The 56,123-nt window shown below is 66.8% G+C and carries 57 protein-coding genes and 1 pseudogene (2 of these 58 running past the window's edge); 34 read left to right on the top strand and 24 right to left on the bottom strand.

From position 1 onward, the window contains the following. A protein-coding gene (locus ACFVTH_RS11050) for an AvrD family protein (RefSeq protein WP_387090454.1) crosses the window boundary here: on the top strand, positions 1-535 show its 3' portion. It extends 446 nt beyond the left edge of the window; only the last 535 of its 981 coding nucleotides appear in the window; the start codon falls outside the window, past its left edge; the stop codon is at positions 533-535. On the opposite strand, the gene ACFVTH_RS11055 is transcribed toward ACFVTH_RS11050, so the two are convergent. Beyond that, a complete protein-coding gene (locus tag ACFVTH_RS11055) occupies positions 502-1,179 on the bottom strand; it encodes a ScbR family autoregulator-binding transcription factor (protein ID WP_387090457.1) in 678 nt (225 codons plus the stop codon). The genes ACFVTH_RS11050 and ACFVTH_RS11055 overlap by 34 nt on opposite strands. A gap of 53 nt (positions 1,180-1,232) precedes the next feature. Here ACFVTH_RS11055 and ACFVTH_RS11060 point away from each other — a divergent pair, with 53 nt between their 5' ends. Further along, positions 1,233-2,198 (top strand): NAD-dependent epimerase/dehydratase family protein, encoded by a 966-nt coding sequence (locus tag ACFVTH_RS11060; protein ID WP_387090460.1) that lies wholly within the window; start codon positions 1,233-1,235, stop codon positions 2,196-2,198. 106 nt (positions 2,199-2,304) lie between these two features. On the opposite strand, the gene ACFVTH_RS11065 is transcribed toward ACFVTH_RS11060, so the two are convergent. The 7 genes from ACFVTH_RS11065 to ACFVTH_RS11095 all read right to left on the bottom strand — a co-directional run bounded on the left by ACFVTH_RS11065 (position 2,305) and on the right by ACFVTH_RS11095 (position 9,946). Beyond that, positions 2,305-3,384, bottom strand: a complete 1,080-nt coding sequence (locus ACFVTH_RS11065) for a hypothetical protein (protein ID WP_387090463.1) — start codon at positions 3,382-3,384, stop codon at positions 2,305-2,307. Next, on the bottom strand, positions 3,381-3,980 hold the full coding sequence (locus tag ACFVTH_RS11070; protein ID WP_387090465.1) for an ABC transporter ATP-binding protein: 600 nt from the start codon (positions 3,978-3,980) through the stop codon (positions 3,381-3,383). The genes ACFVTH_RS11065 and ACFVTH_RS11070 overlap by 4 nt, the downstream gene beginning before the upstream one ends. Further along, positions 3,971-4,942, bottom strand: coding sequence for a peptidoglycan-binding protein (locus tag ACFVTH_RS11075; protein ID WP_387090467.1), 972 nt, complete (start codon positions 4,940-4,942; stop codon positions 3,971-3,973). The genes ACFVTH_RS11070 and ACFVTH_RS11075 overlap by 10 nt, the downstream gene beginning before the upstream one ends. Before the next feature lie 83 nt (positions 4,943-5,025). Beyond that, positions 5,026-5,544 carry a hypothetical protein gene (locus ACFVTH_RS11080; protein ID WP_387090470.1) on the bottom strand — a complete coding sequence of 173 codons (519 nt, stop codon included), beginning with the start codon at positions 5,542-5,544 and terminating at the stop codon, positions 5,026-5,028. Positions 5,545-6,131: 587 nt separating this feature from the next. After that, entirely contained in the window at positions 6,132-8,147 is a 2,016-nt protein-coding gene (locus tag ACFVTH_RS11085; RefSeq protein WP_387090473.1) for a cytochrome c oxidase assembly protein, read from the bottom strand. Positions 8,148-8,327: 180 nt separating this feature from the next. After that, entirely contained in the window at positions 8,328-9,413 is a 1,086-nt protein-coding gene (locus tag ACFVTH_RS11090; protein ID WP_387090475.1) for a hypothetical protein, read from the bottom strand. A gap of 152 nt (positions 9,414-9,565) precedes the next feature. Then, positions 9,566-9,946, bottom strand: a complete 381-nt coding sequence (locus tag ACFVTH_RS11095; RefSeq protein WP_387090478.1) for a hypothetical protein — start codon at positions 9,944-9,946, stop codon at positions 9,566-9,568. A 115-nt stretch (positions 9,947-10,061) separates the two neighbouring features. On the opposite strand from ACFVTH_RS11095, the gene ACFVTH_RS11100 reads away from it, so the two are divergent. From ACFVTH_RS11100 to ACFVTH_RS11140, 9 genes and pseudogenes are all read left to right on the top strand, one after another. After that, on the top strand, positions 10,062-10,802 hold the full coding sequence (locus tag ACFVTH_RS11100; RefSeq protein WP_387090481.1) for a TnsA-like heteromeric transposase endonuclease subunit: 741 nt from the start codon (positions 10,062-10,064) through the stop codon (positions 10,800-10,802). Next, positions 10,799-12,772 carry a Mu transposase C-terminal domain-containing protein gene (locus ACFVTH_RS11105; RefSeq protein WP_387090483.1) on the top strand — a complete coding sequence of 658 codons (1,974 nt, stop codon included), beginning with the start codon at positions 10,799-10,801 and terminating at the stop codon, positions 12,770-12,772. The genes ACFVTH_RS11100 and ACFVTH_RS11105 overlap by 4 nt, the downstream gene beginning before the upstream one ends. Positions 12,773-12,790: 18 nt before the next feature. Beyond that, positions 12,791-13,888 carry an ATP-binding protein gene (locus ACFVTH_RS11110; RefSeq protein ID WP_387090486.1) on the top strand — a complete coding sequence of 366 codons (1,098 nt, stop codon included), beginning with the start codon at positions 12,791-12,793 and terminating at the stop codon, positions 13,886-13,888. Continuing rightward, a complete protein-coding gene (locus tag ACFVTH_RS11115; RefSeq protein ID WP_387090489.1) occupies positions 13,878-14,732 on the top strand; it encodes a hypothetical protein in 855 nt (284 codons plus the stop codon). The genes ACFVTH_RS11110 and ACFVTH_RS11115 overlap by 11 nt, the downstream gene beginning before the upstream one ends. Before the next feature lie 149 nt (positions 14,733-14,881). Further along, positions 14,882-15,136: pseudogene (locus tag ACFVTH_RS11120) on the top strand (zinc-ribbon domain-containing protein); the annotation flags it as partial. A 36-nt stretch (positions 15,137-15,172) separates the two neighbouring features. Continuing rightward, positions 15,173-16,021 carry a zinc-ribbon domain-containing protein gene (locus tag ACFVTH_RS11125; RefSeq protein ID WP_387091846.1) on the top strand — a complete coding sequence of 283 codons (849 nt, stop codon included), beginning with the start codon at positions 15,173-15,175 and terminating at the stop codon, positions 16,019-16,021. A gap of 101 nt (positions 16,022-16,122) precedes the next feature. Beyond that, on the top strand, positions 16,123-16,479 hold the full coding sequence (locus ACFVTH_RS11130; RefSeq protein ID WP_387090492.1) for a hypothetical protein: 357 nt from the start codon (positions 16,123-16,125) through the stop codon (positions 16,477-16,479). Between the two features lie 336 nt (positions 16,480-16,815). Further along, positions 16,816-17,535 (top strand): hypothetical protein, encoded by a 720-nt coding sequence (locus tag ACFVTH_RS11135; protein WP_387090494.1) that lies wholly within the window; start codon positions 16,816-16,818, stop codon positions 17,533-17,535. 15 nt (positions 17,536-17,550) lie between these two features. Beyond that, on the top strand, positions 17,551-18,246 hold the full coding sequence (locus tag ACFVTH_RS11140; protein WP_387090496.1) for a hypothetical protein: 696 nt from the start codon (positions 17,551-17,553) through the stop codon (positions 18,244-18,246). A gap of 252 nt (positions 18,247-18,498) precedes the next feature. Here ACFVTH_RS11140 and ACFVTH_RS11145 read toward each other — a convergent pair whose 3' ends face one another. Then, complete coding sequence (locus ACFVTH_RS11145) at positions 18,499-18,768, bottom strand: hypothetical protein (protein ID WP_387090499.1); 270 nt, start codon at positions 18,766-18,768, stop codon at positions 18,499-18,501. Between the two features lie 370 nt (positions 18,769-19,138). Between ACFVTH_RS11145 and ACFVTH_RS11150 the strand changes: the two genes are divergently transcribed. Next, positions 19,139-21,154, top strand: a complete 2,016-nt coding sequence (locus ACFVTH_RS11150; protein WP_387090500.1) for a serine/threonine protein kinase — start codon at positions 19,139-19,141, stop codon at positions 21,152-21,154. On the opposite strand, the gene ACFVTH_RS11155 is transcribed toward ACFVTH_RS11150, so the two are convergent. The 3 genes from ACFVTH_RS11155 to ACFVTH_RS11165 all read right to left on the bottom strand — a co-directional run bounded on the left by ACFVTH_RS11155 (position 21,147) and on the right by ACFVTH_RS11165 (position 23,412). Further along, complete coding sequence (locus ACFVTH_RS11155) at positions 21,147-21,833, bottom strand: hypothetical protein (RefSeq protein WP_387090502.1); 687 nt, start codon at positions 21,831-21,833, stop codon at positions 21,147-21,149. The genes ACFVTH_RS11150 and ACFVTH_RS11155 overlap by 8 nt on opposite strands. A 263-nt stretch (positions 21,834-22,096) precedes the next feature. After that, positions 22,097-23,017, bottom strand: coding sequence for an ImmA/IrrE family metallo-endopeptidase (locus tag ACFVTH_RS11160; protein ID WP_387090505.1), 921 nt, complete (start codon positions 23,015-23,017; stop codon positions 22,097-22,099). An 11-nt stretch (positions 23,018-23,028) separates the two neighbouring features. Then, the gene (locus ACFVTH_RS11165) at positions 23,029-23,412 is read right to left on the bottom strand and encodes a helix-turn-helix domain-containing protein (RefSeq protein WP_387090508.1); all 384 of its coding nucleotides are present in this window, start codon (positions 23,410-23,412) and stop codon (positions 23,029-23,031) included. Positions 23,413-23,681: 269 nt separating this feature from the next. Between ACFVTH_RS11165 and ACFVTH_RS11170 the strand changes: the two genes are divergently transcribed. Genes ACFVTH_RS11170 through ACFVTH_RS11180 form a run of 3 tightly spaced genes read left to right on the top strand, consistent with a single transcriptional unit; the run spans position 23,682 to position 25,785 of the window. Next, positions 23,682-23,957 carry a multiubiquitin domain-containing protein gene (locus ACFVTH_RS11170; protein ID WP_387090511.1) on the top strand — a complete coding sequence of 92 codons (276 nt, stop codon included), beginning with the start codon at positions 23,682-23,684 and terminating at the stop codon, positions 23,955-23,957. Between the two features lie 8 nt (positions 23,958-23,965). Then, positions 23,966-24,364, top strand: a complete 399-nt coding sequence (locus ACFVTH_RS11175) for a hypothetical protein (RefSeq protein ID WP_387090513.1) — start codon at positions 23,966-23,968, stop codon at positions 24,362-24,364. Then, positions 24,346-25,785 carry a HesA/MoeB/ThiF family protein gene (locus ACFVTH_RS11180; protein ID WP_387090516.1) on the top strand — a complete coding sequence of 480 codons (1,440 nt, stop codon included), beginning with the start codon at positions 24,346-24,348 and terminating at the stop codon, positions 25,783-25,785. The genes ACFVTH_RS11175 and ACFVTH_RS11180 overlap by 19 nt, the downstream gene beginning before the upstream one ends. Before the next feature lie 96 nt (positions 25,786-25,881). Here the strand turns inward: ACFVTH_RS11180 and ACFVTH_RS11185 are convergent, their stop codons facing one another. Then, a complete protein-coding gene (locus ACFVTH_RS11185) occupies positions 25,882-26,961 on the bottom strand; it encodes a serine/threonine-protein kinase (protein ID WP_387090518.1) in 1,080 nt (359 codons plus the stop codon). 25 nt (positions 26,962-26,986) lie between these two features. On the opposite strand from ACFVTH_RS11185, the gene ACFVTH_RS11190 reads away from it, so the two are divergent. The 7 genes from ACFVTH_RS11190 (at position 26,987) to ACFVTH_RS11220 (ending at position 35,052) form a co-directional block, all read left to right on the top strand. Beyond that, a complete protein-coding gene (locus ACFVTH_RS11190) occupies positions 26,987-27,451 on the top strand; it encodes a hypothetical protein (protein WP_387090520.1) in 465 nt (154 codons plus the stop codon). A 67-nt stretch (positions 27,452-27,518) separates the two neighbouring features. After that, positions 27,519-27,938, top strand: coding sequence for a hypothetical protein (locus ACFVTH_RS11195; protein ID WP_387090522.1), 420 nt, complete (start codon positions 27,519-27,521; stop codon positions 27,936-27,938). Positions 27,939-28,693: 755 nt separating this feature from the next. Continuing rightward, positions 28,694-29,527, top strand: a complete 834-nt coding sequence (locus tag ACFVTH_RS11200; RefSeq protein WP_387090524.1) for a TIGR04255 family protein — start codon at positions 28,694-28,696, stop codon at positions 29,525-29,527. Further along, the gene (locus ACFVTH_RS11205) at positions 29,524-30,252 is read left to right on the top strand and encodes a hypothetical protein (protein ID WP_387090526.1); all 729 of its coding nucleotides are present in this window, start codon (positions 29,524-29,526) and stop codon (positions 30,250-30,252) included. The genes ACFVTH_RS11200 and ACFVTH_RS11205 overlap by 4 nt, the downstream gene beginning before the upstream one ends. Further along, the gene (locus ACFVTH_RS11210) at positions 30,249-31,208 is read left to right on the top strand and encodes a hypothetical protein (RefSeq protein WP_387090528.1); all 960 of its coding nucleotides are present in this window, start codon (positions 30,249-30,251) and stop codon (positions 31,206-31,208) included. The genes ACFVTH_RS11205 and ACFVTH_RS11210 overlap by 4 nt, the downstream gene beginning before the upstream one ends. Before the next feature lie 1,573 nt (positions 31,209-32,781). Then, positions 32,782-34,173, top strand: a complete 1,392-nt coding sequence (locus tag ACFVTH_RS11215; protein ID WP_387090530.1) for a hypothetical protein — start codon at positions 32,782-32,784, stop codon at positions 34,171-34,173. Positions 34,174-34,668: 495 nt separating this feature from the next. After that, a complete protein-coding gene (locus ACFVTH_RS11220; protein ID WP_387090533.1) occupies positions 34,669-35,052 on the top strand; it encodes a DUF4259 domain-containing protein in 384 nt (127 codons plus the stop codon). 104 nt (positions 35,053-35,156) lie between these two features. Here the strand turns inward: ACFVTH_RS11220 and ACFVTH_RS11225 are convergent, their stop codons facing one another. Then, positions 35,157-36,905: a SulP family inorganic anion transporter gene (locus ACFVTH_RS11225; RefSeq protein WP_387090536.1), complete on the bottom strand. Its 1,749-nt coding sequence runs from the start codon at positions 36,903-36,905 to the stop codon at positions 35,157-35,159. A gap of 70 nt (positions 36,906-36,975) precedes the next feature. Continuing rightward, positions 36,976-37,455 (bottom strand): DNA alkylation repair protein, encoded by a 480-nt coding sequence (locus ACFVTH_RS11230; protein ID WP_387090538.1) that lies wholly within the window; start codon positions 37,453-37,455, stop codon positions 36,976-36,978. Between the two features lie 75 nt (positions 37,456-37,530). On the opposite strand from ACFVTH_RS11230, the gene ACFVTH_RS11235 reads away from it, so the two are divergent. After that, entirely contained in the window at positions 37,531-39,069 is a 1,539-nt protein-coding gene (locus ACFVTH_RS11235; protein WP_387090541.1) for an MFS transporter, read from the top strand. A gap of 83 nt (positions 39,070-39,152) precedes the next feature. On the opposite strand, the gene ACFVTH_RS11240 is transcribed toward ACFVTH_RS11235, so the two are convergent. From ACFVTH_RS11240 to ACFVTH_RS11250, 3 genes are all read right to left on the bottom strand, one after another. After that, a complete protein-coding gene (locus ACFVTH_RS11240; RefSeq protein ID WP_387090544.1) occupies positions 39,153-39,830 on the bottom strand; it encodes an SRPBCC domain-containing protein in 678 nt (225 codons plus the stop codon). Between the two features lie 16 nt (positions 39,831-39,846). Then, a complete protein-coding gene (locus tag ACFVTH_RS11245) occupies positions 39,847-40,272 on the bottom strand; it encodes an ArsR/SmtB family transcription factor (RefSeq protein ID WP_387090547.1) in 426 nt (141 codons plus the stop codon). A 112-nt stretch (positions 40,273-40,384) separates the two neighbouring features. Further along, a complete protein-coding gene (locus ACFVTH_RS11250; RefSeq protein ID WP_387090550.1) occupies positions 40,385-41,860 on the bottom strand; it encodes an APC family permease in 1,476 nt (491 codons plus the stop codon). A gap of 245 nt (positions 41,861-42,105) precedes the next feature. On the opposite strand from ACFVTH_RS11250, the gene ACFVTH_RS11255 reads away from it, so the two are divergent. After that, complete coding sequence (locus ACFVTH_RS11255) at positions 42,106-42,768, top strand: uracil-DNA glycosylase family protein (protein WP_387090553.1); 663 nt, start codon at positions 42,106-42,108, stop codon at positions 42,766-42,768. On the opposite strand, the gene ACFVTH_RS11260 is transcribed toward ACFVTH_RS11255, so the two are convergent. Beyond that, on the bottom strand, positions 42,750-43,337 hold the full coding sequence (locus tag ACFVTH_RS11260; RefSeq protein WP_387090556.1) for a CPBP family intramembrane glutamic endopeptidase: 588 nt from the start codon (positions 43,335-43,337) through the stop codon (positions 42,750-42,752). The genes ACFVTH_RS11255 and ACFVTH_RS11260 overlap by 19 nt on opposite strands. Positions 43,338-43,571: 234 nt before the next feature. Between ACFVTH_RS11260 and ACFVTH_RS11265 the strand changes: the two genes are divergently transcribed. Then, positions 43,572-44,054, top strand: a complete 483-nt coding sequence (locus tag ACFVTH_RS11265) for a hypothetical protein (RefSeq protein ID WP_387090558.1) — start codon at positions 43,572-43,574, stop codon at positions 44,052-44,054. A gap of 9 nt (positions 44,055-44,063) precedes the next feature. On the opposite strand, the gene ACFVTH_RS11270 is transcribed toward ACFVTH_RS11265, so the two are convergent. Both ACFVTH_RS11270 and arr read right to left on the bottom strand, forming a co-directional pair. After that, a complete protein-coding gene (locus ACFVTH_RS11270) occupies positions 44,064-44,471 on the bottom strand; it encodes a VOC family protein (RefSeq protein WP_387090561.1) in 408 nt (135 codons plus the stop codon). Between the two features lie 154 nt (positions 44,472-44,625). Continuing rightward, positions 44,626-45,036 carry an NAD(+)--rifampin ADP-ribosyltransferase gene (gene arr / locus ACFVTH_RS11275; RefSeq protein WP_387090563.1) on the bottom strand — a complete coding sequence of 137 codons (411 nt, stop codon included), beginning with the start codon at positions 45,034-45,036 and terminating at the stop codon, positions 44,626-44,628. 79 nt (positions 45,037-45,115) lie between these two features. On the opposite strand from arr, the gene ACFVTH_RS11280 reads away from it, so the two are divergent. The 5 genes from ACFVTH_RS11280 (at position 45,116) to ACFVTH_RS11300 (ending at position 49,206) form a co-directional block, all read left to right on the top strand. Next, the gene (locus tag ACFVTH_RS11280; protein WP_387090567.1) at positions 45,116-45,604 is read left to right on the top strand and encodes a nucleoside deaminase; all 489 of its coding nucleotides are present in this window, start codon (positions 45,116-45,118) and stop codon (positions 45,602-45,604) included. Between the two features lie 171 nt (positions 45,605-45,775). Further along, complete coding sequence (locus ACFVTH_RS11285) at positions 45,776-46,465, top strand: Pr6Pr family membrane protein (protein ID WP_387090570.1); 690 nt, start codon at positions 45,776-45,778, stop codon at positions 46,463-46,465. Between the two features lie 82 nt (positions 46,466-46,547). Next, complete coding sequence (locus ACFVTH_RS11290) at positions 46,548-47,759, top strand: lysophospholipid acyltransferase family protein (protein WP_387090573.1); 1,212 nt, start codon at positions 46,548-46,550, stop codon at positions 47,757-47,759. Further along, complete coding sequence (locus tag ACFVTH_RS11295; protein ID WP_387090576.1) at positions 47,756-48,373, top strand: CDP-alcohol phosphatidyltransferase family protein; 618 nt, start codon at positions 47,756-47,758, stop codon at positions 48,371-48,373. The genes ACFVTH_RS11290 and ACFVTH_RS11295 overlap by 4 nt, the downstream gene beginning before the upstream one ends. Then, entirely contained in the window at positions 48,370-49,206 is an 837-nt protein-coding gene (locus ACFVTH_RS11300) for a phosphatidate cytidylyltransferase (RefSeq protein WP_387090578.1), read from the top strand. Before ACFVTH_RS11295 ends, ACFVTH_RS11300 begins: the two co-directional genes overlap by 4 nt. 40 nt (positions 49,207-49,246) lie before the next feature. Here the strand turns inward: ACFVTH_RS11300 and ACFVTH_RS11305 are convergent, their stop codons facing one another. Then, positions 49,247-50,998 carry an L-aspartate oxidase gene (locus ACFVTH_RS11305; RefSeq protein WP_387090581.1) on the bottom strand — a complete coding sequence of 584 codons (1,752 nt, stop codon included), beginning with the start codon at positions 50,996-50,998 and terminating at the stop codon, positions 49,247-49,249. A gap of 77 nt (positions 50,999-51,075) precedes the next feature. Between ACFVTH_RS11305 and ACFVTH_RS11310 the strand changes: the two genes are divergently transcribed. Beyond that, complete coding sequence (locus ACFVTH_RS11310; protein WP_387090583.1) at positions 51,076-52,065, top strand: LysR family transcriptional regulator; 990 nt, start codon at positions 51,076-51,078, stop codon at positions 52,063-52,065. Here ACFVTH_RS11310 and ACFVTH_RS11315 read toward each other — a convergent pair. Both ACFVTH_RS11315 and ACFVTH_RS11320 read right to left on the bottom strand, forming a co-directional pair. After that, positions 52,005-52,943, bottom strand: a complete 939-nt coding sequence (locus ACFVTH_RS11315) for a DUF1214 domain-containing protein (RefSeq protein WP_387090585.1) — start codon at positions 52,941-52,943, stop codon at positions 52,005-52,007. The two genes, ACFVTH_RS11310 and ACFVTH_RS11315, sit on opposite strands and share 61 nt — an antisense overlap. A gap of 103 nt (positions 52,944-53,046) precedes the next feature. Next, positions 53,047-53,856, bottom strand: coding sequence for an SDR family oxidoreductase (locus tag ACFVTH_RS11320; protein WP_387090588.1), 810 nt, complete (start codon positions 53,854-53,856; stop codon positions 53,047-53,049). A gap of 72 nt (positions 53,857-53,928) precedes the next feature. On the opposite strand from ACFVTH_RS11320, the gene ACFVTH_RS11325 reads away from it, so the two are divergent. From ACFVTH_RS11325 to ACFVTH_RS11335, 3 genes are all read left to right on the top strand, one after another. Beyond that, a complete protein-coding gene (locus ACFVTH_RS11325; protein ID WP_387090590.1) occupies positions 53,929-54,549 on the top strand; it encodes a TetR/AcrR family transcriptional regulator in 621 nt (206 codons plus the stop codon). Positions 54,550-54,646: 97 nt separating this feature from the next. Further along, complete coding sequence (locus ACFVTH_RS11330; protein WP_387090593.1) at positions 54,647-55,267, top strand: TetR/AcrR family transcriptional regulator; 621 nt, start codon at positions 54,647-54,649, stop codon at positions 55,265-55,267. A 125-nt stretch (positions 55,268-55,392) separates the two neighbouring features. After that, on the top strand, positions 55,393-56,123 hold the 5' portion of the coding sequence (locus ACFVTH_RS11335) for a CaiB/BaiF CoA transferase family protein (RefSeq protein WP_387090596.1). The gene runs 505 nt beyond the window's last position; only the first 731 of its 1,236 coding nucleotides appear in the window; the start codon lies at positions 55,393-55,395; its stop codon lies beyond the right edge, outside the window.

Consider the following 56,123-nt stretch of genomic DNA (forward strand, 5'->3'; position numbering starts at 1 on the left):
AATCGGATCGTTGGCAGTCACTGCCAGGATCCGCCATGCACGCCCGTCGGGCCCGGCGCGATACCCGTCCGAAGTGGACATGGAAGGCCCGCTCAGTTCGTACTACCAGACAACCCAGCATCAAACGCGGCTTGATGACCTCGACGTGGACCAGCAGACGATTCGCTGCCACCACGCGGTTCTGCCGGGAGTCGGCAGAGGTCATGGGCTCGAGAGTCGGTTCTGGCCTGCACCCACGCTTATCGACTGCCTCGTTCTCGCCGGCCAGATGGCGCAGAGCCTCATCTACGCCATCGAACACGTGAACAGAACCGAGACCAGCAACCTCTGGATGCGCCGCGCATCATTCGAAGCAAGTGCGCCGAATGACCGCATGACACGAAGCGACGCGATCATGAGGCTGATCGATCGAACATCAATGAGCCGAGGCGATCGGCCGTTGAGTGGCGTCACAGTGGAAGTCCCGAACCTGTTCGGGGTCCGCGTCACCGCAGCGCTTGCCTACTTCGGCTCGTCCCTCACAAGCGCAGGCTGACGCTTGCTGAACGCCGACCGCACATGTTCATCGAGCTCGCTTGCCGCGTCCGCGCTGGCAACCCCTGCGACGAACACCCGCCACATCGTGGAAAGCACCTCATAGAGGTCCGCCCGATCTGTCAGCACACTGGAGACCAGATGAACACCCGTGAAGTACGGAACGAGCGTCCTGCCGAGCTCCTCCGGAGAGAACCTCGTCGAGACTTCGCCCGCTTCCTGCGCGCGCCGGAACTGCTCGGCAACTCCACCGATCCAGTCCTGGTAGTACCCACTTGTGGGCACCGACAACGTACCCTCCTCAAGCGAAAGTCGAATCCCTGCTCTCACGAGTGGATCGGTCAACAGCTGATCACCAATAGCGCGCGATGCATCAATCAGGCCTCTGAGCGGGCTGCTCGCACCCCCAGCCGCTTCGAGCGTCGCACCGGTCCGCAGATTCTGCTCAGCGATGACCGCGAGCGCGATGTCCTGCTTCGACGGAAAGAAGAAATAGAGCGAGCCGGCCGTCACACCCGACTCGCGGACGATGTCACTCAGCGACGCCTGACCGAAGCCAAAACGGTCAAAGGCGCGACCTGCACCATCGAGGACTGCCTGGCGGGTCTGATGACCACGGTTCTGTTGCGGTTTGCGGCTTGCCAAAGAAGAATCCCTCACGTCGTTACTGACGGTTATAACGTATCGGTCTCATCCTGATGAGACGAGAAGAAACAAACCCGACGACCCTCCTGACAGGATCAACCGGGTTCATCGGCAGCGGGATCCGGCAGGCGCTTACCAGCGCTGGCCATCCTGCACGTCTGCTCGTCAGAAACCCAATACCTGACCTCGAGGATGTCCCCGCAGGCGTTGTGCCGTCCTTTGGAGATCTCACAGACACCGACAGCATCGCGGCAGCCCTCCAAGGGACAACCACGGTGATCCATGCTGCCAGCTACGTCGGCGACGACCAAGAGATGCAACGGCGTGTGAACGTCGAGGGGACCCGACATCTCGTTGAAACCGCAGCCAGTCTTGGGGTCCGCAGCTTCGTCTACGTCAGTACTTTCGGCGTCTACGGTGGCGACTACCCTGTCGGAGCGGCAGAAGTCGACATCGCCCCGCACCCACGCTCGGCACTCAGCGCCTCCCGAAGGGAGGCGGAACTCATCGTGCTCGACCACGGCGGCACGGTGATCCGTCCGGCTCTCGTCTACGGTCCCGGAGACCGTTGGTTCATCCCACCGCTCATCAAGCTCATCCTCTCCCTTGACGCTTGGATCGACGACGGCGAGCAATTAGTATCCACGATCGGTCGGGATCGGCTTGGCGAACTCATCGTCGCGCTGCTCGGGTCATCTCCTGGCAGCGGAGTCTTCCATGCCGCTCATCGGGAGCCCATCCGAATTCGGCAGCTGGCGGATCCAGTGATCAAGCGGTTAGGTCGAAGAGTCCCAACCGAGTCGATATCCGTGGAACAGGCGCGGGTCCGGCTCGAAAGAGCAGGCGTTCGAGAATCGGCGATCCAGCTGGTTACAGCGGACAGCTGGATCAACAGCGAGAAGATATGGAAGCGCTCGCGTGTCACGGACACCTGCTCTCGCCCGCTTTACAGTGGCACGGAACTCGACGCGTACGTTGCACTATTCGACGATCCTCGCGGGTGGCGGCCCGCACCCTGAAGCGCATGGAATGGCGTTCGAAAGGGAAGCCCGCAGGCGACGTGCCTGCGGGCGTTCCTGCTCACGCGCCTCAGAATTCAGCCTGACTCCTTGGACTGCACTGGGGTCACCGCCGTTGGAAGTACCGGTACAGGTACTGCGGCCTTGCGAACGCGGTCGCAGCGACGCTGCCGACGACGCAGCCCGCAGCTCCCATCGCGACAATGGCGGCACCGCGAGCGATCAGAAACGAGCTCATGTCCGGGGGAGTCTCCGCTGTGGTGACGAGAAGCACTAGTGCCGACATCAGAAACACGACCGGGACGATCAGCAGACAGGCCGCCTCAATTATGAGCATGAGTGCCAAGCTGCCGATTTGAATGTTGAGCTGCCGGGCCGTTGCGAGCTCGAGGCGACGCCGGGCGCCCCCGGCCAGTATCAGCCCCGTGCCAATGGCGGCCGCGGCTGCAGGTGCCCATGCGGACAGGCGGGCGTCGAATCGTTCAACCGTTGGCAGATCCTCGCCAAGTGTCGAATTCAATTGACGCACCACCCGACTGGTGTCAGCAACAAGCGCTGCCGCGATCGGTGTGCCGGCGAGGACCGGGCTTGCTGCTGAGACGTATGTTCCCGAGAGCCGGATCCAGCATTCATCGAAGGTGCCACCTGCGGGGACCTCAGCCAGAATGGCGGTTCCGAGTTTTGCGCTGCGGCCATCGTCGGGGTAGGCGAACGAGCCGGCGACTGGGACTCGGCCCGCGGTGGTGGTCAGCTCGTCGCCTGGCGCGAGGCCATACCGGCCCAGCGTGTCGTCGGAGAGGAACACTCCTCCACTCCCGAAGGTCCGAGCCTCCACAACAGCAAGGAAGCCCGGGGTCACGTCGAATACTGAGATCTCGGCACTTGGAAGGGCGCGCATCGCGACAGGTTCACCGAGTCGGGCTGCGCCGCTGGCTGCCACGCCTCCGAGCTCGCTGAGCGCTTCGCACTTTTCAGGGTCGACGCCTCCGGGCAACTCGACGACCAGCGTGCTCGCGCCGGATTGATGGAACTGTGCGGAACTCTCGTACACGTCGAGGATGCCGCGCGTCTCAAGCCACAGCAGCGACCCCACTCCGGCAATGAACAGCGCCGTGAAGAGCATCGGCTTGGCGGTGCCACTCGTGTAGTTGCGCCACGCCTCGGAGAGTATCGAACCCAGTCTCACGCCGGCGGCCGAACCGAAATGATCGTGTCTGTGCTGCGGAGTATCCGCTCGTCGTGAGTGGCGACGAGTACAGTGCGCCCGGCTCCGGCGAGGTGTTCGAGCACATTAACGACCTCCTGGGCGCTGCGGCTGTCGAGCTGCGCGGTGGGTTCGTCGACCAAGAGCAGATCCCGCCCGGTTGCCACTGCTCGAGCCATCATCACACGCTGCGCCTGGCCTCCCGAGAGTTCATGGAAGTAGGCATCCGCACACTCGGCAAGACCGAACTGGCGAAGCAGGCCATGAGCGCGTGCCTGCGCTCGTGGCCTGCGATCACCCTGTGCGAGATAGGGAAGAGCGACGTGTTCCAATGCGGTTCGACGGGCGACTCCGAAAGGGTTCTGGAACACCCAGAAGCTGTTCCCGGGCGTTGTCTCGATCGTTCCCGAGGTGGGAGTGATCTGTCCCGCGGCAATGCCGAGCAACGTGCTCTTCCCGCTCCCGGATGGGCCGCTGAGAACGGTCACGCTGCCTGGCCCGATGTCCGCCCAAACGGGCGAGAACAGAGGAACCCCCGGCACATACTCGTGGGCGATAGCCCGGAAGCTCAACTGCATCGAGCCCCCCCTGAGGGTGTCAGCTCGATCGAACTGGGGATTTCGGAGCTGAACTTGAGAATGGAGCTGCCAAGTGAGGACGCGACGACATCAACCGGTATCGTCTTGCGTCCAGCGACGACGCACTCGAGTTCACCGTCGATGACCACTGCGCTCGCAGGCGCGGTCGCGATTTCGATCGGAGTGGAGAGTCTGAGCGTGGCGGTGAGTTGACCGTCGCCGCCCGATTGGGTGAAGGCTTGAAACTCTGGGGACGCGAGGATGCTGGCGAGCGACTCCTTCGCGACGTCGCCGGTGTCCATGTCGACGGGGGCGACGACATCACCGATCGCCAACTCCCTCTCTCCAGCAACGAGTCCCTCAGGGACGGTTGAGAGCCCGATCATCGCCGCTGCCGGTGGCAGCTCTGCGATGGGGTCACCGGAAACTGCTGGGGAGCCAGCGTCGACCTCGCACGAGTTGATCGTGGCTTCCGCAGCTGGCAGCCATACGGTGTCGGCCGGTGCGATGTCTTCCTTGTCATCTCGGCCGATCGCCGCCCACATTCCTGAGAGGGCTTCCGCGGTCTCCCAGCCAAATTCACCGTCGTCCTCTGCTGGGAATCCGAGCCGCGTGAGTTCCTTCTGCAGCGCAGCTACGTCCTCTCCTTCAGCTCCGATGCTCAATGGCCGCCACAGCGGCGCATCTAGGGTGAGGGACACCAGCGGTTCACCGTCAACCCACATCTGGACCGTGCCCGACTTCCATACCCCGCCCGGGATGCAATCGAATCGGGTGATGAGGCCGTCGCTCTGGCTCTTGAGAGTCCGTGACTCCGCGACGGTTGCGCGCAGGACGACGTTTCTAGGGTCCGCGAACTCTTCCGGCGCAAGTGCAAGCTTCCCGCTCAACCCCTGTGCCTGGAGTGATGCCGGCGCTCCCGCCGTGGTGATGACCGCCCCGAGGGCCGTTCCTGCGGTCAAGGTTGTGATGGCAGCCGCGATCAGCAGCGCCGCCGAGGGTCGCCCGCGGCGGGTCCGCGTCTTGCCTTGAATCGGATTCCTCATCAATGCGATGGGTTCGACATGCAGTCGGTGAAACCTTGTGCCTCAACGTCCACAACCTCGTTGAGGCGATCTTCCTCGAAGGCAGCGTCAAGGTCGCTCCTGGTAGCTCCGTCCTTCGTGATACCTGTGCGCTGGAAGCACTCGGCGAGCACTTCGTTGTAGGGACGGTTCTCCGGGTTCTGGGTCATGGAGACATAGAGGACCTCGATCAGCCCGTTCGTACCTTGACCGCATTCCGATTCGACGGCGCCGGACGTGTCCGCACCATTCGGGTAGCTTGTGGAGACGTTATAAAAGTCGCCAGCAACACCTTTCGAGGTGGGGAGGCCGGAGTCGTTCATGCACTGGACGAATCGGTCCATCGCCTCCTCGTACTCTGCACGGGAGATCACGTCATCGTTGAGGACATCCCGTTCGAAGTCGGACGCCGCCGACGCCTTGGCGTCTCTGATCTGCGCGGCCCAAGGGTCGCTTGATTCTTCTGCCGAGCTACAGCCAGCGGCTGTGGCAAGGATCATCGCCCCTGCCACAGCCGCAAGCGCCGGCTTTGTCAGCCGCACTTAGTACCCCCCGTACCAGCCCGTCCACCCGTTGGCCGTGCGGACAACGAAGCGCGCGTCACGGCTGGTGATCGCGTAGCTGCTCGACACGGTCGACGAGAAGGCCGACTGCGGGCCGCTCACATGGGTCGGGTTACTGGCGATGTAGTGCCAAAGTCCAGCCTGAACGTTGATGCATCCGCTGTTCGTCACCGTGAAGGACTTCGACCCGACAGACGCATCATGCGAACACGGGCTTGCAACCGGGTAAGCCTGGGCCGCGGAGGCCCCGAACAGCGACACTGCCACGAGCGCAACCGCGGCGGCCGCACCTGCAATTCGACGTTTCATCAAGAATTCCCCATTCGTAGTGTTCCGGACAGCAATGTCCCGGACCTGGTCAGCCGTTTTCGCAACGGTGCCGATCAAGCTATCAAATAAGTAGGGGGTTCAACATAGTTTTTGGAGTGACGTTCCGACGGTCCAGCCGCCCAGGCTGAGAAAGGCGCGTTCGAGTCGGTGCCGAAGCAGCTTCGCGAGACCGCCCGGAGCGCTCGGTCTGCGCGTTACTCGCCGGTCGACTGCCGGTCGCGGGCCGCGATCGCAGCGAGCCGGGCGTTGTACTCCTCGAGCTCGGCATCGCCCGTGCGGTCGGCATGGCGGTCGCGACGCTTCGACTCCTTCTCGTCGCTGCGCGACCACTGGAACGCGACCGTGATCGCGAGCGCCACCGTCGGGATCTCACCGATCGACCAGGCGATGCCGCCGCCGAGCTGCTGATCGACGAGCGCGTCGGTGCCCCAGCCCATCGCGCCGTACCAGTCCGCGAGCAGCAGCCCCGTGCCGGTCATGATCGCGAGGCCGAAGAAGGCGTGGAACGCCATCGTGCCGAGCAGGAGCAGCAACCGGAACGGGTACGGCAGCCGGTACGGCACCGGGTCGATGCCGATGAGCGACTGCACGAAGAGATACCCCGTGATGAGGAAGTGCACGATCATCCACTCGTGACCGATGTGGTCGAACATCGTCCACCGGAAGAGCGGCGAGTAGTAGAACACCCAGAGCGATCCGGCGAAGAGCACCGCGGCCACGATCGGGTTCGCGATGATCCCGGCGAACTTCGAGTGCACCGCGAGCATGATCCATTCGCGGCCGCCGCGCGAGCCGTCTTTTCGCGGCTTGATCGCTCGGGCCGCGAGCGTGACCGGCGCACCCGGCACGAGCAGCACCGGCACGGCCATGGTGAGCACCATGTGGGCGAGCATGTGCGCCGAGAACAGGTACTGCTCGTAGACGTTCACGCCGCCGTTCGTGACGTAGGCGAGCAGCAGCAGACCCGAGACCCAGAGCACGGTGCGGTAGATCGGCCACTTGTCGCCGCGCTTGCGGAGGCGCCGGGCGCCCGCGAGGTAGAAGAAGATGCCGAAGCCGCACGCGAGCAGCCAGATCAGGTCGGGGTTCCACTCGGTGAAGTAGCGGTACGTCTCGGGCCACGGCGGCAGCCGCTCACCGGTGAGATACTCCGCCGGGCTCACGAGCGCGTTCGTGAGGACTTCTTCGGACACCGGCGGCGCCGTGCGCGCGAGCGCCGCAGCGACGCCCGAGGCGAGGCCCATGAACGCGAGTTCGGCCACGACCAGCCACCAGAAGTACTTCGCCGGTCGAGGAGCGCCCGACGCAGGAGGACGCGTCTCGAGACCCGCACCCCGCGTCATCCGCCCGATGAGGAACCGACGCTGCGCCGCACCGAAGAGTCCGAGCGCGATGAGGGCTGCGACCTTCACCACGACGAGCCCGCCGTACTGCGTCGCCAGCTGGTCCCAGGTGCCGATGCGCAGCGCCGCACTCGCGTACCCCGAGACCGCGACGACGATGAAGCAGATGAGGGCGACCGTCGAGTAACGCGCGAGCACGACCGGCAGGCGCTTCGCCCCGAGCTCGCCTTTGAGCAGCACGATCGTGAGCAGGCCGCCGAGCCAGACCGCCGCGAACACGAGGTGCAGGCCGAGGCTCGTCACCGCGGCCGCGTGCCCCGCAGCGCCCGCCGCGTGGCCCTGCTGCGCCATCGGCACGAGCGACGCGACCGCGAGCACCGTCACGAACACGAGCGCGGTGTGGTTGCGCACCGCGAAGCAGAGCACGGTCACCGCGGCCGCGGCGAGGGTCGTGATGAGCCACGATTGACCGAGTTCGATGGTCGTGACGAACTGCCCGAGCTTCTGGCCGAAGGCGTCGCTGAGATCGAACGGCACCGCCGTGACGAGCAGGAAGGTGAACAACCCCGTCGCAGCGCTCGCGACCGTCATCACCGCGGCCGATGCGGCGGCGACGTCGAGCGCGAGCCCGAACTCGCGCTTCTTCGGGCTCAACGCCCACACGGCGAGCACGAGCGCGCCGATCATGCCGGCGGCGCCGAGGTTCACGAAGAGCTTCGACACCGGAACGCCGTAGCGCGCGATCGGCCCAGGGTCCTGGATCAGCTGTTCGGCAGCGCCCCCGCCGTACGCGAGTGCGGCGAAGGTCGCCAGAAGGGCGACGGCGGTGAGCACGGCAGGGCCGAGCACTCGGACGGAGCGGGGCACCGAACCAGCCTAGGCATCGCGCCACCAAAACTGGGGAGAATGACTCAGATTGGGTGAAGAAACGAGCGGGAGGCCATGCGGTGCGATTGCGCCCCAAGCCTGAGCCGAGAAGGGCTCAGGGAGATTCAGTGCTGGCTGAACACATGTGGGTCGTTGCGGAGATCGAACTGGTCGGTCCTGTCATTGGGGCACGTCGCCTTTGTCCTGGAATCGCCGAATGTGCCGGATGTAGCTGGTCTGCGCCCAGTAGTACTCGAAGAAGTCGTCGCCTGGGCAGGTGAGGAAGCCGCATTCGCCGAGCTTGAATCTTGCGAGCGAGCGGATACTTCCGGCGGACAGTTCGAAGGCTGGAGCCTCGGGGCCCGGGATCCGCTCCCAAAACCGGTGGTCGAGGTCAAGGATGTGTCGGGACCCGGCGGTGGTGACCTCCCATTTGCCGCTTGTTCGGTTCGTGATGTCGACGACCGGACGGTGAAGGGTGCGAGCGCGCCCGCTGTGCTCGACGACGTGGACACGCAAGCTACGCGGTTCGAGAATCGCGAGGCTCGGGCCGCCGCCGCCGACCTTGTCCAAGACGACGGCCTCCGTCCAGAACCCTGGATAGCCAACCGCTTCGTGGGTGAACCCCCCTCTGGATGTCGAGAAGCAGAGTCGTGGTTCGACCAGCTCGAACCCGCGTTGGAACTGCTCGCGGGCCGTGAGCGTGGACCGTGGCAGTGCCGGCTGCTCCGCCTCGGCGGGATGCGGGAGGGTAAGCAGGTCGAGCGGTGCGTCGTACCCGAACAGCACATCGACGACGTCGGTACCAAGGCGGTCTAGGTCTGCTTCGGCGGGATGTTCGGTTCCGCGGATCCGCGCTTGCCCCGGAGGCGCTGCGGATGCGAGATCGCCAAGCACGCCGAATTCTCGGCCATGCTCGAGGCGGCCCCGCAGGCCGTTCGGCATGATGCCCACGGTTTCGTCGACCAGCGAGTGTACGGTCGCGGGGTCTTCCCGATCGAGCCCTGCCTCTGCTTGGCCCCAACTTCGCGGCCCGGCCAGCAGGACGTATTGCTCTCTTTCGCGGAGATGATCGACAAAGTCTCGGGCTGCTGGGTCGGACGCCATGCTGTCGGGACGCACGCCGGGATCGCCGAGCACGACGATCACGCGGACGCCATGATTCCCGAGGAGTCCTGCTGCGGCGTCGAGTCCGTCCGCGCTGCCGCCAGGGTCACCGATCACACCGATGGGCCCCTCGAGCGTCAGTTCATCTTCGGATCCCATGATGCGGAATATAAACCGCAAATCGCGTCACCGCAATCCGCTGAAATCGGGTCTTGTATCGTCTCAATCTACGGAATATAATCCGCACTATGTCGCGTGTTCAACGCGACGAACTCACGTTTCGCCGCACCGATACTCGAGCCGGATCCCGATCAGGGGCGACCGACCCGGCGGGGCAGTCTCGCCGGCGGGGTCGTGCTGGTCGTGCGCATCATCGCCACGTCGAAGTCTGTCCCGAATGCCAGACGAAACCTGGCGATGTCCTCGAGTCGCATTACGACCCGGCCCGACAGGACCTTCTGAAGGCGATCGTATGGAGCGCCGATCGCGGATGCGAGTGCCGAGACCTTCTCGATGCCGTGCTGAGTTCGCATCAACCGGCGAACCTTGTGCGCCACCCGATGCTGCAGCACCGCTGCCTCACGCTCAACCTCCGACGTCGCCGGAACCGAATGCCACTCGACTTGCTCAACGAGTCCGAACGCATCCGGGTCCTTACAGAAGGATCGTGGGATGTAGCGCGGATTCGTCACCCCCGGAGGCTATCGCCAACACGAAGCCCGAGCCAAAAGACCGTATTCGAGCCTTGCGGTACCGAAACTCACGAACGCGTGGGCGTGTGCGAACCCACCCGTTAATGGTCCAGACATGGCCGTCAAACCTCTCTCCAGAAAGCTCGCCAGCACCGGGCGGGATGAACTCCACTGGTCCGCCCGCGGGGTGACCCACTCCGCTCCGGTCAGCCGGGTCGCTGAGATGCTCCGCGACGAGCAGCTGGAGTTCGCTCGCATGCCACGCAAGTTCAAAGGCCAGAGCAACTATCACGGCCGCTACTGGTGCGCTGGCGCATCCGCACCGATCTGGCACGAATCACTCAACGAATACTTCGGGCTCATGCTGATCGACTTCCATCACTCGGTCCATGCGATCTACCCGCAGCCGTTCCTCATCACCTTCGCCGACCGACGAACCCACTACCCGGACTTCCTCGTCGTGCAGCGAGACCACCGTCGGCTGCTCGTCGACGTGCACGCCGAAGACGACGAAGAGCAGGCCGCCACCTTCAACAACACTCGAGCCATCTGCACACGGCTCGGGTGGCGGTACGAGCTCCTCACCGAACTCGACAACACCAGCCAGCAGAACCTCGAGTGGATCGCAGGCTACCGCCACCCGAGGTACCGACCGTCCAGCGAACTGCGTGAACGGATCCTCACCGCTGTCGAACACCGCCCCACCTTCGGGGCTCTCCGCGCGGCGCTTCGCACAGACCGTCCCGGCGAACACCTGCCAATGGTCTACCACCTCATGTGGTGCCGGGAGATCCGCTTCGACCTCGCCACGCCATTCACCGACCGAACCCGACTCTCGAGGGGAACCGCGAAATGACTGGATCCCAACGCCTACGCATCGGCGACCTCCTCGCTCTCGACGACGGCGACTACCGTGTCGCGGGCTACGCGAACGGCGTCTTCACGCTCCGGAACACGCTCACATCCGAGTACACGATCCTCGACCACATCGAACTCGCACGGCAACTCCGGGCCGACACGCCCACTGAGAACGCACCCCGTGAGTCAGACACAAAGCTGCCGATCGCTGTCCTGGTCGACCATATCGACGAGCAGGCGCAGCGACTCGAACCCCACATCCGCGAGCTGATCGACGGCACGCCCGCGGTCGGCGACGTCCCACGCGAACAGTACTCGCCGACCCTGCCGATGAAGTCGCGACTCGAATCGAAACTCCTCGAGCTGCACCGGATCGGGATCGAGATGGAGATCGCCACCCTCAAACGCCGTATCAAACGGTACAAGGAGGCAGGCCCTGCCGGCCTCGTCGACCGACGGACCCTTCGCAACGAGCAACCACTCGCACGCGCAGATGAACGCGTCATCGAGACGCTCAGCGCACTCATGACGGACGCCCAAGAAGCCTCAACACCCACCCTCACGAAGCTGCGCGCGAACCTCGCAAAGGAACTCCTCATCCGTTACCCCGGGGAGAAGGTCCCGGCCCCCTCCGTTTCAAGCCTCCGCCGATATGTCAGCCTCCTCGACGGCGGCCGCAACATCCTCGGAAGTGCCGTCCGGCGACAGTCCGCGATGAACGTCCCGAAGCGAGCTTTCAGCGCACGCACCGCGGCCGCCCCAGGCCAGGAGGTGCAGATCGACTCCACCATGCTCGACGTGTTCGTGCGAGACGACTGGGGAATGCCGCAACGCCCCACCCTCACCATCATGGTCGACAAAGCGACCCGCTCGATCCTCGGGTCGAGCATCCGCCTCGGAGCCGCCACCGCACACGACCACGCGGTCCTGCTTGCCAGGTGCCTGGTCCCGAAGCCATTGCGGCCAGGCCCGGACTACTACGCCGAGCACGACCTGCCGGAACTGCCATGGGCCGCCTACCTCAGCCCTGAACAGCGTCGCGAGTACGACGTTCGGCGGCCCTACATCGTGCCGCAGCGAATCCTCACCGACAACGGTTCAGACTTCCTCGCCGTCTCGTTCCGGTCGGCCTGCGCACGGTACGGCATCTCACTCACCGAGTCCGCACCCGGCACCCCGACCGACAAAGCACAGGTCGAGCGGGCCTTCGGCACGATCCGCACCAAGTTCAGCCAGTACCTGCCCGGCTATACCGGCGGCCGCACCGAGCATCGCGGCATCAGCCCGGAGCTCGACGACGACCTGCTGGACGTCGACATGCTCGACGAACTGTTCGAACGCTGGGTCGCGATCGTCTGGCAGAACCGTCGCCACTCAGGGCTCATCGACCCCCGCTACCCCGCCGAACGACACACCCCGAACACCATGTACAGCGCGTTGTTCGAGCTCACCGGATACTTCCCGGTACCGCTCGAAGAGACCGACTACATCGAACTGATGCCGTGCGAGAAGCGCACCATCCAGAGCGACGGGATCGAGCTCCGCAGCCGAATGTACGACTCCCCGCACCTCGGCCCGTACCGAAACCGTCGTGACGAAAACGGACGAGCGCAGCTCTTCGACATCCATTACGACCCGAACGTCGCCGGCCGAGTGTGGGTCCGACCTGACCCGAACGAAACCTGGATCACCTGCGCCTGGAAAGAGATCGACGGCCTGTCACGACCCCACCTCGCTGGAACCATGCGTCGCGCTCACCGCCGGACGCTCGAGCACGGTGGGTTCACCGACGACCAAGCCGACGACCTTACCCTCGGCCTCATTGACGACCTCCAACATGAAGCGGCACAACGCGAGCTCCAGACGCTCTCCGAAGCAGCCCAGGCACGTGACCTCCCGTCGAAATCGCGAACTGACATCGAGGACGACATCCCCGAAGACGACTTCACCCCGCTCAAAACGATCTGACCAAGAAAGGTACATCCCATGAATCTCACCGTCACCGCCACCGAAGACCCATTCGACGACCTCTACGGCCACTTCGACCGGCGAGAAACCCTCCTCAAGATCCTCACCACGCCTCCGAACCCAGCGCCGAGGATGAACCTCGCCGACTACACCGCAATGAACACCGCGGACCGCCAACTGTTCGACCACCAGCGGCAGGAACACATCATCGACGGCGTCGTCGTCGAAACGCCCCCGCTCGCAGAACTCCGTCGACTGCTGCACCGCGCCCTGCTCACCGCTCGCAAACCCGTCGGCCGGGGCGGCCTGATCCTGACCGGCCCCGCCACCATGGGCAAGACCACCGCATCGTTGAAAGCAATGAAGGATGCACTCCGGCACCACGAAGCACGCTTCCCGAACTGGCAGGAGCTCGGCCACACTCCAGTGGTTTACATCGAAGTTCCGCCCGGATCGACCGGGAAAGCGATCATGGGCAGAATCCTCGAGTTCTTCGGCCTGCCAGTCCGTTCCAAGATGACACTCGAGGAACGCACCCAACTTGTCGTGCACCATCTCAACCACGGCCGGACGAGCTTGCTCGTCATCGACGAAATGCAGAACCTCGCCAAGCTCACACTCGGCCACTTCGAAAGCGCGCAAGCCATCAAGGACCTCACCAACGGGATCCGCGCCGTACCGCTCCTGGTCGGCATCAACCTCGATCAGAGCGTCATCACGAACGGAATTCTCGGCGAACAGTTCGCCGCACGATCCAAGACCGTGAAACTCGGCCGCCTCGGCTACGCGACCGACGACGACCGGCGCCTCTGGAAAGGTGCGATCCACGCCTTCGAACAAGAGCTCGTCCTCCTCAACCACAAACCCGGCACACTCTTCCCCCACGCCGAGCTCATCTGGAACCTCACCCGCGGCTCCATCGGCGCACTCGCGAACCTGCTCACCACCGCGGCACTCGACCTCATCGACGCCGGCAACCCCGAGGACGAGACCATCACTCCCGACGTGCTCGCCAACGTGAAACTCGACCTCACCACCGAACGCGAACACGACCGCATCGCCGAAGCGGAGGCCAAGGCCGGACGCAAGAAGTCGGAGAAGCACCGTGCAGCTTGACCAGATCCGCCCGTTCCCGATCCGCGTCCGGGTACATCATCGAGAGACCACCGCGAGCTACGTGCATCGCCTCATCGACGCCAACGCCATCCAACGCCGGACCTGGACCTCGATGGTCAACAGCATCGCCAAGAACGACAGCGTCGCGACCGACCTGGCCGAGGAACGCCTCGCCGAACGAGCCGGGGGACTTCGTCAGGAGCACTTCGCGCTGGCACGCGCGGCAAGGCCGGCGCACGAAGACGGAACCCGCTGCCCGAAATGCGACACTTTGAACTCTCCGCGGTTCGCGTGCCGCCTCTGCGCCGCGGGTGAACTGATCACCCTGCACCCCCATCAGGACGGGAACGTCTGCCGCCGGCACCGGATCTGGACGGGTCTCGGCTTCCTATGGGAGCAACACCCCGTTTCTGAGACCGTGATCCGGGCAGACCGGAAGTACCGCCAGCTGGTGCGAGCCGGACTGCTGGACTCGCACCGACTGGCCGAACTGACAGCATGCATCGACGCATGGCAGAAAGCAGAACAGGACAACCCGGGAAGCGCGTCAGAGCAGTTCACGCTCGCCATCCAGGTGGCCGCGGCCCTACTGCCGGAGAACGGCTCCGACCGGTTGCCGATGCATCGGCCGAGCCCGCCGAACGATACAGCCATCTGGACCGGCTCGTTGACCAGGCCGTGGCTTGTCTCCCGCACGTCACGCTCACCGACCAGCTCTGGATGCTCCTGCTCCCGCAACTGCGCACCGATAGCGACGGTGGGGCAGCCACGTCACCGCACGCATTCCGACTCCCCACCGTCGTTCAGTCCGGCGCGTCAGACACCTTCGACCTCCACACAGTGATGCGGTCCTGCGCCTACCCGCGCGCGACGCACCTGCACCTCAGCCAGTTCGAACACTCCGACCGGCCAGCGCCGCGACATCACATTTCGATGAGCAGTGACATCCAACACCTCTACCGATGCGACCGTGGGCACGCATTTACCTCCACGATGGCAATCCTCAGAAGTTCAGCTCAGGGTGCGGCAAGCGGGTGCCCGTACTGCAGCAACCGGAGGCCGCTGCCTGGGTTCAACACTCTCGCCGACGAGCACCCGGTCATCGCCGAACAGTGGCACCCGACGAAGAACGGGAACCGCCGCCCCGCCGATTTGCTCCCGGGCGCCGGAACGAAAGCCTGGTGGCGGTGCCCGCGCGGACATGACTACACGGCGACACCGAACTCCCGCACCACAAAGGGAACCGGATGCGGCTACTGCGCGAACATCCGAGTCAGCGCAGAGGTGAACGCGCTCAGCCTCACCCATCCAGGCCTCGTCAAAGAGTGGCACCCGACACGAAACGAACAGGTCACCCCTGACGACGTCGTCGCCGGCTCCGAACGGCAGGCCTGGTGGGTCTGCCCAGCAGGCCATGAGTACCAGACGAAGGTTGTTAGCCGGACAAGCGGTCACAACTGCCACTACTGCACCCGGCAGAAGGCGGACCCGCAGCACACAAGTCTCGCTGCGACCCACCCGCGCATCGCAGCCATGTGGCACCCGACAAGGAACGGTGAGCTCACCCCGGAGCAAGTCATGCCCGGGTCACCGAAGAAGGTGTGGTGGCGCTGCGCGAACGGACACGAGTACGACGGTGCGATCGTAAGCCGGGTCAAGGGTGTCGGGTGCCGGTACTGCTCCAACCGTGCACGCTCCGCGACGAACATCATGTCCGTCGCCCGCCCCGACCTCGCCGCGGAATGGCACCCGACGAGGAATGGTGATCTGACCCCGGGCCATGTGGTGCCCGGCACCTCGAAACGGATCTGGTGGCGCTGCGCCGCCGGACACGACTGGCAAGTCAGCGGCGACAACAGGGTCAGGCAGAACACCGGCTGCCCCGTCTGCTCCAACAAGAAGGTCCTGGCCGGCGCGAACGACATGGCGACCACCCACCCCGCTCTCGCAGCCGAATGGCATCCCACCCGGAACGGCGCGCTCTCCCCGCAACAGGTCGTAGCCGGCACCGCGCGCAAGATCTGGTGGCGCTGCGCCAACGGGCATGAATGGCGATCGAGTGGAGACAACCGTGTCACCCACGGGCGAGGCTGCAGCAAATGCGGTCCAGCCGACCACCCGGTGCACGTGTGATGCGCCACACTGAGCGGCGACTCCGTAGGCAACTCAATCGATGGGCAGACACCCACCATCTCGACCCCGACATCCTGACCAACGAAGCGGCCCGGCACGGAGTGACCCTCGAGACGCTCATCGGAAGGTTCGAGCGTGCGGCCCGCCACAAGGACAGGCCGTTCACGCAGCGAGTCGCAGCAGATGCGCTCACCCCGGGCATCATTCATCCCGAGGTCCTCGAACAGCAGACCTGGTGGATCGACATCCTCGGCACCCCATGGCGAATCCACGAACCAGGAATCAGCACACCGCATCTCATCAACGTGCTGATGTTTCTGCGGGAGCAGAGCGGTGAGCTCCAAGCTCTCGGGGAAGGCGAGACTGCAAGCCACTACTATCCGTCCCCATGCGAGTGGCCTGAGTCGACACCTCTCTTTCGCGAACTCCAAGCGGAACTCGAGGACCGCAGCCTGTAGTCGACGTCAACGGAGGAAGAGCACCCGCGAAGCCTCGCATGCCACATTGCACACGAGCGGATCCGGCAAGGACTGAGCTGCTTGCCCAACCAAAGACGAGTAAACCAGTAAACCGGTAAACCGAATGTGCGCTGTAAACCGGGCTGTGATCAGACTGGCTCTCACCACGAACAACCGCGACGTTGACAGCGGCCCGTCGCCACGGGATACCCGTCCAAGCGGCCGTGGATGACTCGTCATTGATCATGTGAATAAAACTAAGGCGGTCGACCGACTATGAGTTATGGTTTTCCCCACGACCTCTCGGTCGCGTCATGAAAGTGAAGGGAATGCACAATGAAGTTCAAACTCGCATCAGCCGCGATTGCCGGCCTGGGGCTCGCGATATCGGCAGTCGGCGTCCTCCCGGCGAACGCCTCGGAATCGCCCGAAACTGCGGACCTGCGCGCCTGGTATGAGCAGGTTGGTGTCGATGACGCAACCGCCAATGAGCTGATCACGAAGATCAATAGGGGGGAGCTGCCAGACTCGGTCGAAGGAGCTCTCAGCCCAGCCGACGTGACCATCTCCGAAGAGAACGGTTGGACCGTCACGCGCAGCACCTATCCCGACGGCTCGGTCGCGCTGACTTATCTGGAACTTCCCGAGGCTGAGGGGCTGCCCGCACTCGCATCCCTGAACTCGACCGAGGCCGCAATCGAACCGATGTCAGTGGGCAACTGCTCCTCCACGGAGGGCGGGTCCGGCTACGCCAGTTACTACGACTGCGGCGTGATCGAGTCCACCGACCTGATCACCATGTCGTTCCGGGCGAACTACACGCGTACGTCTTCCGGCGTCGGAACCATCAGCTCGGCCTATTCGCCGTATGTCTACACCAATGCCGGCAGCGCGCCTACACCCACGTTGACTATCAACCGCCCCAGTGGAACGGTCTCGAACCCGGCGCAGGCGCGGGCCGTAACGCAGTTCAGTGGGGCAAGTGGAGGGTTCACCGCCTACCTCTATCTCAACGTGCACGGCGGCAGCGCCTGGTCATCCAAGTCCGGCTGGTAGAAGGGATCCAACAGCATGAACAAGAGCATCATCAGTCGAGGAGCAGGCATCGCGGGGCTCGTGCTCGCGCTCGCGCTCGGGAACTTTGCGGCGCCGGCCTACGCGGCTGACGCGGAACCCGACTGGACCTACCTCACCGAATTCAACGAGCAGTACGGCGTCTCGGCCGAGGACCAGGCGAACCTCCTCGAGAAGGCAAGAGCAGGCGAGCTCCCCGATTCAATGACCGGCGCCAGCCCCGTCTCCGTCGAAGCTTCTGCCGATGGCCTTACAAAGATCGAGCGATTCGAAGACGGGTCAGTGCTCGTGTCCGAAATCGAAGAGCCCGCCGTCGTTGCACCGGGGCAGATCCAGCCCAGAGGAATTGCTGGCTGTACGCAAACATCTGGCAGCGGCTGGGTTCAGTACACCGGATGCACCGTGAGCACGGCCAGCTCGTACGCAACCCTGTCCTTCAAGGCGAGCTACATCCGCGCCTCGAACGGAACTGGCCAGATCACTCGCGCCGACACGCCCTCAGCGCAGACCTACTACGGCAGCTGCGACGCGTCACCCACGATTAACGTCGTCCGCGCTGTTTCGCAGGGAGCTAGCCTCCCGGCAGTCGCAACCGAACACTGCCACTACGTGAGCTACAACGGTGCAACGAGCGAAGACCTCTACCAGTCGCTCAGGGTAACCGGCGCAGAGGCTTGGATCACCATGTACTAAACGTCGACCGACAGCGGAATCGGCGGGGTGCGCATCAGCGCCCCGCCGTTTTTGCGTTGCATCGCTTCGTTGGCCGCCCATCTCCGTAATCGGGTCATTGCCATGGACAACCCCCGCCCCGAAGACTGCAGGGCGGCCGCGACTGGCGGGCCGATGTCCTCACTGCCGCGCCCAACCATTGATAGCCGACAACAGCCAAGGTGTGGCTATCAGCGGCCGGAGCGCGGACTCAGGCGACGCTCGATAGTCGATCTAAGCGAGGTTCGTCAGCGTCAAAACCAAGACCGGGACAGAGAAGAAGAGCGCTACCGCGCCGATCAGAACAGCGAGCATCGAAAGCCGCACCCCAGACAGCATGCTGTCCCGGCGCAGGTGGGCCCGAGAAATGAGGCCAAGCGTGACCGCCAGAACGCCAAGCGCAAATGTCGCGAGACTCCAACCCACACCCAATCCGATCGAACCCACGGCGGCTACGCCGACCGCCACCCCGGCAACCGCGGTGATCGAAAGCTTGGGTGCCACAGCTCCGTCGGTAGTGTCTATTGCCACTCATCAAGCCTATGCCGTGAGCCCGCGGGAGCCAAGAATAAATAAGTAGGGTGGTCAACTCATAATGCGCTGGCTGTGAAGAACGCACGTAGTTGCGCCCGTTACGACGGCGACGTGCTGCTCAGTCCGTCTACTTGGATCGTCCATACGTCAGATGCTCGGGAGGGCTTCCGCTGCAGAGATCAGTCATATGACCCCTCCTTAGCGCCGCTCGAAGGGGTATGAAGCTCGCTGAAATTGCGGGATCGTCGACGTAACTAAGGTGCACGCCCCAGTACGTTATGGTCGAGCTGCGTGCCCCTGTCTGGTGCAGATGGGACGGACCCGACGAGAGGAAGCAACGATGCCCGCGAACCGCGACCAACTCGAGGCGATCGCGCTGAGGATCGCCCCGCCGCAGGCGAAGGTCGATCACCTCGGCACCGGCGGATATGCGTGCACGTTCCGCATCACAGCCGGCGCCGACGTCTTCGCGCTGAAGATCATCGACCCGGAAACCGCCGACGTCTCCCGCGTCGAGCGTGAACTGGGGGCCCTCCAGCGCGTCGATCACCGTGCCGTGGTGAAGTTCCGTGAAGTGGGCGAGTACACGTTCGGGGACACGACCTACCAGTGGATCGCGATGGACTTCGTCGAGGGGCACACCCTCCGGCAAGCCCTCGACGGGGGCCAAGTGTTCAGCTCGGTCGAAGCGGTGACCCTGCTGCGGAACCTCGTCGAAGGCGCGGCTGCCATCTGGGGAGAGCAGACCGCACATCGCGATCTCGGCCCGCGGAACATCATGCTCCAGGCTGACGGCACACCCGTCATCGTCGACCTCGGGCTCGCGAAACATGTCGACGACGAAACCATGACCGCGCTTCCGACGCCGGGAACACCCGGGTGGATGAGCCCGGAGCAGGTCGGAAGCAGCCCGACGCACGGTGACTGGCGCAGCGACCAGTTCGTGCTCGGCTCCATCGGCTACCTCCTGTTGACCGGCGTCGCCCCCTTCCACTCCCGGAACATCATGGAGTGCTGGCTCGCCCCGGCCACCGTCACGCCGCGGAGCATCCGATCCATCGATCCGAACATCCCAGTCAGCGTTGCTGACGTGGTCGAGCGGATGATGAACCGTCAGCCGCACCGCCGCTACCTAAAGGTGGCCGAATTGCTCGCCGATCTCGAGCGCGCCATCCAGGCCCTCGCCGACGCCGAGGACGATGGGGACGCGCCCGCGGAGTATTACCTGACGATCGGGACCCGCAAGACTTGGGCCGCAAACGGCTTCCTGAACGAGCTCACCCCGGACGGCGCGATCGTCGACGCGCAGGCTGGAAGCCGCGTCTCCGAGTTCGGTGATGCTAGCCAGGAGGCAGGCGGGTACTTCATCTCGGACCCGTCGACGTGGTTCGCACGGAGCCCGGAACAGTATCGACCCGCTGCGTTCACGAAGCTGCCTTACGGGACCGGGCCAGCACTCACTGGTTTCTCATCCGACGACGACCGGCGGAAATGGTGCAAGGTCGTCTGGGACGCTCAGATCGCCGAAGTTCCCGATGTGATTCTGACGCCGTACTTCTACGCAGGTGAAGGCGAGCTGAACTGGGTGCGGGAGTCGCTGGCATGCGCACAGGTCTATGCAGACTTCGCAGGTCAGCGATCGCAGGCACCGGAGGTCTGGACGTCGGTGCTGATCCACGCGAACTGGCTTTCGAACCCGCAGGCCCGTGACCGGCTACTGACCTTGCTGACCGGGCAACCGATGGAGCGGCTCTACCTCCTCGTGCACACCGGGCAGCTCTCATTCGGACCGCTCGGAGATGTGGGAGCCCTCACTGGGTTCCGGGACCTTTTCGAAGTGATGCGTGACGCAGGCGTCCCGGTAGTGGCGGGGAAACGTGCGAGCAGCGGGCTGTTGCTGCTCGCGCTCGGCGCCGCCGGCTGGGGGACGGGGATCTCCGCGAATCTGATGAATTCCGCCCCCCACCCAGAGGAGGAGCAGCGCGGCGGCCCGCCTGCCGACCGGGTGTATGTGCCGCGGTTGCTGAATCAGATCACCACGCCGGCCTACGTCCTGATGCGGAACACCGCCCCTCACCTCGTGGAGCTTGGAACCGGCCCAGGCAACGCACTTCTCGCACAGAACGCGAATCTGGAGTCGCTGACCACGGGCCAGCGGATTCTGCTGAACCAGCACAACCAGATTGCGCAGCGCGCTCGAGCGTCGGAGCTTTCAGGCCTTCCGGCCGGCCAGCGGATCTCCAGGATGCGCGACTGGGTGACAGAGGCTAGCGAGGCGTACCGAGAATTGCCACCGTCGCGTCAGCTCAGCGACGGCTCCGGGTTCCTCGCAGCCTGGGACGCGGCGCTTAGCTGACGACCATGTTCCGTGCGGGTGAGCCCGCCCGGCGTCCGTCGATACGTCGGCTGGCCGCGAGCACCTGCTCGGAGGCCAGCCGGCGGCGACCCGGAGTCGCGAGGGAACGACCGGCCGGCTCGACGACCTCGTCGCACGAATCTTGGTGGACGGCCAAGAATCCGACGCCGAGCTCTCGCGCCCGTCCCATCGTTCGGGCAGTCACACGCGAAGCTGGCACCGCGAGGTAGGCGACCTCGGCGAACAACCGGTAAGAATGCGCCTGAGCGAACCCGCGCTCGGACGGGCGAAGTTTTAACTCCACGGCTACGAGCTGGTCGAACGGGTCACGAGGCTGCCTGCGAGCCCGGTACCCAGTCACAGTCACCGTCAACATGCTCGACGCTAGTAGCGGCCGCACCGCTCGCCGCGACAGATCGGCATATGAGCCAGGCGCCCACTCACGGAGTTCATCCTCCGTACGGGTCACTCGGCAAAACTCCAAGAGCGCAAGCTGGACGGGGTCGGTGATCGGATCAGCCTGCCGTCGACGGTTGCGCAGCTGCTGCTTCGCCCCGACACCAGCGACGATGTCGGGAATGCCGTACCCGACTTCAACCTCCTCAGCGATGCACGAACCTCCGTAGGTGTGAAGCCACTTCGCGACAGGGGCAGCCAGCTCGGCTTCGCTCGTGAACATTTGCCCTCCTACGGCGCTGGTACGCGCTAGTCCTGACGGTAACACAGGGGATCCGAGCCGTCTGCTGAGCCTCCGACGGCGGGTCTGGTGCAGCAGTCGACGAACGCATCTGGTTCACCGAACGGTCCCTGCGGGTCAGCTCAACCCGCCCTGGCGAGACATGCGGCGAATTCGCGAGTGATCCGCCACTCCTCTCCGGATTACATGCGCGGACCGTGCTCTTACTGGGTTCGTCCGGACCGTCAGCCTTGGAGCTCGGGGCGTTACCGCAGCGGGCGTCCAGTGACATCGACTAGTTGCCGCTGTTGACCAGACAGCCGGGTCCGTCGGAACAGCAGCAGGTATCGGGCGCGGCCGTTGCTGAACGATTCGAGTTTGAACTTCGTCGCACCGCGCGAACTCAGCAGGGTGAGTTCCGTGAGATCGCCCACACCCTGGGCGGGCATCTGGCTGAGCAGGTGGAACAAGGGCATCTCCGGCGTGATCCGGTCGGACGGCAGCATCCCCTGCAGTGGTCCGTGTCGGCGATCGAACGCTTCGGAGGTCGCGCATTGGCCGGCGAACACCGGGATGTGGACGCCGCCGCGATGCCTCTGCTCGAACAGGCCGGTCGTGAGCAACGCCAGCGGTCGGCCGCTGTGCTCCACATATTGCCGGATGGTCGCGGCGGCGCTGGCTCCGTACTCGGCGGCCAGCGCCAGCGGTGTCGCAATACCAGGGGCGTCGCTGTCGGCTTGGGTGTTGAAGCGGCCGGCACCGAACATCAGTTCGCCGGCGAACGCGTTCGCCTCCCGCTCGAACGTAGCCTTGGTCGTCGGCGAGAGGGTTCCACGGTCGTCCAGATGGAAGGACTCCTCCTGCCAGGGGAGCACGAAATGCCCGATCTCATGAGCGGTTGTGAACCGCTTCTGCCGGTCCGTCTGGTCGGGGTCGACGTAGATCGTCTTCTGCTTCACCGAGAGCATGCCGAGCAGCTTTGAACGAGTTCGGAGCTTCGCCATCGCCCGCAGAAGTGCTGGGGGCGGGTCTGCTCCCAGGTCGAACAGATCCGCCTGACGAAGCTTCACGGCTTCGGCAACCCGTTCCAACGGAACAAAGGAATCATCCGTCGCGTCAGCGGCAATCAGCGCACCACGAGCGTGCTTGCGAATGTCGATGAGACTGTCGAGGCGCTCGAAGTGCATTTGGAGTGGTTCTATCTTCTCGACTTCAGGAAATCAATGTACTGGATGACAGCAGAGGTTTCCTCTTCGTCCAAGTCTTCCAACGAGCGCAGCGGAAAGCCGTTCAAGGACTCCTCTCGTTTGGACGCCTCAGTTGATCGAATCGTGTGCCCGGCGCGCTCGAGAAGTTCTCCGTAGTCGATGCCGTAGGCGACGGCAAGAAGGTGCAGGATTCGAGGAGATGGTTGCTTGACGTTCCCAGCTTCGATCTGACTGAGGTAGCCGTTAGTCACGGACTTCTCAGTGGCTTGCTCGACGCCACGCAATGTCATCCCCGACGCCTTCCGGGCGTCTCTTAAATACTTGCCGAGCGCGACTGGATCGACTTGATCTGGGTTTATTCGCTTGTCGGTCATACATTCAGTGTGCGCCGTTCTGCTTACTTTGGCAAGCAGAGGTTGTTTGGGGTATGCAAGGTCTGCTATGCTTGATATAGAAAGCACGCTTGACCCTGGTCAAGCAAAACGGCCCAGGTGCGCTGCAACGCATCCTGGGCCGGGGCAACACCCTCCTGCGCCGACCGGCGCGGGAGTCCCAGACATCAGTCGGGGGAGTGCGGCATTTCCTTGAGGGGAATGTGGCGACTTTACCAGAGTGATGTCCGAGCCCCTGGAAGGGGAACATCATGACCGTCGCCATCGACGACACCGCTAAGAAGCCCGCCCCGAAGCTCGTGCAGGTCATCTTCAACAAGACGAAGACGATCGAGTTGCCGAAGGGCAAGCTCACGGGCCTGGAGATCAAGCAGCACGCCATCAACCAGGGCGTTCAGATCCAGCTGAGCTACGTCCTGTTCCTCATCAAGAACAAGAACCACCGGCAGGTGATCGGTGACACCGACGTGGTCACCATTCGCGAAGGGCTCGAGTTCGCAGCCGTCACTGACGACGACAACTCGTGAGGCCGGCCATGGCAATCACCGACGAGATCACGACCGCGCTCAACGAGCTGCGGGCAACCTTCCCGGACTCCTCGATCGTCGTCGCGGAGACCGGAGATGGCGGCGCCTGGGTGAGGGTCGAGCCCGTCCCCACCGGCGACGCATTCATTCAGGAGCAGACTTGGGTCGCGTTCCAGGTTCCGTACACCTACCCCGACGCGGACATCTACCCGCACTTCGTGCGGCCCGATCTTGCCCGAAAGGACGGTGCACACCTCGGCGAGGGCATGCAGCAGCCGGTCGGGTTCTGGACCCACGGCGCGGAGATGGGGACGCAGCTCTCGCGCCGCACGCCTGAGATAAACGGGAACACCAACACCGCGGCAGGCAAGCTTCTGAAGGTACTCCGATGGCTGAGCGCACGATGACCTGGACGGTCCGGATGTCCGGCGAACACTGGGCGGAGCTCTCCGCCCAGCTGTTCCCGGGCGACCGGGACGAGCACGGTGCAGTCCTGCGATGCTCCATCGCCACCACCCCGACCGAGACCCGGGTACTGGTGCGCGAGGTGATCCCCGCGATCGACGGACTCCACTACCTGCCCGGGACGCGCGGATACCGGAAACTGGACGCCGGGTTCATCCTCGACACCGCCCTCGACTTCGCCGAAGACAAGTCGGTGTACCTCGCTGTGCACTGCCACGGTGGGAAGGACCGGGTGGCGTTCTCCGATGTGGACAACTCGTCCCACGAGCGTGGCTACCCGGGGCTGCTCGAACTGATCGGGGCGCCGATCGTCGGCGCCCTCGTGTTCGCCGAGAACGCAGTCGCCGGTGACCTCTGGCTGGCAGATGGTGGACGCGTCCCACTGGACCGGTTGATCATCACCGACCCTGTTCGGCGCGAACTCACGCCTACGCCGACGCGTGCCGCTCGTGCTGGCGAGGAGTACAACCGTCAGGCCCTGATGTTCGGCGACCGAGGCCAGGAGATCCTTGCACGCCAGAAGATCGCGATCGTGGGACTCGGCGGCGCCGGCTCGCTGATCAACGAGTTGCTCGCCCGCGCAGGTGTCGGGCAGCTCGTCTTGATCGACGACGACATCGTCGAACCGTCGAACCTGTCACGAATCGTCGGCGCTACCCGAGCCGACGCGCGCGCTTGGACGGTACGCGAGGACCATCCGAGTTGGCTCCGTCGACTGGGTCGGCGATTGGCGTCCAAGAAGGTTCACGTCGCCGAACGGGTCGCGCGGCAAGCTCACGCGAACATCCAGGTCGACGCCGTCGTGGGGACGGTTCAGGAGCCCCGGGTTGCCGCCCTGCTCCGTGACTGCGATCACATCTTCCTCGCCGCGGATAGTGCAACGGCACGGTTGGTCGTGAACGCGGTCGCGCACCAGTACCTGATCCCGGCCACCCAAGTCGGTGCGAAGATCACGGTCGACAAGGCCACCGGCACTGTCGAGGATGTGTTCGCTGTCAGCCGGCTGGTTATCCCAGGCCGCGGGTGTCTCCGCTGCAACGGCCTCATCTCACCAGATCGACTTCGGCAGGAAGCCACAGACCCGGAACAACTCCGACGTGAGAAATACGTCGAGGGTGAGACGATCCACGCCCCGAGCGTGATCACCCTCAACGCAGTCGCAACCAGCCACGCGGTAAACCAGTGGCTGATGTCGGTGACCGGGCTCGGAGTCGGGGGCGACGAGATCACCTGGATGTTCGCCGACGCCAGGACGGGTGAGTTCATCGTCGACGAACCTCGCAAGGATCCCGATTGCCGGTACTGCGGACCGGGTCGATACGGGCTCGGAGATTCGCGGCGGTTGCCGACGAAGCTGGGCTGATCACGACCGGGGCTCACGGGGAAGGACTGCTTCTTCAGTGAGCCTCGGCCTGGATCCTCGCTTCACGCAACCGCCAGCTAACGAGCCCAGATCATCTCAACGGTGCTGACGGAAAACAGCCCGAAGCCGGACCGGCAGCTCGTTAGGTTTGCAGGTGACTGCCTCGCCCTTACGGCGACCGCTCTTCGCGTGGCGGACTGTGATCGAATTCGCGACACTGCCCGGAACGGTTTCGACACAGGCCTCCAACTCGAGCTTGCCAGCCTCGGTGGCGAAGCAGGTCTGGTGGCCGGAGTGTGGAGACCGTCTGCTCCATACCGCATCCTTGCCGCCCTTGTAGCCCAGGGCGGCGTCGAGCTCGGCCATGGAGGCGAACCTCTTGGCCGGGTCGCGCGCCATCGCCGTCTCAACGATCCTGGCCAGCTTCACTGGGACGTGCGGTGCGACGTCGCGCAACCGGGGTGGCGGGCCGGCAACGACACCGGTGAGCACCTGCTCGGGGGAGCCGCCATAGTACGGTGCTTCTCCCGCGAGCATCCAGTACAGCGTCGCGCCGAGTGAGTACACATCGCTGACCACCGAGGCGGGCCGGTCATTCGCCGCGGACCACAGGCCCAGCGCGTGCGCCGCCACCTCTGGCGCGGTCGTCCCGGGAGCGCAACCCGTCACACCGGCGGTGCCATCGCTGTACAACCGTCGAGCGAAACCGAGATCGCCGACCTGCACTGCTCGAGCACCATCAAGGAACAGGTTCGCCGGCTTGACGTCGTTGTGGATGAGCTCGAGGTCATGCATTCGCGCGAGTCCTCGCGAGGCGTGCCGTGCCCACGAGCGTGCGTCAGAGACGCCGGTCCCGACAGCGGGCACGATCTGATCCGCGATCGTGCCGTGCTCCGCGATGCTCGTCACGATGTACGGCACACCTGACGCGAGATCTGCGTTGAGAACCGGCAACAAGTAGTGACCCGAGACCCGCTTGAGTAGCACCGCCTCCTTCCAAACCCCGACGCCCTCCGCAGAGGTCGGCAGGAGCTTCAGCGCTGCGGGTTCCCGGAGGTGGTGATCGAGGACCGCATACACAAAGCCTTGCCGGCCGCTTCCGAGCAGTCGTTGCACCTCGTACCGACGTTCAATACGAAAGCCCGGAGGCAGGCTATCGAGAGGTGGAAACGTCACACCTCCAGCGTAGAGAATGACACTCATGCGTGTCTTGGGCCTCGCGGTCGACTACAACAAGCGTCCGACCCTCCGTGCGGTGCTCCTCGACCGTTCCGAAGCGGATCAGAGTATCCATCTGGAAACAAAATTCGAGGTTCCCGCGTCCGACGGTGACGACCTCGCCACCCAACTGAACGAACTCGCGACGGCCATCAGTGCAAGAGTGAGTTCGCTCAAGCCCGACGCCGTGATCCTTCGACGAGCTGACCGTCCTGCCCGGCCGTCGAACCAGGATGGGCCTCGGTTTCGACTGATGGCAGAAGGTGCGGTTGTGAGTGCCGTCCGAGCAATCGTGCAGGACACGTTCGTGCGGAACGGAAAAGAGTGTGGGCAGGCGTTCGGCGCCGACAAAGCCGGCGTGGATGCAGCCGCGGCAAAGCACGTTACCGCCGCAATGGTGCCAGCATGCGCCGCAGCGTTGTCCGGTCTCGCTAAACTGCCTCAATAGAACCTATATTCGAAAACCCCGCCGAGATGGCTGACGAATCGCGAGCGGCATGACGATACTAAAGAGCATGGACATGATCTTCACCGAAGATATCTCCGAGGTGCAGGCCAGGCTGTACGCTGCCCAGCGCCATGCGGCGACGCTCGGCGGCGACGAACTGAAATCCGCTGCAGCCGCTGCTGGTGCGCTCGCCCAGTCAGGTGAGATGGAGTTAGTTGCCGCCGACAGTGCAGGGGAGCGGATCGTTGGCGCTGCAAGTCTGCTCTACGACTGCATCATCGCCGACACCACACGACGGCACGACGGGAGAGTCCTCTTGATCGTCGCAGGAATGATTGCTGGGCCTCACGGGATCGCCCGCACCGCAGAGATCGCGCGATCCGCCGGCGCCGCCGAAGTTCATGCTTGTCACCTGGGCGGCTGGGATGGCCCGATCCGCGGTTGTAGCACAGTACAGCTTCTTGAGAGCGTCAACGCGTTGACCTGATCCCTTGTTTGAGCGAGGCTGATTCAACTTCGAGAAAGTGCCGCCGCAAGGTTCGCCACCCCAGATGGCTATGCGGGCGCCAACACCGGCAGGCGGAGTGGTCGAGTTGAATCGCTCACCCGCCGGCACCAGCGCGAAGCGCGAGCCGCGTCCATCGAGAGTTCGCTGCGGCTGGGGCCGACGTGAGATGGAATGCCGAGCAGGCGGTGCACGGATGCACGCCGACCACTGCTCGGTCGCGGTGTTGGTCGCGCATCCGGGCTCGAACGGCGAGCAGCGCTCGACCGGCTGCGTGAAGGGACGGGAAGGGGACTTTCGGGCAGGTTGACACCACGGGCTCCATGTCGAAGAAACAGGAACGACCGCGGGTAGCGAACTCCCGAACTCTCGGCGTGAACGCCTAGGCAGCTATGACCTGCGGGGCGATGCTCACGGACCGATCGGCATCCCGGACAATTGCGAACTGCGATACTGGCGATCCGCTCGCCGAAGCGCAGCAAATCGCGGGCCATTCGAATGCGGAAGGCGCAGCACATCAAGGCAGTCGGCTGAGGCAAGTCTGGTGCGGGCTAGGTCGGGCAGACCATACTTCACCGCTTGGCGTGCGCCCTGCGACATGACTGTCGCGTTCGGCTCTGCGTACTGGAGCCCGCCGTGATCGTTAGCCGGATGCGGCCAGGAATTCTCGACTGCTGTCGGTGGTTGCAACCTATGATGGGTGCAACAAAAGTGCACACTCGAGTAGGGAGGCAGACGTGACCGACAGGCAGCGGATCACCGAAGACGAGGACGGTCCATACGGCGGCCTGCCCCCAGCCGACCGCACGCTCCTCCTCGACCCGCCGATTGAAGTGGCGATCATCGAGATCCAACACTCAACGAGCATCTCGACAATCACCGCTGAGGATGCCATCGCCATCCGGGATGAAGTCCAAACTGCGACTGAGACCGACTACCCAACCATTCAGCAGGCTGTCCGACAGCAGGTCCAGGTCACGGCGTCTGAAGAGCGCCCGCTCCACATCGAGGATGCGTTCCACGGTTGGCAGTTTGCAACGGCTGATGGCCGAAAAACCATCACTGTTGTGCCCGGAACGCTCGTGCTCCAAGTCACCGACTATGAGCGATGGAGGACCTCACTCCGCGAACCGCTCCAGGCCTTGCTCACCGCGATCATCGATCGTGTCGAACCTCAGCTCGTCCACCGAATCGGGCTCCGGTATGTCGACCGGCTCCGGGACGGCCGTGAGTCCATCGCTGACTGGCGGGGGCGGATCTCCGACAGCCTCCTAGGCCCGATTGGCAACGAGGTATTCGGGGACGCCGTTTCTACGGCGCAACAGCAGATTGAGATCGAGCTTGACTCTCATCGTCGAGCCATCCTCCGACACGGAACCTTGATGGACAGTGGGTCATTGGCTACTGATTACTTGATCGATATCGATGTTTTCGATCAGCGGACGACACGTTTCGACGCAGAAACCGTGCTCGCGACAGCGGTGCGGTTGAACCGAACCTCCGTCTCCCTGTTCCAAGCGTGCTTGGACCCGGCGTACTTCAAGACCTTGCGGAAAGGTGAATCAGAATGAGCGTCGCGCTCGCAGCTCGACCGGCCATCGTGGCGCCTGGGCGTACTGGCACGGTGTACGTCACCGGACGCGAATCGATTACTCACACATCAGTCGACACGACCGGCAGCGTCGATCCGCAGCTTCGGAACGGTTTCGAACAGTTCGCGGCCGCGCTCGACACAGTTCCGATCCTCCTTGACCTCGTGCTCGTCTCCCGGTCCACCCGAGGCGGATATCTCCGCGGGTCAACTTGGCCGGTCGGGCTTTCGTTCGCAGTCGATTCGCTGCTCCCGGCGGAGACCGCGGACGACCCGTCGACCTCCGGAGCCTCCGATGTCGTCGAGCTCGTCCGGTCACTCGAAGGCGAGCTCGGTCTGCCGCTTCGAGACGTGCTGATGGCAGCCGGAATCAAGAAGCGCACATTTCACTCCTGGGTTGGGAGCAAGTCACGAACGCCGCACCTCCAAAGCCAGGGACGGCTCTGGCTCCTTGCCGACGCCGTAGAAGACCTCCGCGAAACGCTCGATCAGCCGATCAAGAACTGGCTCCACGCTCGCCCTGAGCGACTTGCATTGCTGCGGGCAGGGGACTTCGATGCCCTCGTGGACGTATCCATCGAGCCCGCCCGAGGAGAGCAGTACCGACCGGCGTTCCGTGCCGGCGTTGCCGAAGAAGTCGACATGCCGGTCATCCGGACGAAGACCTCGAAACCGCTGGGAGGCGGGGACCGGAGGCGTCCGTGAACCTCGACAACCTTCTGCCTGAATGGACCGAGTCCGAAATCACGAGCCTGGAACCTTGGCGCCAAGGACACCTCGTGTGGGTCGAGCCGCTTCCGTGGCCGATCCCGGAGTACAAACCTGCTGATGCTGATGCTGATGCTGATGCTGATGCTGATGCTGATGCTGATGCTGATGCTGATGCTGATGCTGATGCTGATGCTGATGCTGATGCTGATGCTGATGCCAACGACGACGAGAGCGAAGCCGAAGAATCTGACTGGGCCGTTGACGGGCTCGAGCTCGTCGCCATCATCTCGCAGACATGCGACGTTGTGCTCACCGGCCCCGGGCAGCGCCATCCGTACGTGCAGGTCTGTCCGGTACGCGACGTGAGCGTGTTCCCACCCGAGAAGGTCGCACAGATCAAACGTGGCGAAGTCGTGGAATACGTGTATCTCACCAACCCGAACCTCGGTGGCCAGAACCTCGCGGTCGATCTTCGCGCCAGCATGCCGCTGAGCAAAACGGTTCTCGCGGGCGCGACTCCGGTCGTTGGCTTCGACAGCGAAGCCGAAGAGGTGGACCTCGCAGATCGTGCCGCCAGAAAGCTCATCCGCCCGGCCCTACACGATGCGTTGACTGCCGGTACCATACCCAACCTTCGCGCGCTCATCAGTCGTGCCAAGAAGAACAACGCTTGGCCGGACTCCATCGAACAGTTCCGGTTGATCATCCTTGAGGGGAGCCGGCTCGAGCCGAAGAGAATCCAGCTTCTTGTGCTGACCGACACCGAGGTCCCGGCGTCAGAACGACAACCGCTACGTGAATTCATCAAGGCTGAGAAGAAACCCCTCGCGAAGGCTGGCATACTCCTTGCGGGGGCCAGCTACGTGAGAGTCGACAGAGTCAACGTCGATAGGTACCGCTCGTCCGTCCCGATCGAGGTGCCCAGCCTGGAGCGTGGGACTTTCGCCTGATTCCCGCGCTCCGTGGCTCGAGTTGGCACCGGCAAACCGTGGTTCCGCAAGCACCACGTGCTATCCACCGGAGCGTGGTGTCCACGTCTCAAGGCGATCATCGCCTCAAAATGACCGGACCCTGTCGCCGAGGGTCACGCTGCTCTGCACAGTGGCTCGGCCAGAGGTGGATTCGGGCAGAAGAGGACTGAACCTACATCCACGATGTGGCGATGAGCGCCGTGCTGGGACTGGCAGTGCCTGCGCTCCTCGTGCTCGCCGTTGCAATGTTGCAGGCAGGCGCAACGTTCGTAGCTTGACCCCGCTGAGCGAAGGCCACTTCGGCTTCGCGCGACGGAATCGCGAGCGTCCCTAGCGACGCGGGCACCCGCACACCACTGGACGCAATCGTCGAGTTGAATCGCTCACCCGCCGGCACCAGCGCGAAGCGCGAGCCGCGTCCATCGAGAGTTCGCTGCGGCTGGGGCCGACGTGAGATGGAATGCCGAGCAGGCGGTGCACGGATGCACGCCGACCACTGCTCGGTCGCGGTGTTGGTCGCGCATCCGGGCTCGAACGGCGAGCAGCGCTCGACCGGCTGCGTGAAGGGACGGGAAGGGGACTTTCGGGCAGGTTGACACCACGGGCTCCATGTCGAAGAAACAGGAACGACCGCGGGTAACGACGCATACTTTGCCGCAATTGATGCGACATCAGCGTGCCCCAAGTCGTAACTCGCTGTCCGGCGGCGGGCCGTCGGAACTGATGCGAGCAATCTCAGTGCCCACGATGTTAGCGGGTCACGTCGGGATGAGCGAGGACAGTTGCTGACGGCGCATCGTTTCTCCATGTAGTCATTCCGATTCGGCGTTTCCGCGGCCGTTTCGGGGCTTCGCCCGTGCGACCGGGACGAGCTGAACAGGTGGCCGAAGCCCTCCGGTTGCGATTGGCTCAGCGGGCCTCTCGCCACCGACGGTGTCCGACACGCGCTCGACGAACTCGTCGCCGACACGGTGATGAGCTCACGCTCCGCCGCGCCGTAGGACGAGGGGGATCGGTGTATCGCGTCTGGCCCCAGTCCGGGGGTGATCGTGGGCCAACCGGTTCGGCAGCGTCATGGGCTCTCGTACGCTGGAGTTCTGCTCAGCTGGCGGGCCGCGGAACGGAGTCCGATCCCAAAGGGTGAGACGAGTTCCCCACCGCAGAAGCATCCCTTCGTGAATGTCACTTGCGAAGGAAGTACGTGGGATCGACGCGGCAGAGACATGCAGGGGCCCGGGTTCTGTACCGGGCCCCTGTGTCATGCCTGGACCCATAACTCGAATCGGCGCGTACCAAAGGCGTGTCAGTGCATCACAACGGTTGTGACGATTCGAGGCCTCAGCAGACATGCCTTCGCGCGGCCTGAGATCGAGCGAGGCTCCAACCTGGGACCACCGACATTCATCAACACCACGAGCAGGCACAAACTGCCGCGCGTTCACCCCTGGCGGGGGTGAAGCTTGCCAACGATGGGCGCTACCTGACTCCCTAGTTGTGTTGCAGATTCAATTCAAAGACGCCCCTGCGCCATGGCTATGGCATTGTGCCTACCGTGACTGATTACCAAGCCTCCGGCGTGATGAACGACCGAGTACGCCCCCGCGTGCTCCTCTGGGTCCAATCTGATGAAAGCCTGCCGAACTATGCCTGGGTCGCCGAGCGAGCGGGGACATACCGTCGTGTCCGGAAGCTCCGCGAGGTTGATCTGACGGAATGGGACGTAATCGTCACCGATGAGCCTCACGCATCAATCGCAACTTCGGAGTACGGAGGCCTGCGTAAGGCGGTCTGGGGACGTGTTCCCGATCGCCTCTACATCTTTCGGATCTTCTCATCGAATGCAGGCGGGAGCGGCCGATCGTACTTTGAGTTCAATCTCGACGAGGACGGCAGCGCGGCGACAGATCGAGCGCTGAAGCACAGTGCGGGTGTCGCCGGCCACAAAATGATGCGAGTGACGGCTCTCCCGGAACCGCTTCAAGATCTCGTGAAATCGAAGCTGCTGCCCGCCGTCGAGGAACGGCCGAATCAGTTCGGGATACTGGAGACCGCTGACGAGCTAGCGCCCGCGATCATCGACCTTCGCCCCTTCCTGATTGGCCCAACGGACGTAATCATCGCCGCGAGCTACCGGCGTCCAGGAGGAGGGGCGATCTGGCTGTTGCCCAACGATGCTCAGGACATTCCCGCATGGTTCGACGTCGCCATTACTGAATGGCACACGAACGATCCACGCACCTTTCCCAATGTCACGACTTGGCAGACGGACAGGGCTTGGGACACGGCCGAGGAACGTGTGGCACGGGAGAAGCTTCGCCTCATCGACGAGGAGTACGCGACTGTCGCCGCGGAGTACGAGAAGTCACGGGCGCAGGCTCAGCGCGCACTGACCGACGCGACCGCTCGTGCTGTCACCGGCCCCAAGTCGCTTCTAACGTCACAAGATGAGCCGCTGCAGAACGCGGTTTATGAGGCACTGGTCCACGTGGGATTCGCAGTTGACGACATGGATCAGATGTGGCCCGATCGCGAGCGTCGGGAAGACTTCCGAATCAGCGACCCGGATTCACCGGACTGGCTCGTGCTGGCTGATGCGACGGGGGTTGCCAAAGGAGCCCCGGGATCAAAGATCACGACAGTCTCGGGATATGTGACCAAATACGTACTCGACGAAAAGCCAGAAAAAGCCCCGGGCATCTGGATCATTGTCAATCGCCTCTTTCATCGTGATCCGAAGACGAGGGGAGCAATCTATCGTGATGACGACCTGGCTGTCCTGACCTCTCAGAACGGCCTGGCGATAGATTCGGCAGCGCTCTTCCTATTGATTCAACGAGTCGAATCGGGCTCACCACACGCGCACGCTGCGCGGTCCTGGCTCCGAGAGAGATTCGGTCAAGCCACCGTCGACGACGTCGAGGAGTGGCTCGCTGCAAACCTCTAAGAGGGTCCTCGCGCTGGCGAGCCTGAGCCCACCGGAGACCGAGTCTGGGATAGCGCCCTCGCAGCGCTCGTGGCGTGGAGGCTGAACCAAGAGAAGATCCCGCTGCCCGCGTGGGTAGACAATCCAGAGCGCACCCTTCCCGAACCGGTCGTCTTCCGAGCCGACCCGGCTGACCCCGCGCCCGAGCGCAAAGACGTCCCGGATGAATTCGCCAACCGTGGCCTGCTCGCCTAGGCCGACGCCTTCGCAAGCGTCTGAGCGCTGCCGCCCGCGACGCCTGACGTCTCCACGCACAGGATCAAATAGTTTGAACGACCGACTCGTCGCCAATTTGCGCCCGCGCAGAGCGATAACGGATCAACTGCAAACGAAAGGATCAGAAGCCCTGGAGGCTCACAGTTCTGCGGCTTTCCGACGATGAGGGGTGGATGCCACGTGGCATCCACCCCTCATTCGCGCTGGAGCGCAGGGGATTCGGCGCCCTAGGATTCGAGCATGGGTGCGTGGGGTACTGGTCCGTTCGAGAACGATGCGGCAGCCGATCTGCTCGCCGATCTGGCCGAAGGCGAGTTCGACTTCGACGAACTGCGCGAGGAAGCGGCATCCGGGTATCTCGAGGTCGATGCCGGACAGATCGTCCTTGCACTGGTCGAGCTCGTCACCGCCGTGGAGGAGGGGCGCCGCCCTGATGGGGTGTCGAACGCTTCGCTGGCGTTCGTCTCGGGATTCGATCCCGAAGCGCGAGCCGCCCTGCGCGAGCTTGGCGCCGCAGTCGTGTCCGGTTCCGACGATTCCGAGTTGTTCGAGCTCTGGGAGGAGAGCGGCGATCTCGACGAGTGGTTGGTTCCGTCCCGAGCAGCGCTCGAGAAGCTGAACTGAGTCGCCGCGGAGAGAGTCGCTTGCCCGAACATCGGGCCTGGGAAGCGGTCTCGCCGCGGGCGGGTGCGCTTCGGTCACGCCGGACATCGGCCGTGAAGCGCCGCTCAGCCGTCGCCCGTGCCACCGGCATCCGACGGCTGCCCGGGATGCCCGAGCTGCGCCGTGACCGCGCGGTCGACGTTGCCGTGGATGCGGTCCGTCCCGAGCCGCTCGAGCACCCCGTCGCGCGCGAGCGTGGCGCGCACGACCTGCTTCACCCGGGCGAGGCGGAGGGTGACTTCGGAATCCTTCGCGAGTTCGACGATGTCGCTGAACTTCGCGCATCCTTGAGAGTCGATGAAGTTGATGCCGCCGCAGTCGAGGACGATCCCGGTGAGGTCGGGCGTCGAGTGGATGATCTCGCGGATGCGGTCTTCGAGGGCGTCGGAGGTCGCGAAGAACAGGCCCCCGTCCATGCGGATCACGACGACCCCGGGCACGCGCTCGTCGGCGGGGTGCTCGTCGACGTCGCGGAACACCTGCGTGCCCGGCTCCCGCGCGAGGGTCGCGATGTTGGGGTGCGTGGCGACGCCGATGAGCCAGACGATCGACAGCCCGATGCCGATCATGACCCCGGCGAGCACACCGAACGCCAGCGTGCCGACGATGGCGGCGACGGCGATCCAGAAGTCGAACGGCTGCACGCGGGCGAGGCGCCGCATCTCGGGGACGTTGATCATGCCCATCACGACCGCCTCGATGATGAGCGCGGCGAGCACCGGCTTGGGCAGCCCGGAGAAGAGCGGCGCCAGGATCAGCAACGTCAGGAGCACGGTGACGCCGGACGTGATCGACGCCAGCCCCGTGCGGGCGCCGGAGTGGTCGTTGAGCGAACTAGCGGAGAGGCTCGTCGACACCGGCATGCCCTGGAAGAGGCCGGCGCCGGCGTTCGCCATGCCCTGCGCGATCGACTCCTGGTCGATGTCGACCTGGTAGCGGTGCTTGGCGGCGAACATCCTCGCGTCGCCGGCGGTCTGCGAGAAGCCGATCAGCACGAGCGCGACCGCCGCGATCCCGACCGTCGCCGCGTTGTCCCACATCAGGCCGAGGTCGGGCACGGTGAATGCCGGCAGCCCCCGCGGCACGTCGCCGACGAGCGCGACGCCGCGCTCGCCGAGATCGAGGAGCCACGATGCCAGCAGGCCGCCGACCACGAGCACCAGCGCGCCGGGCAGGCGGGGAGCGACCCGGCCGACGCCGAACACCACGACGAGCGAGACCGCGCCGACGATGAGCGTGGTCGGGTGCGTCTCGTCGAGGGTGCCGAACCACGACCACAGCTCCTGGATCGCGTTCGAGCCGCCCGACTCGGTGCCGGTGAGCTTCGGCAGCTCGGAGATGACGACGTCGACGGCGGCGCCGAACAGGAACCCGGTCACCACCGCCCGTGAGAGGAACTGGGCGATCCAGCCGGCTTTGAGCACGTACAGGAGCAGGAAGAGCACGCCGGAGGCGAGCGTGATGCCCGCGACGAACGACGCGATATCGGCCTGGTCGGTGAGGCCGGTCGCGATCACGGCGCTCGCGGCCACGGCGGCGAGGGCCGAGCTCGGGCCCATGGAGATCTGCCGGCTCGTGCCGAAGATCCCGTAGAGGAGCGCGCCCGCCGCGGCCGCGTAGAGCCCGTTCTGCAGCGGGATGCCGGCGATGCCCGCGTAGCCGAGGTTCTTCGGCACGATCAGCGCCGCGACCGTCACGCCGGCGATCAGGTCGCCGCGGAGCCAGCGGCGATCGTAGCGGCGGATCCAGCCCGCGATCGGTACCAGTCCGGCGGCCGTGCGCCGCCGGTTCCTGTCGCCCGTCGGACTCGCCATGCGCCCTCCCCGTTCGACGAAGTCTGGCACACGCGCGTCGCCCGGGCGAGGGTCGGATTCCCCGTGTCGGTCAGGCTCCGCCCACGGACTCGCGAGCCGCCCGGCGCAGCGCGGGCGACGGGTCGTCGGCCCAGCGGGCGAGCACGCCGTCGGCTCGGCGACGGGCGCCGGCACCGAGCCCGGCGACGAGCGGTCGCAGCACGTCGGCGATGAGCGGGTCGACGAGGGCGTCGACGGATGCCTCGCGCAGGAACCCCTCGATGCGGGTGAGGTCGCCGTTGCCGAGCATCCGCACGTTGCGTTGCAGCAGCACGATCGCGGCGAGGCGACGCTCGAAGACCGGCACCGACCAGAGCTCCGAGGCGAGCGCGGTGAGCGCATCGTGGTCGAGCCCACGGTAGCGGTTGCCAACGTCGCGGATGGTGCCGCGCACCGCGCCGACCGAGGCCCCGTAGGAGTCGAGCCCGAGGCGCTCGCGCACATCGTCGGCACGGTACTCGTCGCCCTCGTTCCGCAACGTGCGGTCGACGAAGTCGGCGGGTTCGGTCACCGTCCCATTCTCCGCGCTCGGCCGGGTCGTGCGTGCCTCTTGTCCACGGCCTCCGCCCGGTGGTAGGAACAGCGCATGGCAGAAACGGTGGATGTCTCCGGCTCCGCCGCGACGGGTGCGGCCAAGCGAGCGGCGCTCGCCGCGCTGATCGCGACGTGCGTGTCGGCGCTCGTGGTCAACGCGAACACGTCGGCGGTGTCGATCCTGATCCCGGCGATCTCAGCCGACACGGGAACGCCGACCGACACGCTGCAGTGGGCGGTCACGGGCTACTCGCTCGTGGGTGCGGCGGTGATCGTCACGTCGGGGTCGCTCGGCGACGTGTTCGGCCGGCGCCGCATCTTCTTCTGGGGCCTCGTGCTGTTCATCGCCTCGTGCGTGCTCATCGCGCTCTCGCAGGAGGGCATCGGGGTCATCGCGGGCCGATGCATCCAGGGTGCGGCCGGGGCGACGATCCTCGCCTGCGGCATGAGCCTCCTCTCCGCGGCGAACACCGGAAAGGAGCAGTTGCGTGCGGTCACGCTGTGGGGCGCGGCATCCGCGGTGGGCGCGGCCGCCGGCCCGCTCGTCGGCGGCCTGCTCGCCTCGACGCTCGGCTGGCAGGGCCTGTTCTGGATCGACGCCGCGATCGCCGCGGCGTGCATCCCGGTCACCCTCATCGGCGTCAAGGAGTCCTCCGACCCGTCGAAGCCGCGCTCGATCGACTTCGTCGGTTCGGTGCTCATCGCCGCGATCCTGGCGCCCCTCATCTTCGGCCTCACGAACGGCACCGCTTGGGGTTGGGTCTCATGGCAGACCCTCGGATGCTTCGCCATCACGGTCGCCGCAGCCATCGGCTTCGTCCTCGTCGAACGCAGGGTCGCCGCACCGCTGCTCGACCTGAAGCTCCTGCGCAACACGGTGCTCGTCGGCGCGACGCTCTCGATCCTGCTCGGCTCGGGCACCGTCAACGGCATCATGTACGTCGTCAGCCTCTACTTCCAGAGCCCGGCCGCGCTCCAGATGGACTCCTTCCAGGCGGGGCTCGCGACGCTCCCCGTCGCGGCCGCCGCGGTCGTGATCGCACCGCTCATCACGCCCATCGTGGGTCGCATCGGCGTCCGCGTGACGATCGTGCTCGGCTTCGTGATCATGTCGGTCTCGTTCGCGGTGCTCGCGTTCGTGACCGAGTCGTGGGGGTACAGCCTGTTCGTGCTGCCGCTCATCGGCGTCGCCGCGGGCATGAGCCTGCAGAACGGCCCGTGCTCGTCGCTGTCGACCTCGAGCGTCGAGCCGCGCGAGGTCGGGGCCGCATCGGGCGTGTCGAACATGGCGCGATATGTGGGCGCCGCGGTGATGACGGCGATCGTCGCGTCGGTCTACAGCGGGGTCGACACCCGACAGCTCGCCGACGGCGCCTCGGATTCCGCAGCCCTCGCGCAGGCGTTCTCCTGGGCGTCGATCTCGATGGGCATCTGGTGCGTGCTCGGCATCGGGCTCGTGTTCCTCGTCGCGCGTCGCGTGCGCCGCAACTCGGGGCAGTTCGAGGCCGTCGCGGCCGCGGCGTCGTTCTCGCACACGATCGTGCCGCCCGAACCGGTCGCGGCGGAGACGCGGGGCGGCGACACGCGCTGACCGTCCGCTCGTCGCCGGACACCCCGGACCGAATCGGAGGCGACGCTCGCCCGCGCGGAAAGAGGCTCGAGTCGTGCGACCCGTCAGTCCATCTCGGGCCCCGGCGCCTCGCCCGTGTACGCCGCGTACGTGCGGTCGGCCGCACCCTTCGCGACGTCGGCGGCGACGCCGTCGCGCTCGTGCGCGGCAGCCCACGCGTCGGCCGAGCGGCGCATGAACGACCTGCCCTCGTCGCTCGCGACCCAGGCGGCCGCCTCGTCGGGCGCGATGCCGTCGTCGCCCCCGGCGAAGTGCAGGGCGAGGCCGAGCAGCCCCTGGTCCCAGCCGATGCCGGTCGCCGAGGGGCCGAACTGCTCCCACATCCCGTCGGGCAGGCTCGCCGCCGTGGCGACATTCTCGAGCTCGAGACGCGTGTGCGCGGCATCCACCTCGACGAGGCGCACGTTCACGACGGCCGGTTCGCCCGCGCCCATGCCCCACGTGACCGAGTAGCCGGCCGCGCCGTCGCGCGGCGGCTCGCAACTGCGGATCTCGCCGCCCGCGTTGCCTTCGAACTGGTAGTGGCCGCCGAGGCGGAGGTCGCCCGAGATCGGCAGGAACCAGCGAGGGATGCGTTCGGCGCTCGTCACCGCGTCCCAGACGTCGTCGATGGGGGAGGGGTAGGTCTGGGTGAGCTGCTGCACGTACGTGCGCTCGCCGTCGACCTCCTTCGTCTCGATGCTGCGCGTGACGGCGTCGAGCTGGGCGTTCACGTCGGCCATGTCGATACTCCTTCGTTCACTCGTCGTGCGTTTCGGTGCCGGCCTCGTGGTGCGGCGATGTCGTCGACGAGGATGCCTCGGGCGAGGGATCTTCGACGGGTGCCGCCTCGGCGGCCTTGCGTTGCGCGAGCCGGCCGCGGGCGAGCTCGGTGCCGAGGGCGTCGAGCTTCGGCTGCCAGAACCGGCGGAAGCCGTCGAACCAGGCGTCGGCCTGCGCGAGCGGTGCGGGGTCGACGGCGTACAGCCGACGCGCCCCCTCGGGGCGCACGGTGACGAACCCCGACTCCCGCAGCACGCGCAGGTGCTGCGAGACCGCGGGCTGCGAGATGCCGAACTCGGGCTGGATCACTCCGCCGACCTCGCCTGCTGAGGTCTCGCCATCGGCGATCAGCTCGAGGATGCGGCGGCGAACCGGATCTCCGAGGACATCGAGCGCGTGCATGGGGCCATATTTGCATCGCTACTTATATAAGTCAAGGGTTAATCGATGATGCCGGCCGAACCGGTCGTGCGAAACGGCCCGCCATCGGCAGACCGTTTCGCGTTCACGGCGACTAGGCGCGGGGGCCCGCAGCCGTCGAGGAATCGTCCGCACGGCCGCCGTCGAGCGCCTCGCCCACGTGGAGCACCTCGCGGTCGGCCGCGTTGAGCGCGGCTTCGCCCTCCTCGCCCTCGGCGATGACCTCGTCCTCCTCGAACGACATCCGCAGGTTGCGGGTGAAGAAGCGGGTGATCGAGAGCAGCACCACGACGCCCACCGCCAGCCAGATGAGGCCGTAGATCATCGCGTCGATGTTGAGGTTGACCCACAGCAGCACGGTCAGCGCGATGCCGATGGCCGGCAGCACGATGTTGCGGAAGACCTGCGAGAAGCCCTTCACCTGCTTGTTGCGGACCGCGAAGTGCAGGATCACGGTCACGTTCACGATCGTGAAGGCGATGAGCGCACCGAAGTTGATGAGCGTGAAGATGAAGTCGAGATCGGCGACCGCCGCACCGAGCGACACGACGCCGACGAAGATCACGGCGATCGCCGGCGTGCGGTACTTCGGGTGCACGTACGAGAAGAAGCGCGAGATCGGCCCCGTGCCGTTGCGGCCCATCACGTAGATCATGCGCGAGACGCTCGCGTGCGACGCGAGGCTCGACGCCACTGCCGCGGCGACCGCGGCCGAGACGAAGAAGATCTGGAAGATCATGCCGCCGACCGAGTAGGCGATCTCGGGGAGTGCGGTGCCCTCGAAGCCCGCGTCGGTCGGGAACAGGGACTGCGCGAACCAGCCGGCCGTGAAGAAGATGAGGCCGCCGAAGAGCAGGGCGAGCACGATCGCCTTGGGCACGATGCTCGCGTTCTTCGCCTCCTCGGTGTACATCGTGATCGCGTCGAAGCCGATGAACGAGAAGCACACGATCGTCGCGGCGCTCACGACCGCCATGATCTGCACGTTGGCGTTCCAGAACGGCTCGAGGGTGAACGGCGTGCCGTTGCCGGCGCCCTGCGCCAGGGCGACCCAGGCGAGCACGATGAACACGCCGATGAGCACGATCTGGAAGATGAGCAGCGTCGCGTTCACGCGGGAGGTCGAGGTGATGCTCCACAGGTTGAGCAGCGTGATCATGGCGACGTACGCGATGACCCAGACCCAGCCCGACACCTCGGGGAAGAACGACTCGAGGTACTGGCGGACGAGCAGTGCGTTGACGAGCGGCAGCAGCAGGTAGTCGAGCAGTGCCGTCCAGCCGACGATCCAGCCGAAGTTCGGGTGGACCGTCTCGGACGCGTAGGTGTACGCCGACCCGGCCGAGGGGTAGACGCGGGTCATGCGACCGTAGCTGATCGCGGTGAAGATCATGACGACGAGGGCGAAGACGTACGCGAGCGGCACGACTCCGCCGCTCTCCTCCGAGACGTAGCCGAAGGTGTCGAAGACGGTCATCGGGGTCATGTAGCCGAGGCCGAGGCCGACGATCGCCCAGAGGCCGAGCGATCGCTTGAGCGTCGGGTGCGCCGGAGTGGCGGTTCGGGTCATCATCGATCCTCTCCCGGGCGCCGATCCCTCGGCGCACAGCGAAGTGTCCGGTCCGAGCGCCGTCGACGCTCCGTCCAGGACCGGCAGGCTCGCGCGGTCGACTTACAGTACTCGAAATGTGCGGAATCGGTTGCCGAAGCGGACAAACGGCTTCGAATCGGGTCGTGTCGGGCCGCCGTCACAGATGGAAAGCGAAGTACTGGCGCGGAGTCCGGTCGACGTCGAGGTCGTAGTCTGAGGGCACCATGACCGACGAGATCGACCGCATTCGCGACGCGATCGCCGGCGACCCCGAGAACGCGCGGTTCACCGCCATCGGCTGGCGACCGGTGTTCGCGGCGGCGCCGGAGTCGCGCATCCTGCTGATCGGCCAGGCACCGGGCCGTCGCGCACAGGAGTCGGGCATCCCGTGGGACGACGCGAGCGGCGACGCCCTCACCCGATGGCTCGGTGTCGACCGCGAGACGTTCCACGACCCGAGCGCGTTCGCGATCGTGCCGATGGACTTCTACTTCCCGGGCAAGGCGGCCTCGGGCGACCTGCCGCCACGCCGGGGGATCGCGGCCACGTGGCATCCGCTGCTCTTCTCGCGGCTCGCGCACGTTCGGCTGACCGTGCTGGTCGGTGCGCACGCGCAGCGCGCGTACCTGCCCGAGCGGCGTCCGACGCTGACCGAGACGGTACGCCACTGGCGCGACTACGGGCCGGCGGTGTTCCCCGTCGTGCACCCGTCGCCGCGCAACATCGCCTGGCAGCAGCGCAATCCGTGGTTCGAGGCCGAGACGGTGCCGGCGCTGCGCGGCGCGGTCGCGAGGGCGTTGGCGGGCGCGGAGCGCTCGGTCCTCCCGGCGACACGGCGCGGGCGCGATCAGGATCGAGGCGAGCCGGGTCAGCCCATCAGCCCGTAGGCGCCGGCGGTCGCGACGAGGTTCCACGCCGCGTGCACGACGATCGAGGGGGCGGTACGACGGGTCGCCATCGCGAGGGTGCCGAAGACGATGCCCGCGAACAACGTGGACGCGGCGAGGCTCACCCCGTTGACGCCGCCGATGATCTGCGGGAGGTGGAGCGAGCAGAAGATCACCGCCGTGAGGAGGACCGCGCCGTTCGTCGCCCGGACACTGCGGTCGGGGTCGGGCCACTCGCCGTCGAACCACCGCTTCAGGGAGGGCTGCAGCATGCCGCGGAACACGACCTCCTCGATGAACGGGGCCGCGACCACCGCCAGGACGAGCTCGGGCAGCCACACGATCGGCTCGGGGGAGACGACCACGTTCGACTCGAGACCGCCGGGATCGCCGAAGATCAGCAGGGCGGTGAACACGACGATCGGCTCGAGGAACCAGAGCGCCGCGAAGGCGACCGGGATGCCGAGCAGGTCGATCCAGCGGAAGCTCAGCCCGTAGTCGCGGATGAGGCTGCCCGTGCCCCACCTCCGCGACACGGCGACGATCCATGCGGTGACGAGCACCGGCATGGCGAGCGCGGATGCCAGCCAGACGGGGTAGCTCCACGATTCGGCCGGGATGAGCGCAGGGAGGAAGATGCACGCGACGAAGATCCCGACGCCGACGACGGCATGCAGGAGGCCCCATCGGGTGGCTGCTGGGGTCGCTCGAGCGCGGGTGTCGACGGCGTCTACATCGACGACCGTAGCGGAAGAGGCGGCACGACGATGTCCGATGTCGGTGGGCCTCGATACCGTGCGTCCATGGCCTCGACGGACTTCGACTTCCTCCTCGGCAGCTGGTCGGTGCAGCACCGGCGGCTGACCGACCCGCTCGATCCCGCGTGCACCACCTGGGCCGAGTTCGAGTCGGTCGCCGAGGTCGACAGCATCCTCGGCGGACTCGGCACGGCCGACCAGACTCGCGGCACGCTCGCCGACGGCACCGCGTTCGACGGTTACTCGCTGCGCCTCTACGCGCCCGAGAACGACGAGTGGGCGATCTGGTGGGCGTCGGCCTCCCGTCCGGGGGTGCTCGACGACCCGGTGCGCGGCCGCTTCGACGACGGCATCGGCACCTTCATCGGCCCGGCCGAGCACCGTGGCGTCCGCTTCCTCGCCCGATTCCGCTGGCTCGACACCGACGGCCCGCACCCCGTCTGGGAGCAGGACTTCTCGTTCGACGACGGCGCCAGCTGGGCGCCGGTCAACTGGCGGATGGTGCACACGCGGCGCGAGCCGGCCTGATCCCGGCCCTCAGCCTGCGACCGGCTCCTTCGGCGGGTTGTACATGAACTCGAAGCGGATGCCGTTGTCGTCCTCGACGAAGGATGCGTAGTACCGCTCGTTGAAGCGCGGGTACGGCTTCGGGTCGCGCACGGTCGTCCACCCGGCGTCGACGGCGATGGCGTGCAGGCGATCGACCTCGTCGCGCGACGCGACCGGGAAGGCGAGGTGCTGCCAGCCGACCCGGCCGTGGCGGTGCGGGCCCGAGCCGGGCTCGCGGGCCGGGAAGAGGATGAGCTCCTCCTCGCCGAGGTACCACGACACGCCGTTGTCGGCGTCCTGCCGGGTGCAGCCGAGCGCCTGCATCACCGGGTCGAACTGGGCGATCGAGCGGGGCAGGTCGTCGACGCTGAGCCCGAGGTGGTCGAAAAGCGGCATCCGGTCATCCTTCCGTGGGGGTCTCGCTCGCGTCAACACGACACGCGAAGGGCCGGATGCCCCGCCCGGGCGCCGTGGCGTGGGGCGAGGCATCCGGCCCGTGTCGTCGGAGACGACCCGATCGGATCGCGGCCGCGACCGAGAACGGAGGGGGTCAGTTGATGATCTCGCCTCGTTCGTCGGCGCGGAGCGCAGCCAGCCGTTCCCGCCACTCCTGCAGTGCCTCGGGCGTGAGCCGCGTCCACTCGGAGACCTCGCCGAGCACCCGCAGCGGGGAGGCGCTGCGGTACGAGCGAGTGGGGTTGCCCGGGAACTTCCTGTCGGTCACGTTCGGGTCGTCCTCGAACGGTCCGGTCGGCTCGACGAGGTAGACGCGCGGCTCGCCGTCGCCGGCGGCGAGCTCGGCGGCGAGGCCGGCGCCATCGCGAAGTGCGGTGAAGTAGATGTGGTTCATCACCACCTCGGGGCGGTAGTTCGACCGGAAGCCCGCCGTCAGAAGGTCGCCGCTTCGCAGATCGGCCTTCGTGCCGTGGAAGAACGGCCCTTCGTCCAGCGCTCGGTTCACGCCGACAGCCTAGGCGAGCGTCCGCGGGCCGGCGAGGGTGCCGCTCGCCATCGGCGCGGCTTCGCGCCAAGCTTGGAGCATGACGATCTCCGGCACCGACCTCGTCCACCTCCGTCGGGCGGTCGCGCTCGCCGGCGAAGCACTCGCCCACGGCGACGGCCCGTTCGGCTCGGTGCTCGTCGACGCCGGCGGCCGCGAGCGGTTCGCCGATCGCAACCGCGAGCAGAGCACCGGTGATCCGACGAGGCATCCCGAGTTCGAGATCGCCCGCTGGGCTGCGGTGAACCTCAGCGCCGCCGAACGGGCGACGGCGACGGTCTACACCTCGGGCGAGCACTGCCCGATGTGCTCGGCCGCGCACGCCTGGGCCGGGCTCGGCCGCATCGTCTACGTCGCCTCGGCCGAGCAGGTCGCAGGCTGGCGCCGCGAGCTCGGCGCCGAGCCGTCACCGGTCGCGGCGCTGCCGATCACGGCGGTCGCGCCGGGCCTACCGGTCGAGGGGCCGGTCGACGAGCTCGTGCCCGAGGTGCGGGCGCTCATCGAGCAGGCGGTGCGGTCGGGCGAGTGACGGTCGAGTGACGGTCCCCCGGCAGGGGGACGGACTTGGAGATCACGAACAATCGCGGGGCAACTTAATCAAGAAATCCTCAACTTTGGCGCCAAGGTTGGTGCGGCCGACCAGCGAGAGGACTACAACGTCCTCAATCGAAGTCAGCTGCATCGAACCGTGGGGGGTCTCATGCGTTGGGTATGGTTCAGGATCGCCGTTGCCGGCATCGCGAGCTCGGGCGTCATCGCCGGGCTCCTGGTCAACATCGACCGTGCGATGCGCACCGGCGAGGATCGCAGTGACGTGCTGGCGAACTACTTCAGCCTGTTCACGATCGTGTCGTCGATCCTCAGCGTCGTCGTGCTCGCGATCGCGGCCCGGTGGAGCCTGCGGCACCCCGCGCCCTCGCGCGAGCCGCTCGGGATCGCGCTCGCGATCGCCGCGGTCACCGGCCCGGTCATCCTCCTCGGCATCGTGTTCAACGTGCTGCTGCGCGGCGACCCGGCTCCGATCGCCGCCACCGACCCCGGCTGGGTCTCGTTCCTCGACGACTGGGCGACGGAGACGCTGCACGTGGTGCTGCCGATCGCGTTCGTGATCGACCTGCTGTTCGCCAGCCGGCGCCGGGCGCTGCCGTGGTGGTCGCTCGCCGTCATCGTCAGCTACCCGCTCGGGTGGGCCGTCTACACGATGGTCCGCGGTGAGCGCGTGGCCAACCCCGACGGCAGTGCGGCATGGTGGTACCCCTACGGCTTCCTCGACCCGCACGTCGCCGGATACGGCTCGGCCCTCGGCTACATCGCCGGCATCCTGCTCGCGTTCGTGCTGCTCGGCGTCGCCATCATCGGCATCGGCCGGGCTCGCGAGCGCCGCGGATGACGGGAGCGGGCTCGTGCTCGATACCGCATCCCTCCGGCTGCCAGCACCGCCCACCGCGAGACGGGTCCGTCGGCTCGGCCTCGTGTCGTACTGGCGATCGAAGCTCTGGGGCCTGATCCTCTCGATCGTCACCGACGGGGTCACGACGATCCCCGCCGGGCGCGTCTCCGAGCCCATCCCGCTCGCGCAGCGGCCGCCCCTTCCGGCCGGCCCGCTGGTCGTGGTCGCCAACCACTCCTCCCACGCCGACACCGCCGTGCTGCTGGCGACCCTCGGCCGCAGCCGGCCGGTCACGTTCGTCGCCGCGGCCGACTACTGGTTCGGCAGGACGCGCAACCGGGTCCTCGCGAGATGGCTGGTCGGCATCTGGCCGATCCGCCGCGATCGACGGGGGATGGCGGACCTGCTGGCCGCAGCGCCGGCCGTCGCCGCAGGCGTCGTGTTCGTCGTCTTCCCCGAGGGCAGTCGCCGTCGCACGCCGGAGCTCGCCGGCTTCAAGCGCGGGGCGTTCGAGCTCGCGGCCGCCGCGCGCGCGACCGTCCTGCCCGTCGGGCTCGTGGGGGCCGGCGACCTCCTCCCGGCCGAGCGTCGGCTCATCCGGCGTCGGCCCGTGGAGGTACGGTGGGGCGAGCCGTTCACGGTCGAATCGGGGCACGCCGAGGAGTCCGCCGCAGCGGCGCTCGGGGTCGTCGACGTGCTCATCCGGGAGCCCGCTCACCAGCGGCCCGGCCGGGCGTGGACCCGCATTCGACGCATGGCGTTCGCCGCCACGGGCATGGCCGTCGTCACCGCGTGGGCGTTCGCGGAGGGCATCGTCTGGCCGCTCGTCGCGGAGCTGCCGCTCCTGCTGTTCGTCTGCACGGTGGGCCGCTCCTGGCGCGGCCCGATGATGATCGGGGCGACCGCGATCGCCTCGGCGGCCGGCATCCTCACCACCTGGTGGCTCGTCGCGCACGGCGTGCCCGTTCCGGCCCCGTTGACGACGCCGCGCATGCACGAGACGGCGCTCGACCAGCTCGCGAGCGACCCGACGGGCGCGTTCGCGAACCAGATGTTCAACGGGATCCCCGTGAAGGTCTACGCGCACGGCGCGGGCCGGCTCCACCTGGACGTCGTCGACGTCATCGCCGCGATGCTGCCGCGGCTCGGTCGGATCGCGATCGTCGGGGGCATGGGCTGGATCCTCGGGGGCCTGCTCTCGCGGTACCTGAAGCCGTGCCTCGGCGCCGTGCAGGCCGTCTTCCTGGTTCTCTTCCCGCTCGGCCTCGGCCTCGTCATCTGGTGGTGGTCGTGAATCGCGGCCTCTACGCGGCCAAGCCGTGGTTCACCCGGCGCCTCGAGGGGTTCGTCGGCATCGCGGTCCGGCGCGGCTGGTCGCCCGACGCCGTCACCGCCGTCGGCGTCGCCTTCGCCGCCGTGGCCGCCGCAGGGCTCCTCATCGGATGGTGGCCGGTGGTGCTCATCGGACTGGTCGGGAGGCTCGCCGGCGCGAATCTCGACGGCGCCGTCGCCCGGGCCAGAGGGGTGAGCCGCCCGTTCGGGTTCCTCCTCAACGAGATCGGCGACCGAGTCTCGGACCTGCTGCCGCTGGCCGCGGTCGGCATCCTCGCCTGGCAGGCGGGCTCGGCTCCGGCGCTCGCGGCCGCCCTCGTGGCGATGACCGCCGCGTCGTGGCCGACCTTCGTCTCGCTCGCGGCCGCCGCAGCCGGTGCGCCGCGGCTCAACGGCGGGCCGCTCGGGAAGACCGAACGCGCCCTCGTCGTGCTCCTCATGTCGGTCGCCGTCAGCTGGTTCCCCGTCGATGCGGTGATCCTCGTCGGCTCGGCCGCGATCGTCGCCGGTTCGACGGTCACCGCCGCGGCCCGGGTTCGAACGGCGCGGCGCTCCCTCCGATCGGTCGACGCATGACCTGGTTCGGATTGAGCGCTCCTGCGACCGTCGGGCTCGTCCTGCTGGTGGCCACCGCAGTGCCCGTGCTGGTCTTCGGCAACTCGACCATCCGCAGCAGGTGGCTGACGTGGGCGGTCATCGGGGTGATCGTCGGCGTCGCCGAGGCGATCGGCATCGCCGGCGCCGTCCTCCTGGCGATCGCGGTGAGCGTGGTGTGCATCGTCGAGTACGTGAGGCTGGCGGGCCTCAGCACCGCCGATCGCTGGGTGCTGGTCGCCGCCGGCGTCTGCGCGCCGGTGCTGGCGGCGGTGAACCCGGCCGCGGTCGGCACGTGGCTGCCGTTCGCGCTGCTGGCTGCGGCGGTGCTTCCGGTGCTCAGCCGTGATCCCGAGGCCGCGCTCCCTCGCGCCACCGCCGCGGCGTTCGGGATGCTGTGGCTGGTCTGGGCGCCGGCGCAGCTCGTGATCATCCACGAGGAGCTGACGCTGCTGATCCTGACCGTCGCCGTCACCGACGTGGCCAGCTGGGCGTTCGGGAAGAGCCTCGGGCGGCTGCCCGGCGCACGGATGCACCCCTTCGCGGTTTCGCCGAGCAAGACGGTCGCCGGGTTGCTGGGCGGCGCGTTCGCCGCGGCCGCCGTGCTCGCCGTCACCCGCGAGTTCAGCTGGGTGCTGCTGCTCGCCGCGGCGGTCGGCGCCCCGCTCGGCGACATCATCGCGTCGATGGTGAAGCGGCACGCCGGCGTGAAGGACGCGGGCGCCTGGCTGCCGGGGTTCGGAGGACTGCTCGACCGGGCCGACTCCCTCCTCGTGGTGGCGCCGCTCTTCGCGGTGGCCGCCGCCGCGACGTAGCGCGCGGCGGCGGCCACGTGCGGCGGCGATCGCGCGCCGACTACTCGACGAGCTTGCCCGCCACCGAGACCTCCGCGCGCATGAGCGCCGCGATCTCTTCGGGGATCGGCGGGATCGACTCGCGGGTGACGCCCGTCGCGGGCGACCAGACGAGGTTCACCTGCAGCGACTCGTCGATCGAGGGGTGGTCGCTGCGGTTGTGGCAGCCGCGGGTCTCGCGACGCTCGAGCGCCGCCTCGAGCGTCGCGCGGGCCGCGAGCGCGGCCGACTTGAGGTCGAAGGCGTGCGCGAGGTCCTGGTAGCCGGCGAGGTCGGGGTGCACGCCGAGGTCGCCCATGCGGGCTTCGATCGCGTCGAGCTCGGCGAGTCCGGTCAGGAGACCCTGCTCGTCGCGCACGACGCCGGCGTGCTCGGTCATCGTGTTGCGGATGGCGCGCTGGAGGGCGCGCACGTTCTCGGTGCCGTTGGCACCGAGCAGCGCGGCGATCTCGTCGCGCGCGGTCTGCACCGCGGCGGCCGAGCGGCGCTGCGCGTCGAGCGACGCGGAGTAGGCCGCAGCCGCCTGCCCGACGATGCGCCCGAACACGAGCAGCTCGATGAGCGAGTTGCCGCCCAGACGGTTCGCGCCGTGCAGGCCGCTGGATGCCTCGCCGATGGCGTAGAGCCCGGGCACGTCGGTGCCGTGGTCGTCGGGGCGCACCCACACGCCGCCCATCGAGTAGTGCGCGGTCGGCGCGATCTCGATCGGCTCCTTCGTGATGTCGAGCATCTGCAGCTCGAGCATGGTCTGGTAGACGCGGGGGAGCCGCTGCATGATCGTCTCGCGGGGGAGGTGCGAGACATCCAGCCAGACACCGCCGTTGGGAGTGCCGCGCCCCTCCTTGATCTCGGTGTAGCAGGCGAGGGCGACGCGGTCGCGGGTCGAGAGCTCGAGGCGCTCGGGGTCGTACCTGTGCATGAAGCGCTCGCCGAGGCCGTTGGTGAGGATTCCGCCCTCGCCGCGCGCGGCCTCGGAGATGAGGGTGCCGGCCGCGTTCTCGGGCTCGATGATGCCCGAGGGGTGGAACTGCACGAGCTCGGGGTCGCGCACGCGACCGCCGGCCTCGACGGCCAGGCGCCACGAATCACCGGTGTTCTCGTCGCGGCGGGAGGAGGTGCGTCGCCAGATGCGGTTGTGGCCGCCGGCGGCGAGGATCACCGCGTCGGCGTGGATGAGGTAGTGCGTGCCGTCGTCGAGGTCGAAGCCGTAGGCGCCGAACACCGCGCCGTCGTCGTTCACGAGGATGCGGGTGATGTAGACGGTGTCGAGGATCGGGATATCGAGCAGGGCGGCGCGGTTCACGAGCGTGCGCTGGATCTCGAGTCCGGTGTAGTCGCCCGCGAAGGCGGTGCGGCGGTAGGTGTGCGCGCCGAAGAAGCGCTGCGAGATGCGGCCGTCGGCCTCGCGGGCGAAGGGCATGCCGTAGCGCTCGAGGTCGTCGATGCCCCGGGCGGCGCCCTTCGTCACCGTCTCGACCGTGCGGGGGTCGGCGAGGAGGTAGCTCTCCTTCAGGGTGTCGGCGGCGTGCTGCTGCCAGCTGTCGTCGGCGTCCATGGTGGCGAGGGCGGCGTTGATGCCGCCGGCGGCGAGCGAGGTGTGGGCGTCGGACTTGGGTCGCTTGCCGAGCGCGAGCACGTCGACGCCGGCCTCGGCGAGCTCGATGGCGGCACGCAGCCCCGAGCCGCCCGTGCCGATGACGAGCACGGTGGTGGAGAGCTGGCGCTCTGCGGGAAGGCTGGCTGAAGTGGTCATGCGCTCCACGCTAGGTTCGTGCTATCGATTACTCCAATGCATCTTTGAAGTGCAAACGATGCGCATAGGCTATCGACATGAACCTCGAGCAACTGCGCAGCTTCGTCGAGGTCGCCCGGTTCGGCAACTTCACCCGTGCCGCCGAAGAGCTCTACCTCGCGCAACCCTCGCTCAGCCGCCAGATCGCCGCCCTCGAGCGGGATCTCGGCGCCGAGCTCTTCCATCGAGCGCGCGGCGGCAGCACGCTGACAGTCGCCGGCGAGTCGCTGCTGCCGCTCGCCCGCCGCATGCTCGCCGACGCCGAGTCGGTGCGCCGCGAGCTCGCCGAGCTCGCGGGGCTCGAGCGCGGCCGGGTGCGTCTCGGTGCCACCCCGACCCTCTGCATCAGCCTCGTCGCCGAGGTGCTGAGCGCGTTCCACGCGGAGCATCCCGGCATCGAGCTGCACCTCTCGGAGCAGGGTTCGCGCCGCCTCCTCGACGAGCTCGCCGGCGGCGAGCTCGACCTCGCGCTCATCACCACGACGGATGCCTCGTCGGCCGAGCGCTTCACCGTGGCGCCCCTGCTCGTCGAAGAGCTGGTCGTCATCTCATCGGCCGGCGCGCCGCCCATCACGACGGGCGACCGCATCGGCCTCGCCGAGGTCGCCGCGCTGCCGCAGATCGTCTTCAGCTCGAGCTACGACCTGCGCGCCGCGACCGACGCCGCGTTCGCCGCGGCCGGGCTCACGCCCGAGGTCGTGCTCGAGGGCGCCGAGATGGACGCCGTGCTGCGGTTCGTCGAGCGCGGGCTCGGGGTGGCGATCGTGCCGGCGATGGTGCTCATCGACCGCCCCGGACTGCGCTCGGTGCGGCTCGACGCCGCCGGGCTCGCCCGCACGATCAGCCTCGCGCGCCCGGTCGGCGTCGCGCCGACCGCGGCCGTCGACGTGATGGAGCGCACGATCGCGGCGACGGCGGTCGGCTTCGCGACGCGCGCCGGCGCGACCATGCGGGTCGCCGCCGACGATTACGCGTCGAGCACCGGGAACGACCAGCGACCCTCGAGGACCTCGGCGCGCGGGCGGTAGAGCCGCACCAGGTAGTTCCAGCCCTCGGTGATCGGGATCGCGTTCGGCGTGCCGGCGGGGTAGTCGCCGAAACGGACGGTGATGGTGCCGTCGCCGTTGCGGGTGCCCGTGATGTTGTTGATCGTGTACGCGCCGCGGTCGTTCGGCTCGAAGAAGCCGTCGGCGTTGTACACCGAGATCGACCAGAACCCGTCGACGGGGACGTCGCCGACGGTCAGCTCGTACCGCCCCACCGGGAGGCGCGGTTCCACGCCGATGTAGTTCGCCTCCGAGGTGGGGAGCCCACCCCAGCCCGCGGCGGTGCCGATGAGGTGGCGGACGGGGTCGACCTCGTCCTGGGCGCCGAACGTGCGATCGAATCCGGTCAGGTTGCGGGCCAGCGCGAGCAGTGCATCTCGCGTCTCGTCGAGGCTGTTCGAGTCGTAGTCGGGCATCTCGAACGGAACCGACGAGCCGGCCGTCAGCGTGATCCGATCCTGCAGCGCGACGACCTCGGCCAGGTCGTCGGCATCGGCGGGATCGACGAGGATGCGCATCGCGAGCACCACATGCGGAGTGCCGAACCGCTCGAGGGTCAGTCGGTGCTCGCCCGCGTCGTGGAAGATCTCGTTGATGTAGTGCTTCTCGTTGACGACCATCGCCGAGAGGTACCGATCCCCGTGCTCAGGGATGGTGAAGGTGGCGCCCTCGGTGATGTCGACCACCGCGAAGCTGTACAGCGTGTCGCGGTTCAGCCGGATGACCGTCTGCTTGTCGATGTCGGCGGGGGCCCGGTTGTGGAGGAAGCGGTTGACGCCTCCTGAGTTCTCCTGGAGGTCCCGCATCATGCGGTGGGTTTCGGCGAGCGCGAAGTTATCGACGTTGACGTGGGTGGCCATTCGACGATCCTGCCAGCCGGAGCGGAGGATCCCCGGGGGACACGACGACGAGGGGCGGATGCCACGTGGCATCCGCCCCCGGGCTGTCGACCTGCGCTGCTGCTCAGGCCGCGGGCGTCGGGTCGTTCCACGACCAGATGTCGTCGCCCCGGAGGGTGGCGTCGGCGCCGCCGTCGCAGTAGATGGTCTGCCCGGCCATGTGCGTGTTCTGCTCGCTCGTGAGCCAGATCAGCAGGTTCGCGATCGACTCGGCCGGCTGGTGGTAGTTGAGCGGCATCGGCACGGCGGCGTCGACCATGGCGAGGCCCTCGGGGTTGTCGCGCAGGCTCGCGGTCATCGGGGTGATGACGGTGCCGGGGCCGACCGCGTTGAGCGGGATGCCCGCGCCGGCCCAGGCCTCGGTGATCGACTCGCGGCGCACCCAGCGCGACAGCGCCCGCTTCGACGACGGGTACGCGAGGTAGCCGAGCTCGGGGCCCTGCTCGGCGAGCGCCGCAGCGGCGGCGAGCGCGCCGGGCTCGTCGCCGGCGAGGGCGGCCTCGACGATCGCGGGCGCGACCGGCTGCAGCGAGGCCATCGACGAGACGACGGCCGCACGCGGGGCGGAGGAGGCGCGGAGCGCCGGCAGCAGCCCCTCGAGCACGGCGGTGACGCCGAAGAAGTTGACCGAGACCGTGATCGGGGCGGGCGCCGCGATGCCGGCGCACGCGATGACGCCGTCCACGACGCCGCCGGAGAGCTCGAGCACGCGTGCGACCGCCGCCTCGCGCCCCTCGGCGGTCGACAGATCGGCCTCGACGTCGGCGTCGCGGAGGTCGACGCCGATCACGATCGCACCCTGCTCGAGGAGGGCGCGCTTCGTCGCGGCGCCGATGCCCGAGGCGGAGCCGGTGACGACGTACTTGCGGGTCATGGTGTGTTTCCTTCCGATTCGAGGAGCGAAGACTATATTTGACACACTACGTCAAAATACTCGGAGGCGACTGTGGAACCCCTGTCGAACGGTGATGCCCCGACGCGCGGCCGCGGCCGCCCGACCGTCGTCGACGGCGACGCGGTCGCCGAAGCGGCGTTCGCCCTCTGGTCCGAGCGCGGCTACGCGACGACCGGCTGGAAGGAGCTCGCCGACGCCACCGGGGTGAGCACGCGAACCCTCATGCGCCACTTCGGCACCCGCGATCGCATCGCGTGGGCCGAGGTCGAGTCGGCGAACGACCGGCTCGCACGATCGATCGCCGAGATGAGCCCGGGCACGCCGGTCGGCGAGGCCGTCCGCCGCGCGATCGTCGCGTCGGTCTCGCACGACCCGCACGTACGCCGCAGTGCCGCCGCCTGGTTCCGCCTGATCGCGAGCGAGCCCGAGCTCGCCGCGACCGCGGCGGCCGCCGACCGCGCCTGGACGGGCCGGCTCGCCGACTTCCTCGGGAGCCGGCTGCCCGGCGCCTCGGCGGGCACCTGCCGCGCGCTCGCCGCCGCACTGCAGGCGGCGACGTTCGCCGCGCTCACGAGCTGGGTCGAGGCGGGCGGCGAGGGCGACCCCGCCGAGGCCGTCGACCGCACGCTGGCCTGGATCGAACTCGCGGAACCCCCGGCCGGTTCCGACTGACCGGCGCGCCCCGGCTGGTAGCGTCTGGCCCACACGCCGGCGCACGCCGGCCCGCGCCGGTGCCCGCCGGCGCGCACCCGCTCACCGAGGAGGCCGCATGACCGGGGAGCCCGACGGACCGCCTCGCCGCCCGGTGCAGGAGCGCGGGCTGCGCACCCGTGCCGCGATCCTCGACGCCGCCGTGCGCGTGCTCGCCGACGAGGGCTACGCGGCGGCGACCACCGTGCGGGTGCAGGAGCGCGCCGGGGTCTCGCGAGGCCGGCTGCTGCACCACTTCCCCTCGCGCGACGAGCTCTTCGTCGCGGCCGTGCACCACCTCGCGGCGACGCGGCTCGACGCGCAGCTCGGCGAGCTCGAGCTGCCCGACGAGCCCGGTGCCCGTATCGACGCCGCGATCACGGCGATGTGGGCGTCGAACGGGCAGCCCGAGTTCCTCGCCTCGCTCGAGCTGTGGCTCGCGGCGCGGCACGACGAGGCGCTCCGTGCCGCGCTCCTGCCGACCGAACGCCGCATGGGCGGCATCCTGCTCGACACGCAGCGCCGGCTGTTCGGCGACGACCTGGCCGCGCGGGCGGAGTTCGCCCCGCTCATGGAGCTCCTCGTCACGAGCATGCGCGGCACGGCGATCACCTATGCGATCACCGGTGCCGACGCGGCGAGCGAGCCGAACCTCGTGCTCTGGCGCCGGCTCGCCCGAGCACAGCTGCTCGGCGAATGACGGTCCGTCACGTCGTCGCGACACCCTCCCAATAGAAGTCAGCCTTGACGGTTTTTGCGAACGTCGCCAGAATTGCGGCGTGCCGGTGGATGCCTCCGGCCTGATCCCGAGGGAGTGGTCAGCGCGTGAATTCCGACATCCGAACGGCCGAGCCGGGCGAGGCGACCGAGCCCGCTGCCGCTCCCGCCGCCGACGTCGCACCCGAGTCCGGCGCGCGGGGCCCGCTCCGGGGCATCCGCGTCGTCGAGTTCGCGGGGCTCGGTCCCGCCCCCTTCGCCGCCATGCTGCTCGCCGACCTCGGCGCGGACGTCGTGCGCATCGACCGCCCGTCGCCGGGCGAGGGGACGCCCGCGATCGATCCGTTCGACACCACGCTGCGTTCGCGCACGATCGTCGCCGCCGACCTCAAGGACGAGGGCGCGTGCGACCGGGTGCGCGCCCTCGTCGACGGTGCCGACGTGCTCGTCGAGGGGTTCCGCCCGGGCGTCATGGAGCGGCTCGGGCTCGGTCCCGATGAGCTCACCGCCCGCAACCCGCGCCTCGTCTACGGGCGCATGACGGGCTGGGGTCAGGAGGGGCCGTGGGCCGGGCGCGTCGGGCACGACCTCAACTACCTCTCGATCACCGGCATGCTGCACGCCATCGGCCAGGCCGATCGGCCGTCGGTGCCGCTCAACCTCGTCGCCGACTACGGCGGCGGCGCGATGTTCCTCGTCGCGGGCGTGCTCGCCGCGCTCGTCGAACGCGGGGTCTCGGGGCGCGGTCAGGTCGTCGACGCCGCGATGGTCGACGGCGTCGGACAGCTCGGGCACGTGCACCGGGCGATGCTCGGCGCGGGGGCCTGGCGCGACGAGCG

The organism is Agromyces sp. NPDC058104, from assembly GCF_042884835.1.
GTDB lineage: Bacteria > Actinomycetota > Actinomycetes > Actinomycetales > Microbacteriaceae > Agromyces.

Excerpts from the sequence above, each read along its gene's own strand:
- ACFVTH_RS11060 (WP_387090460.1), top strand. The coding sequence starts at position 1,233 with ATGAGACGAGAAGAAACAAACCCGACGACCCTCCTGACAGGATCAACC.
- ACFVTH_RS11070 (WP_387090465.1), bottom strand. The coding sequence starts at position 3,980 with ATGCAGTTGAGCTTCCGGGCTATCGCCCACGAGTATGTGCCGGGGGTT.
- ACFVTH_RS11080 (WP_387090470.1), bottom strand. The coding sequence starts at position 5,544 with ATGATCCTTGCCACAGCCGCTGGCTGTAGCTCGGCAGAAGAATCAAGC.
- ACFVTH_RS11090 (WP_387090475.1), bottom strand. The coding sequence starts at position 9,413 with ATGGGATCCGAAGATGAACTGACGCTCGAGGGGCCCATCGGTGTGATC.
- ACFVTH_RS11100 (WP_387090481.1), top strand. The coding sequence starts at position 10,062 with ATGGCCGTCAAACCTCTCTCCAGAAAGCTCGCCAGCACCGGGCGGGAT.
- ACFVTH_RS11105 (WP_387090483.1), top strand. The coding sequence starts at position 10,799 with ATGACTGGATCCCAACGCCTACGCATCGGCGACCTCCTCGCTCTCGAC.
- ACFVTH_RS11110 (WP_387090486.1), top strand. The coding sequence starts at position 12,791 with ATGAATCTCACCGTCACCGCCACCGAAGACCCATTCGACGACCTCTAC.
- ACFVTH_RS11135 (WP_387090494.1), top strand. The coding sequence starts at position 16,816 with ATGAAGTTCAAACTCGCATCAGCCGCGATTGCCGGCCTGGGGCTCGCG.
- ACFVTH_RS11140 (WP_387090496.1), top strand. The coding sequence starts at position 17,551 with ATGAACAAGAGCATCATCAGTCGAGGAGCAGGCATCGCGGGGCTCGTG.
- ACFVTH_RS11150 (WP_387090500.1), top strand. The coding sequence starts at position 19,139 with ATGCCCGCGAACCGCGACCAACTCGAGGCGATCGCGCTGAGGATCGCC.
- ACFVTH_RS11155 (WP_387090502.1), bottom strand. The coding sequence starts at position 21,833 with ATGTTCACGAGCGAAGCCGAGCTGGCTGCCCCTGTCGCGAAGTGGCTT.
- ACFVTH_RS11160 (WP_387090505.1), bottom strand. The coding sequence starts at position 23,017 with ATGCACTTCGAGCGCCTCGACAGTCTCATCGACATTCGCAAGCACGCT.
- ACFVTH_RS11165 (WP_387090508.1), bottom strand. The coding sequence starts at position 23,412 with ATGACCGACAAGCGAATAAACCCAGATCAAGTCGATCCAGTCGCGCTC.
- ACFVTH_RS11170 (WP_387090511.1), top strand. The coding sequence starts at position 23,682 with ATGACCGTCGCCATCGACGACACCGCTAAGAAGCCCGCCCCGAAGCTC.
- ACFVTH_RS11175 (WP_387090513.1), top strand. The coding sequence starts at position 23,966 with ATGGCAATCACCGACGAGATCACGACCGCGCTCAACGAGCTGCGGGCA.
- ACFVTH_RS11180 (WP_387090516.1), top strand. The coding sequence starts at position 24,346 with ATGGCTGAGCGCACGATGACCTGGACGGTCCGGATGTCCGGCGAACAC.
- ACFVTH_RS11190 (WP_387090520.1), top strand. The coding sequence starts at position 26,987 with ATGCGTGTCTTGGGCCTCGCGGTCGACTACAACAAGCGTCCGACCCTC.
- ACFVTH_RS11195 (WP_387090522.1), top strand. The coding sequence starts at position 27,519 with ATGGACATGATCTTCACCGAAGATATCTCCGAGGTGCAGGCCAGGCTG.
- ACFVTH_RS11205 (WP_387090526.1), top strand. The coding sequence starts at position 29,524 with ATGAGCGTCGCGCTCGCAGCTCGACCGGCCATCGTGGCGCCTGGGCGT.
- ACFVTH_RS11220 (WP_387090533.1), top strand. The coding sequence starts at position 34,669 with ATGGGTGCGTGGGGTACTGGTCCGTTCGAGAACGATGCGGCAGCCGAT.
- ACFVTH_RS11225 (WP_387090536.1), bottom strand. The coding sequence starts at position 36,905 with ATGGCGAGTCCGACGGGCGACAGGAACCGGCGGCGCACGGCCGCCGGA.
- ACFVTH_RS11235 (WP_387090541.1), top strand. The coding sequence starts at position 37,531 with ATGGCAGAAACGGTGGATGTCTCCGGCTCCGCCGCGACGGGTGCGGCC.
- ACFVTH_RS11240 (WP_387090544.1), bottom strand. The coding sequence starts at position 39,830 with ATGGCCGACGTGAACGCCCAGCTCGACGCCGTCACGCGCAGCATCGAG.
- ACFVTH_RS11245 (WP_387090547.1), bottom strand. The coding sequence starts at position 40,272 with ATGCACGCGCTCGATGTCCTCGGAGATCCGGTTCGCCGCCGCATCCTC.
- ACFVTH_RS11250 (WP_387090550.1), bottom strand. The coding sequence starts at position 41,860 with ATGACCCGAACCGCCACTCCGGCGCACCCGACGCTCAAGCGATCGCTC.
- ACFVTH_RS11255 (WP_387090553.1), top strand. The coding sequence starts at position 42,106 with ATGACCGACGAGATCGACCGCATTCGCGACGCGATCGCCGGCGACCCC.
- ACFVTH_RS11260 (WP_387090556.1), bottom strand. The coding sequence starts at position 43,337 with ATGCCGGTGCTCGTCACCGCATGGATCGTCGCCGTGTCGCGGAGGTGG.
- ACFVTH_RS11265 (WP_387090558.1), top strand. The coding sequence starts at position 43,572 with ATGGCCTCGACGGACTTCGACTTCCTCCTCGGCAGCTGGTCGGTGCAG.
- ACFVTH_RS11270 (WP_387090561.1), bottom strand. The coding sequence starts at position 44,471 with ATGCCGCTTTTCGACCACCTCGGGCTCAGCGTCGACGACCTGCCCCGC.
- ACFVTH_RS11280 (WP_387090567.1), top strand. The coding sequence starts at position 45,116 with ATGACGATCTCCGGCACCGACCTCGTCCACCTCCGTCGGGCGGTCGCG.
- ACFVTH_RS11285 (WP_387090570.1), top strand. The coding sequence starts at position 45,776 with ATGCGTTGGGTATGGTTCAGGATCGCCGTTGCCGGCATCGCGAGCTCG.
- ACFVTH_RS11300 (WP_387090578.1), top strand. The coding sequence starts at position 48,370 with ATGACCTGGTTCGGATTGAGCGCTCCTGCGACCGTCGGGCTCGTCCTG.
- ACFVTH_RS11305 (WP_387090581.1), bottom strand. The coding sequence starts at position 50,998 with ATGACCACTTCAGCCAGCCTTCCCGCAGAGCGCCAGCTCTCCACCACC.
- ACFVTH_RS11310 (WP_387090583.1), top strand. The coding sequence starts at position 51,076 with ATGAACCTCGAGCAACTGCGCAGCTTCGTCGAGGTCGCCCGGTTCGGC.
- ACFVTH_RS11315 (WP_387090585.1), bottom strand. The coding sequence starts at position 52,943 with ATGGCCACCCACGTCAACGTCGATAACTTCGCGCTCGCCGAAACCCAC.
- ACFVTH_RS11320 (WP_387090588.1), bottom strand. The coding sequence starts at position 53,856 with ATGACCCGCAAGTACGTCGTCACCGGCTCCGCCTCGGGCATCGGCGCC.
- ACFVTH_RS11330 (WP_387090593.1), top strand. The coding sequence starts at position 54,647 with ATGACCGGGGAGCCCGACGGACCGCCTCGCCGCCCGGTGCAGGAGCGC.